The 54266-nt window shown below is 69.5% G+C and carries 62 protein-coding genes and 3 tRNA genes (1 of these 65 cut by a window edge); 37 read left to right on the forward strand and 28 right to left on the reverse strand.

All coding sequences use genetic code 11. The annotated features are described in order from the left end of the window. The coding region (locus B4V06_RS16105; protein WP_498170609.1) for an SDR family oxidoreductase at nt 1-593 on the reverse strand (593 nt) is incomplete at its 3' end. Between the two features lie 90 nt (nt 594-683). Between B4V06_RS16105 and crtID the strand changes: the two genes are divergently transcribed. The 7 genes from crtID (at nt 684) to B4V06_RS16140 (ending at nt 6666) form a co-directional block, all read left to right on the forward strand. Then, the gene (gene crtID, locus B4V06_RS16110) at nt 684-2183 is read left to right on the forward strand and encodes a bifunctional phytoene desaturase/3,4-desaturase (RefSeq protein ID WP_123112981.1); all 1500 of its coding nucleotides are present in this window, start codon (nt 684-686) and stop codon (nt 2181-2183) included. Nucleotides 2184-2191: 8 nt separating this feature from the next. Beyond that, nucleotides 2192-3079, forward strand: a complete 888-nt coding sequence (locus B4V06_RS16115; RefSeq protein ID WP_498170611.1) for a prenyltransferase — start codon at nt 2192-2194, stop codon at nt 3077-3079. Then, nucleotides 3076-4008 (forward strand): bisanhydrobacterioruberin hydratase, encoded by a 933-nt coding sequence (cruF, locus tag B4V06_RS16120; RefSeq protein WP_498170612.1) that lies wholly within the window; start codon nt 3076-3078, stop codon nt 4006-4008. The genes B4V06_RS16115 and cruF overlap by 4 nt, the downstream gene beginning before the upstream one ends. Nucleotides 4009-4137: 129 nt before the next feature. After that, nucleotides 4138-4695 carry a diadenylate cyclase gene (locus B4V06_RS16125; protein WP_123112983.1) on the forward strand — a complete coding sequence of 186 codons (558 nt, stop codon included), beginning with the start codon at nt 4138-4140 and terminating at the stop codon, nt 4693-4695. 217 nt (nt 4696-4912) lie between these two features. Further along, a complete protein-coding gene (locus tag B4V06_RS16130) occupies nt 4913-5170 on the forward strand; it encodes a hypothetical protein (RefSeq protein WP_148041749.1) in 258 nt (85 codons plus the stop codon). A 129-nt stretch (nt 5171-5299) separates the two neighbouring features. After that, nucleotides 5300-5536, forward strand: coding sequence for a hypothetical protein (locus tag B4V06_RS16135; protein WP_123112985.1), 237 nt, complete (start codon nt 5300-5302; stop codon nt 5534-5536). Nucleotides 5537-6240: 704 nt separating this feature from the next. Beyond that, the gene (locus B4V06_RS16140) at nt 6241-6666 is read left to right on the forward strand and encodes a universal stress protein (protein WP_123112986.1); all 426 of its coding nucleotides are present in this window, start codon (nt 6241-6243) and stop codon (nt 6664-6666) included. A gap of 30 nt (nt 6667-6696) precedes the next feature. Here B4V06_RS16140 and B4V06_RS16145 read toward each other — a convergent pair whose 3' ends face one another. Next, nucleotides 6697-8100: an FAD-dependent oxidoreductase gene (locus B4V06_RS16145; protein ID WP_123112987.1), complete on the reverse strand. Its 1404-nt coding sequence runs from the start codon at nt 8098-8100 to the stop codon at nt 6697-6699. Nucleotides 8101-8411: 311 nt separating this feature from the next. Between B4V06_RS16145 and B4V06_RS16150 the strand changes: the two genes are divergently transcribed. From B4V06_RS16150 to B4V06_RS16160, 3 genes are all read left to right on the forward strand, one after another. Beyond that, nucleotides 8412-9179 (forward strand): MBL fold metallo-hydrolase, encoded by a 768-nt coding sequence (locus tag B4V06_RS16150; RefSeq protein WP_123114867.1) that lies wholly within the window; start codon nt 8412-8414, stop codon nt 9177-9179. 123 nt (nt 9180-9302) lie between these two features. After that, nucleotides 9303-10307, forward strand: coding sequence for a GTP 3',8-cyclase MoaA (gene moaA / locus B4V06_RS16155; protein WP_123112988.1), 1005 nt, complete (start codon nt 9303-9305; stop codon nt 10305-10307). A 181-nt stretch (nt 10308-10488) separates the two neighbouring features. Continuing rightward, nucleotides 10489-11790, forward strand: coding sequence for an RNA-guided endonuclease InsQ/TnpB family protein (locus B4V06_RS16160; RefSeq protein WP_123112989.1), 1302 nt, complete (start codon nt 10489-10491; stop codon nt 11788-11790). On the opposite strand, the gene B4V06_RS16165 is transcribed toward B4V06_RS16160, so the two are convergent. From B4V06_RS16165 to B4V06_RS16180, 4 genes are all read right to left on the reverse strand, one after another. Next, on the reverse strand, nt 11773-13671 hold the full coding sequence (locus B4V06_RS16165) for a S9 family peptidase (protein ID WP_498170615.1): 1899 nt from the start codon (nt 13669-13671) through the stop codon (nt 11773-11775). The genes B4V06_RS16160 and B4V06_RS16165 overlap by 18 nt on opposite strands. Nucleotides 13672-13783: 112 nt before the next feature. Then, the gene (locus tag B4V06_RS16170) at nt 13784-14698 is read right to left on the reverse strand and encodes an ABC transporter substrate-binding protein (RefSeq protein WP_123112991.1); all 915 of its coding nucleotides are present in this window, start codon (nt 14696-14698) and stop codon (nt 13784-13786) included. Nucleotides 14699-15043: 345 nt separating this feature from the next. After that, complete coding sequence (locus B4V06_RS16175) at nt 15044-16111, reverse strand: DNA cytosine methyltransferase (protein WP_498170616.1); 1068 nt, start codon at nt 16109-16111, stop codon at nt 15044-15046. A 1-nt stretch (nt 16112) separates the two neighbouring features. Further along, the gene (locus tag B4V06_RS16180) at nt 16113-16301 is read right to left on the reverse strand and encodes a hypothetical protein (protein WP_123112993.1); all 189 of its coding nucleotides are present in this window, start codon (nt 16299-16301) and stop codon (nt 16113-16115) included. A gap of 148 nt (nt 16302-16449) precedes the next feature. On the opposite strand from B4V06_RS16180, the gene B4V06_RS16185 reads away from it, so the two are divergent. Genes B4V06_RS16185 through B4V06_RS16195 form a run of 3 tightly spaced genes read left to right on the forward strand, consistent with a single transcriptional unit; the run spans nt 16450 to nt 18243 of the window. Next, nucleotides 16450-16746, forward strand: coding sequence for a transcriptional regulator (locus tag B4V06_RS16185; RefSeq protein ID WP_498170617.1), 297 nt, complete (start codon nt 16450-16452; stop codon nt 16744-16746). Further along, complete coding sequence (locus tag B4V06_RS16190) at nt 16739-17725, forward strand: hypothetical protein (protein WP_498170618.1); 987 nt, start codon at nt 16739-16741, stop codon at nt 17723-17725. Before B4V06_RS16185 ends, B4V06_RS16190 begins: the two co-directional genes overlap by 8 nt. Continuing rightward, nucleotides 17722-18243: a hypothetical protein gene (locus B4V06_RS16195; RefSeq protein ID WP_498170619.1), complete on the forward strand. Its 522-nt coding sequence runs from the start codon at nt 17722-17724 to the stop codon at nt 18241-18243. The genes B4V06_RS16190 and B4V06_RS16195 overlap by 4 nt, the downstream gene beginning before the upstream one ends. Before the next feature lie 98 nt (nt 18244-18341). Here the strand turns inward: B4V06_RS16195 and B4V06_RS16200 are convergent. Continuing rightward, nucleotides 18342-18416, reverse strand: a tRNA-Arg gene (locus B4V06_RS16200). 102 nt (nt 18417-18518) lie between these two features. Between B4V06_RS16200 and B4V06_RS16205 the strand changes: the two genes are divergently transcribed. Continuing rightward, nucleotides 18519-19121, forward strand: a complete 603-nt coding sequence (locus B4V06_RS16205; protein WP_123112998.1) for an AAA family ATPase — start codon at nt 18519-18521, stop codon at nt 19119-19121. Then, the gene (locus B4V06_RS16210) at nt 19118-19570 is read left to right on the forward strand and encodes an RNA-binding domain-containing protein (RefSeq protein WP_123112999.1); all 453 of its coding nucleotides are present in this window, start codon (nt 19118-19120) and stop codon (nt 19568-19570) included. Before B4V06_RS16205 ends, B4V06_RS16210 begins: the two co-directional genes overlap by 4 nt. A gap of 32 nt (nt 19571-19602) precedes the next feature. Here B4V06_RS16210 and B4V06_RS16215 read toward each other — a convergent pair whose 3' ends face one another. From B4V06_RS16215 to B4V06_RS16230, 4 genes are all read right to left on the reverse strand, one after another. Continuing rightward, nucleotides 19603-20190 (reverse strand): DUF7978 family protein, encoded by a 588-nt coding sequence (locus B4V06_RS16215; protein WP_123113000.1) that lies wholly within the window; start codon nt 20188-20190, stop codon nt 19603-19605. 102 nt (nt 20191-20292) lie between these two features. After that, the gene (locus B4V06_RS16220) at nt 20293-20886 is read right to left on the reverse strand and encodes a GNAT family N-acetyltransferase (RefSeq protein WP_123113001.1); all 594 of its coding nucleotides are present in this window, start codon (nt 20884-20886) and stop codon (nt 20293-20295) included. Nucleotides 20887-21057: 171 nt separating this feature from the next. After that, the gene (locus tag B4V06_RS16225; protein WP_123113002.1) at nt 21058-21978 is read right to left on the reverse strand and encodes a DMT family transporter; all 921 of its coding nucleotides are present in this window, start codon (nt 21976-21978) and stop codon (nt 21058-21060) included. A gap of 78 nt (nt 21979-22056) precedes the next feature. Then, nucleotides 22057-22728 (reverse strand): ArsR/SmtB family transcription factor, encoded by a 672-nt coding sequence (locus tag B4V06_RS16230; RefSeq protein WP_123113003.1) that lies wholly within the window; start codon nt 22726-22728, stop codon nt 22057-22059. A gap of 140 nt (nt 22729-22868) precedes the next feature. Between B4V06_RS16230 and gpmI the strand changes: the two genes are divergently transcribed. The 6 genes from gpmI to B4V06_RS16260 all read left to right on the forward strand — a co-directional run bounded on the left by gpmI (nt 22869) and on the right by B4V06_RS16260 (nt 29232). After that, nucleotides 22869-24434, forward strand: coding sequence for a 2,3-bisphosphoglycerate-independent phosphoglycerate mutase (gpmI, locus tag B4V06_RS16235; protein ID WP_498170621.1), 1566 nt, complete (start codon nt 22869-22871; stop codon nt 24432-24434). 66 nt (nt 24435-24500) lie between these two features. Beyond that, nucleotides 24501-25643, forward strand: a complete 1143-nt coding sequence (locus B4V06_RS16240; RefSeq protein WP_123113005.1) for a thiolase family protein — start codon at nt 24501-24503, stop codon at nt 25641-25643. Between the two features lie 47 nt (nt 25644-25690). Beyond that, nucleotides 25691-26278, forward strand: a complete 588-nt coding sequence (locus tag B4V06_RS16245) for a DUF655 domain-containing protein (protein WP_123113006.1) — start codon at nt 25691-25693, stop codon at nt 26276-26278. Between the two features lie 43 nt (nt 26279-26321). Next, a complete protein-coding gene (locus B4V06_RS16250; RefSeq protein WP_498170622.1) occupies nt 26322-27242 on the forward strand; it encodes a 16S ribosomal RNA methyltransferase A in 921 nt (306 codons plus the stop codon). Nucleotides 27243-27250: 8 nt separating this feature from the next. After that, complete coding sequence (locus B4V06_RS16255) at nt 27251-28600, forward strand: mechanosensitive ion channel family protein (RefSeq protein WP_498170624.1); 1350 nt, start codon at nt 27251-27253, stop codon at nt 28598-28600. Beyond that, nucleotides 28597-29232: a HemK2/MTQ2 family protein methyltransferase gene (locus B4V06_RS16260; RefSeq protein ID WP_123113008.1), complete on the forward strand. Its 636-nt coding sequence runs from the start codon at nt 28597-28599 to the stop codon at nt 29230-29232. The genes B4V06_RS16255 and B4V06_RS16260 overlap by 4 nt, the downstream gene beginning before the upstream one ends. Nucleotides 29233-29249: 17 nt before the next feature. On the opposite strand, the gene B4V06_RS16265 is transcribed toward B4V06_RS16260, so the two are convergent. Further along, nucleotides 29250-30230, reverse strand: a complete 981-nt coding sequence (locus tag B4V06_RS16265) for an ABC transporter substrate-binding protein (protein WP_123113009.1) — start codon at nt 30228-30230, stop codon at nt 29250-29252. A 111-nt stretch (nt 30231-30341) separates the two neighbouring features. Between B4V06_RS16265 and B4V06_RS16270 the strand changes: the two genes are divergently transcribed. The 6 genes from B4V06_RS16270 to B4V06_RS16295 all read left to right on the forward strand — a co-directional run bounded on the left by B4V06_RS16270 (nt 30342) and on the right by B4V06_RS16295 (nt 35104). Further along, nucleotides 30342-31343, forward strand: coding sequence for a 5-methyltetrahydropteroyltriglutamate--homocysteine methyltransferase (locus B4V06_RS16270; RefSeq protein ID WP_123113010.1), 1002 nt, complete (start codon nt 30342-30344; stop codon nt 31341-31343). Further along, nucleotides 31343-32413 carry a methionine synthase gene (locus tag B4V06_RS16275; RefSeq protein WP_123113011.1) on the forward strand — a complete coding sequence of 357 codons (1071 nt, stop codon included), beginning with the start codon at nt 31343-31345 and terminating at the stop codon, nt 32411-32413. Before B4V06_RS16270 ends, B4V06_RS16275 begins: the two co-directional genes overlap by 1 nt. Nucleotides 32414-32620: 207 nt before the next feature. Beyond that, a complete protein-coding gene (locus B4V06_RS16280) occupies nt 32621-33253 on the forward strand; it encodes a helix-turn-helix transcriptional regulator (RefSeq protein ID WP_498170625.1) in 633 nt (210 codons plus the stop codon). A gap of 168 nt (nt 33254-33421) precedes the next feature. Further along, entirely contained in the window at nt 33422-33844 is a 423-nt protein-coding gene (locus B4V06_RS16285) for a hypothetical protein (protein WP_498170626.1), read from the forward strand. Between the two features lie 63 nt (nt 33845-33907). After that, nucleotides 33908-34180 (forward strand): SHOCT domain-containing protein, encoded by a 273-nt coding sequence (locus tag B4V06_RS16290; RefSeq protein ID WP_498170627.1) that lies wholly within the window; start codon nt 33908-33910, stop codon nt 34178-34180. A gap of 174 nt (nt 34181-34354) precedes the next feature. Next, nucleotides 34355-35104: a sugar phosphate isomerase/epimerase family protein gene (locus tag B4V06_RS16295; RefSeq protein WP_123113014.1), complete on the forward strand. Its 750-nt coding sequence runs from the start codon at nt 34355-34357 to the stop codon at nt 35102-35104. 43 nt (nt 35105-35147) lie between these two features. On the opposite strand, the gene B4V06_RS16300 is transcribed toward B4V06_RS16295, so the two are convergent. The 3 genes from B4V06_RS16300 to B4V06_RS16310 form a co-directional block, all read right to left on the reverse strand. Next, nucleotides 35148-35657 carry a universal stress protein gene (locus B4V06_RS16300; protein ID WP_123113015.1) on the reverse strand — a complete coding sequence of 170 codons (510 nt, stop codon included), beginning with the start codon at nt 35655-35657 and terminating at the stop codon, nt 35148-35150. A 104-nt stretch (nt 35658-35761) separates the two neighbouring features. Further along, the gene (locus tag B4V06_RS16305) at nt 35762-36610 is read right to left on the reverse strand and encodes a DUF7547 family protein (RefSeq protein ID WP_498170628.1); all 849 of its coding nucleotides are present in this window, start codon (nt 36608-36610) and stop codon (nt 35762-35764) included. Between the two features lie 56 nt (nt 36611-36666). Next, the gene (locus B4V06_RS16310; RefSeq protein ID WP_498170629.1) at nt 36667-37770 is read right to left on the reverse strand and encodes an NADH:flavin oxidoreductase/NADH oxidase; all 1104 of its coding nucleotides are present in this window, start codon (nt 37768-37770) and stop codon (nt 36667-36669) included. Nucleotides 37771-37918: 148 nt separating this feature from the next. Here B4V06_RS16310 and B4V06_RS16315 point away from each other — a divergent pair, with 148 nt between their 5' ends. Next, nucleotides 37919-38104 carry a hypothetical protein gene (locus tag B4V06_RS16315; protein ID WP_123113018.1) on the forward strand — a complete coding sequence of 62 codons (186 nt, stop codon included), beginning with the start codon at nt 37919-37921 and terminating at the stop codon, nt 38102-38104. 58 nt (nt 38105-38162) lie between these two features. Here B4V06_RS16315 and B4V06_RS16320 read toward each other — a convergent pair whose 3' ends face one another. Beyond that, nucleotides 38163-38954 (reverse strand): hypothetical protein, encoded by a 792-nt coding sequence (locus B4V06_RS16320; RefSeq protein WP_498170630.1) that lies wholly within the window; start codon nt 38952-38954, stop codon nt 38163-38165. Nucleotides 38955-39055: 101 nt separating this feature from the next. Between B4V06_RS16320 and B4V06_RS16325 the strand changes: the two genes are divergently transcribed. Further along, nucleotides 39056-39451, forward strand: coding sequence for a CopG family ribbon-helix-helix protein (locus tag B4V06_RS16325; protein WP_123113020.1), 396 nt, complete (start codon nt 39056-39058; stop codon nt 39449-39451). A gap of 77 nt (nt 39452-39528) precedes the next feature. On the opposite strand, the gene B4V06_RS16330 is transcribed toward B4V06_RS16325, so the two are convergent. The 4 genes from B4V06_RS16330 to B4V06_RS16345 form a co-directional block, all read right to left on the reverse strand. Then, on the reverse strand, nt 39529-40074 hold the full coding sequence (locus tag B4V06_RS16330) for a DUF1684 domain-containing protein (protein ID WP_498170631.1): 546 nt from the start codon (nt 40072-40074) through the stop codon (nt 39529-39531). 43 nt (nt 40075-40117) lie between these two features. Next, complete coding sequence (locus B4V06_RS16335; RefSeq protein WP_123113022.1) at nt 40118-40819, reverse strand: helix-turn-helix domain-containing protein; 702 nt, start codon at nt 40817-40819, stop codon at nt 40118-40120. A gap of 109 nt (nt 40820-40928) precedes the next feature. Continuing rightward, entirely contained in the window at nt 40929-41207 is a 279-nt protein-coding gene (locus tag B4V06_RS16340) for a DUF7521 family protein (protein WP_123113023.1), read from the reverse strand. Beyond that, nucleotides 41204-41602: a winged helix-turn-helix domain-containing protein gene (locus tag B4V06_RS16345; protein ID WP_123113024.1), complete on the reverse strand. Its 399-nt coding sequence runs from the start codon at nt 41600-41602 to the stop codon at nt 41204-41206. The genes B4V06_RS16340 and B4V06_RS16345 overlap by 4 nt, the downstream gene beginning before the upstream one ends. Before the next feature lie 150 nt (nt 41603-41752). Between B4V06_RS16345 and B4V06_RS16350 the strand changes: the two genes are divergently transcribed. The 3 genes from B4V06_RS16350 to B4V06_RS16360 all read left to right on the forward strand — a co-directional run bounded on the left by B4V06_RS16350 (nt 41753) and on the right by B4V06_RS16360 (nt 44696). After that, nucleotides 41753-43387, forward strand: coding sequence for a potassium channel family protein (locus B4V06_RS16350; RefSeq protein ID WP_123113025.1), 1635 nt, complete (start codon nt 41753-41755; stop codon nt 43385-43387). Nucleotides 43388-43530: 143 nt separating this feature from the next. Beyond that, a complete protein-coding gene (locus tag B4V06_RS16355; protein WP_123113026.1) occupies nt 43531-43902 on the forward strand; it encodes a 30S ribosomal protein S8e in 372 nt (123 codons plus the stop codon). 50 nt (nt 43903-43952) lie between these two features. After that, nucleotides 43953-44696, forward strand: coding sequence for a ribonuclease HII (locus B4V06_RS16360; RefSeq protein ID WP_498170633.1), 744 nt, complete (start codon nt 43953-43955; stop codon nt 44694-44696). On the opposite strand, the gene B4V06_RS16365 is transcribed toward B4V06_RS16360, so the two are convergent. The 3 genes from B4V06_RS16365 to secF form a co-directional block, all read right to left on the reverse strand. Next, nucleotides 44693-45448: a TMEM165/GDT1 family protein gene (locus tag B4V06_RS16365; RefSeq protein WP_123113028.1), complete on the reverse strand. Its 756-nt coding sequence runs from the start codon at nt 45446-45448 to the stop codon at nt 44693-44695. The genes B4V06_RS16360 and B4V06_RS16365 overlap by 4 nt on opposite strands. Before the next feature lie 235 nt (nt 45449-45683). Then, on the reverse strand, nt 45684-47285 hold the full coding sequence (locus B4V06_RS16370; RefSeq protein WP_123113029.1) for a preprotein translocase subunit SecD: 1602 nt from the start codon (nt 47283-47285) through the stop codon (nt 45684-45686). Next, nucleotides 47285-48166: a protein translocase subunit SecF gene (gene secF, locus B4V06_RS16375; RefSeq protein ID WP_498170635.1), complete on the reverse strand. Its 882-nt coding sequence runs from the start codon at nt 48164-48166 to the stop codon at nt 47285-47287. The genes B4V06_RS16370 and secF overlap by 1 nt, the downstream gene beginning before the upstream one ends. Nucleotides 48167-48277: 111 nt before the next feature. Between secF and B4V06_RS16380 the strand changes: the two genes are divergently transcribed. Then, entirely contained in the window at nt 48278-48628 is a 351-nt protein-coding gene (locus tag B4V06_RS16380) for a DUF7968 family protein (protein WP_123113031.1), read from the forward strand. A 36-nt stretch (nt 48629-48664) separates the two neighbouring features. Here B4V06_RS16380 and B4V06_RS16385 read toward each other — a convergent pair whose 3' ends face one another. Further along, nucleotides 48665-49195: a DUF5812 family protein gene (locus B4V06_RS16385; RefSeq protein ID WP_255212478.1), complete on the reverse strand. Its 531-nt coding sequence runs from the start codon at nt 49193-49195 to the stop codon at nt 48665-48667. Between the two features lie 45 nt (nt 49196-49240). Continuing rightward, complete coding sequence (locus tag B4V06_RS16390) at nt 49241-49783, reverse strand: DUF8056 family protein (RefSeq protein ID WP_123113032.1); 543 nt, start codon at nt 49781-49783, stop codon at nt 49241-49243. 107 nt (nt 49784-49890) lie between these two features. Between B4V06_RS16390 and B4V06_RS16395 the strand changes: the two genes are divergently transcribed. Then, entirely contained in the window at nt 49891-50628 is a 738-nt protein-coding gene (locus B4V06_RS16395) for an undecaprenyl diphosphate synthase family protein (RefSeq protein ID WP_123113033.1), read from the forward strand. A gap of 57 nt (nt 50629-50685) precedes the next feature. Here the strand turns inward: B4V06_RS16395 and B4V06_RS16400 are convergent, their stop codons facing one another. The 3 genes from B4V06_RS16400 to B4V06_RS16410 all read right to left on the reverse strand — a co-directional run bounded on the left by B4V06_RS16400 (nt 50686) and on the right by B4V06_RS16410 (nt 52973). Then, nucleotides 50686-51852, reverse strand: coding sequence for an inorganic phosphate transporter (locus B4V06_RS16400; protein WP_498170636.1), 1167 nt, complete (start codon nt 51850-51852; stop codon nt 50686-50688). 258 nt (nt 51853-52110) lie between these two features. Further along, a tRNA-Gly gene (locus tag B4V06_RS16405) sits at nt 52111-52181 on the reverse strand. Between the two features lie 87 nt (nt 52182-52268). Then, entirely contained in the window at nt 52269-52973 is a 705-nt protein-coding gene (locus tag B4V06_RS16410) for an enoyl-CoA hydratase/isomerase family protein (RefSeq protein ID WP_123113035.1), read from the reverse strand. 59 nt (nt 52974-53032) lie between these two features. Here B4V06_RS16410 and B4V06_RS16415 point away from each other — a divergent pair, with 59 nt between their 5' ends. The 3 genes from B4V06_RS16415 to B4V06_RS16425 form a co-directional block, all read left to right on the forward strand. Next, nucleotides 53033-53698: a DUF7114 family protein gene (locus B4V06_RS16415; protein ID WP_123113036.1), complete on the forward strand. Its 666-nt coding sequence runs from the start codon at nt 53033-53035 to the stop codon at nt 53696-53698. Between the two features lie 112 nt (nt 53699-53810). Beyond that, nucleotides 53811-53882, forward strand: a tRNA-Thr gene (locus B4V06_RS16420). A 138-nt stretch (nt 53883-54020) separates the two neighbouring features. Continuing rightward, on the forward strand, nt 54021-54266 hold the start of the coding sequence (locus B4V06_RS16425; RefSeq protein ID WP_123113037.1) for a haloacid dehalogenase type II. It continues 459 nt past the right edge of the window; 246 of the gene's 705 nt are visible here — the first part of the coding sequence; it begins with the start codon at nt 54021-54023; its stop codon lies off the right edge, out of view.

Below are 54266 nucleotides of genomic sequence, written 5' to 3' on the forward strand. Positions count from 1 at the left end.
GCCGCGTCGAGGTCGGCCGCGAACCCGCGCGCGACCGCCTCCGCCGCGGCCTTCGAGACCGCGTACGCGCCCATGCCGGCTTTCGACTCGTGGGCGACCGACCCGGAGGGGACGATCACCCGCGCGTCGTCCGCGAGGTGCGGGACCGCCTCGCCGATCGTCGCGAAGACGCCGCGGGCGTTGGTGCGCATCGTGTCGTCGTAGTCGGCGTAGCTGAGCTCGTCCGTCGGGCGCTCGCCGGGCGCCCCGTGGAAGACGGCGGCGTTCGCGAACACGAAGTCGATCGGCCCGCCCTCCCGGGCGGCCCGCTGGAAGAAGCGTTCGAGGTCGAACTCGTCGCGGACGTCGACGCGTTCGCCCCACGCGGTCCCGGCGGCCGGTCCCGCCCCGTCGTCCCCGGCGGGAGCGTCGCCGTCGGCGTCCTCGGGACCGTCCCCGTCGCCCGCCGCGCCGTTCAGCTCGGCGACGGTCCGGTCGACGGCGGCGCCGTCGCGGCCGGAGACGGCGACGAACGCCCCCTCGTCGACGAACGCCTCGGCGACCGCCCGCCCGATCCCGCTCGTTGCGCCGGTGATCGCGACCGTCGGATCCATGTGGGGATCGCTAGGGGCGACCGCGACTTAGGCGTACCCACTCGCCGCGTCTGGCCGGTATTTATACCCCTTCCGACCCTACGATCTACCATGGACGTGGCCCCGGACATCGACGCCGTGGCCGGCGAGTCCGTCGTCGTGATCGGCGGCGGATTCGGCGGTCTCTCGACAGCGTGTTACCTCGCGGACGCCGGCGCGGACGTGACCCTCTTAGAGAAGAACGAGCAGCTCGGCGGACGCGCGAGCCGGCTGGAGACCGACGGCTTCCGGTTCGACATGGGCCCCTCGTGGTACCTGATGCCGGACGTGTTCGAGCGGTTCTTCGGCCACTTCGGGCGGTCGCCCGACGAGTTCTACGAGCTGGAGCGGCTCGACCCCCACTACCGCGTGTTCTGGAAGGACGGCGACAAGGTCGACGTGCTCCCGGACCGCGAGGATAACAAACAGCTGTTCGAGGAGTACGAGCCCGGCGCGGGCGAGGCGTTCGAGGCCTATCTGGAGGAGTCGGAGCGGACGTACAACATCGGGATGGAGCACTTCGTCTACGAGGACCGCCCGCGACTGCGCGACTACGTGGACAAGGACGTGCTCCGGTACTCGTGGGGACTCTCGCTTCTGGGCAAGATGCAGGGGCACGTGGAGGACTACTTCGACCACCCGAAGCTCCAGCAGTTGATGCAGTACACCCTCGTCTTTCTCGGCGGCTCGCCGTACAACACGCCGGCGCTGTACAACCTGATGAGCCACGTGGACTACAACATGGGCGTCTACTACCCCGAGGGCGGGATCGGCGCCGTCGTCGACGGGATCGTCGAACTCGGCCGCGACCTCGGCGTGGAGTACGTCACCGACGCCGAGGTGACGGGGATCGAGGGGCGCCGCGGCGGGTTCGCGGTCGACACCGCCGACGGCGAGCGATACCTCTCGGATCTGGTCGTCTCCGACGCCGACTACGCGCACACCGAACAGGAGCTGCTCCCGCCGCGCAAGCGCCAGTACACGGAGGAGTACTGGGAGTCGCGGACGTACGCCCCCTCCGCGTTCCTGCTGTACCTCGGCGTCGAGGGCGGCGTGCCGAACCTCGAACACCACACGCTGGTGCTGCCGACGGCGTGGGACGGCCACTTCAAGCAGATCTTCGACGACCCCTCGTGGCCCGACGACCCCGCCTACTACCTCTGTGTCCCCTCCGAGACCGACGACACGGTGGCACCCGAGGGCCACAGCAACCTCTTCGCCTTGGTCCCCATCGCGGCCGGACTGGAGGACACCCCGGCGCTCCGCGAGGAGTACCGCGACCTCGTGTTAGACGACATCGCGGAGAACACCGGCACGGAGCTCCGCGACCGGATCGTCTTCGAGGAGACGTTCTGCGTCGACGACTTCGCCGACCGGTACAACAGCTACCGGGGGAGCGCGCTCGGCTTGGCGCACACGCTGCGGCAGACCTCCCTGCTCCGGCCGTCCCACGAGTCCGACGCGGTCGACGGCCTCTACTTCACGGGGTCGACGACGACGCCCGGCATCGGCGTCCCGATGTGTCTCATCAGCGGACAGATAACGGCCGAGGCGGTCTCGAAGACGGCGTGAGGAAAGCCGTGACCGACACAGCGACCGACTCCGGCCGGCGAGCGTTCGCCGACGACCTCCGGTACCTGCTGGTGCTGTCGCGGCCGCGCTTCTGGCTGTACCTCGCTGGGCCCGTCGCGGTCGGCGTCACGTACGGCATCGGCGACGTGAGCGGGCTGTTCACGCCGACGACCGTCGCGCTGGCGGCCTACTTCCTCGTGCCGGCGAACGTCTTCCTCTACGGCGTCAACGACGCGTTTGACGCCGACATCGACGAGCTGAACCCGAAGAAGGAGGAGCGCGAGGCGCGCTGGCGGGGGAGCCGGCTCGTCACGGTCGCGGTGCTCGGCTCCGCGCTCGCCGGGCTGGCCACCTTCGCGCTCACGCCGCGGGTCGCGTGGCCGTACCTCGCCGGCTTCCTCCTGCTGTCGGTGGGCTACAGCGCCCCGCCGGTGCGATTCAAGACGACGCCGTTCCTCGACTCCGTCTCGAACGGCCTCTACGTCCTCCCAGGCGCGGCCGCGTACGCGACCGTCGCGGGGGTCCATCCGCCGTTCGCGGCACTCGTGGGCGCGTGGCTGTGGACGATGGGGATGCACACGTTCTCCGCGATCCCCGACATCGAGCCGGACCGCGCGGCCGGGATCCGGACGACGGCGACGCTGCTCGGCGAGGGACGGACGTACGTCTACTGCTTCGCGTGCTGGGCCGCCGCCGCGGCCGCGTTCGCCGCGGTGGACCTCCGGCTCGGCGCGCTGCTCGGCGTCTACCCGGTCTTCGTCGCGTGGGTCGCCGCGTCGTCGGTGTCGGTCGACCGCGCGTACTGGTGGTTCCCGGCGCTGAACACCGCCGTCGGCACCCTGCTGGCGATGGGCGGGCTGTGGCGCGTCTACCCGATCACGGAGGTGCTCGCGTGAGCGACGAGTCCGGATCGACGGAGTCGGCCGGGTCGGCGGGCCCCGCGGGCTCGGCCGAGGGGACCGCGGAGCCCGCGCCGTCCGGCGTCGACGCCCTCCGCGCGCGGCTCCCCGACACGCGCCGCGGGGCGGAGGCGCTGCTCGACCGGACCGTGCGCGAGAACCGGTTCACCATCGCCGTGCTGTTCCCGCTCGTCGGCGCGCTGGCGCTGGTCGGCAGCGCGGAGGGGTGGGTGCCGGAGCCGTTCGCCTTCCACCCGTGGTTCGTGCTGTTCGGCGTGCTGGTGATGCGGTCGCCGCTCGTCGTGGGGGCCCTCCCCGCGATCGACCGGCGCGCGCTCGGCTGGATCGGCGTCCTGATCGCGTACACCTACGCGATCGAGCTGCTCGGGGTCGCCACCGGGTGGCCGTACGGCTCCTTCGAGTACACCGTGGACCTCGGGCCGATGCTCGGCGGCGTGCCCGTCGCGCTCCCGGTCTTCTTCATCCCGCTCGTGGTCAACGCGTATCTCCTGTGTCTCCTCCTCCTGGGGTCGCGGGCGTCGAACGGCTGGCTCCGGCTGGCGACCGTGATCGCCGCGGTCGTCGCGATGGACGTGGTGCTCGACCCCGGCGCGGTCGCGCTCGGCTTCTGGAGCTTCGGCGGCGGGAGCTTCTACGGCGTCCCGCTCTCGAACTACGCCGGCTGGGTGGTCTCGGCGACCGTCGCGGTCGTCACGCTCGACCGGGCGTTCGCGGGGACGGCGCTGCGCGACCGGCTGCGCGACTGCGAGTTCATGCTCGACGACATGGTGAGCTTCGTGATCCTCTGGGGCGGGATCAATCTCTGGTACGGGAACCTCCTGCCGGCCGCCGTCGCCGCCGCGTTCGGCGTCGGACTCGTCCGGGCGGACCGGTTCGACGCGCGGCTGTTCACGCCGTGGGAGTGAGACGGCCGCGCTCCGCCCGCGGGAGACGAAGGCCCGACCGCGCCGACTCGACACCCCTTATATACGCCCGGCGCCTTTTCGAGGTATGAGCGTTCAGGCGAGTCGCGCGCGGCGTGGCGGGGAGGCGGAATGAGTCGGCTAGCGATCGAGTACGGCGCCCACGAGCGCGTCCGGGAGGTCGTCGACCGACTGACCTACTGCGCCGAGCACGTCAGCGTGGAGTTCGACGGCTGGGAGGAGCCCCACGTCAAGGGGCCGGGGCTGTACTTCGCGGTCGTCGCCGACCGCGACTACGGCGCGTACGCCGACCCGATGGGCGATAACCGCTGGCCGCGGGACGGCTGCGCCTCGGTGTTCGACGAGGACGCCTTTATAAGCGCCGCCGGGACGGTGAGCGTCCAGCAGGACGGCGGGATCGTCGTCGCGGTCGACGGCGAGATCGAGGAGCAGATGGTGCGGTTCCGAGACTTGGGCACCCGGAGCGACGAGGCCGACCTCGTCGACGACGTGAGCTACGAGCCCTGGATGGGGTCGCGACACATGAGCGCGATCGAGACCTCGGTCCGGCCGGAGATCGTGGCGACGGTGACCCTCAGCGAGGAGTCGGGCCGCGTGAGCGTCTTTCGGGACGGGGAGGCGACGTCGATGCGGCGCAACGAACTCGGCGGCGAGTGGCGCGCGGAGTAGATCTCGGACGCGGTGTCTGTCGCCATCCGCTTCGTTGGAGACGTTCTCGTCCGAAACGCCCGGTCGCTGAGCGATGCTTCCCGATCGGTGACGGGGATCGGTTTTCGCGGTTGGTTGGTTCCGTTGAAATTCTTAGAGACTGGTAGATGCTGGTTGCCGAATACAGAGGATGGGTTCATCACGGTGGGTCGGTTTCGTTCACGTCGAACGAGTCGAAGTGTCTGATAAGTTCGTCGTGAACGTGATCGTTGCACTCGTCGTGACAGTGGTCGCGTTCATGGCCATCCCCAACCTGATCCAGTCCGGCCAGATTCCGCCCGCGCCACTCGGACTGGAGTTCGCCTCCAGAGGGCTACCGGCGACGGTCGTGGGAGTCCCGACGACCTACGTCCTCGGAATCTTCCTGTTCGACCTCATGATCGTGTTCGGCAACGGCGGGGGGTCGTCCGGCGACGGAGACATCGCGGCCCACTAGTGAACGACCGACCAGACGGGCGACCAGCGACGCCCGCTCGGGGTCAGTAACTGCTTTCTCTCCATGGTGGGGCTCACCCTAGGCGGAAGACATTTAAGCCTGAAATCAGATTTTCACCACTGATTCACGATGGACATGAACAGTCCGCTGGAGATCGTCGGGAAGATCGTCATATTAGGTCTCTTCGCAGGTGGTTTCCTCTACTTTTCCTCGCTTACGGTTCGAGAGGCGATGAACCAGGTGGTGTCGCCGTTCCTCGACCTTGCCCTGCAACACCCGCTGTTCGCCGGGGTGTTCGGACTCAGTGTCGTGTTTTTGATCCTGTTCGGCGACAAGGGGGATGGTGGCGCCGGCGAGGGCGGGTGATAGTCCGGGTCGGACGATTCGCAACCTGCACGTATCGATCTGAGCTACTCGAATTCGTCAGTAGTCCCGTGACCGATATGCGCTCTGTATTCAACACGCCCCCGAGCACATATCACCGATCGAGGATTTCAGCAGAGCCGATTTTTTTATAAACGACCCGAGTGTTGCCGTCGACGATTTATAAGAAGCCGATTACTCTGCGGTGAATCCTTTCAAAAGCCCAGCCGCTTGGTTAGACTCGTCCGACCGGGGACCGACGGCGGACACCTCCAAAGTCCCGCCCCGCACTGCACAGCACCGCCGGAAGACGGTCCTGCTCGCTCACTACGTTCGCCTCGCAGGCTGCGACTTCCGTGCTCCCGCTCGCGTTGCTCGCGGGACCGCAGCCTCACGCCTCCCCAGCCTCGCGGCTCCCTTCGGTCGCCGCGTCCAGCGAGGGACCTTCGGTCCCTCTGGCAGTCGGGCGAAGCCCGACGACCTCACGCGGACTCCTCGCGGCCGCCGAGGGCGGCCGCTCAGAGGGGCGCACCGACCGCATCGCTCAGTTATGACCCAGCGTCGTCGCCGCTCGTCGTATTTAAATATCACATCGGCGGAACACTTCGATAGAGCCGGCCGGAGCCGTTTTCGATTCACCCGACCGCGTTTCCGTCTCCCTAGCCGGATGCCCCATCGTTAATGTGCCGCCCGACGAACCCCCGCGTATGTACGACGAGATTCTGGTGCCGACCGACGGGAGCGAGGCGGTCGACCGAGCGCTCGATCACGCCGTCCGACTGGCGAGCGACCACGACGCGACCGTTCACGCGCTGTACGTCGTCGACCAGCGGATCGCGACCGCGAACTCCGGCGACCTCCACGACGAGATCGTCGAGGACTTACAGACGCAGGGAGAGGAGGCGGTCGCCGCGGTCGCCGAGCGCGCGGAGGAGGCGGGCCTCGACGCGGAGACGAGCATCGTCCGGGGGACGCCGGACACGGAGATCGTCTCGTACGCCGACGAGCGCGGGATCGACGTGATCGTGATGAGCCCGGAGGGGAAGTCGCCGCGCGAGCGGATCCAGTCGCTCGGCAGCGTCTCCGACCGCGTCGCCGACGACGCGAGCGTCCCGGTGTTCCTGATCAAGTAGGCGGCCCCGCGTTTCGTCGGGGCGCGACCGCTACTCCGCGAGCGCCGCCGCCGCCTCCCGGAAGAGCCCGTCGAGGATCTCCGGCGTGGTGGGGTGGTACGCGCGGTCGGGCAGGTCCCGAACGTCCATCTCGGTCTCGACGATCACCTGCATCGTCTTCGCCATCACGTCGGCGTGGTAGTGGAGCCCCTGATACCCGAGGACCGTGCCGTCGGCGCCGACGACGAGCCGGGCGATCCCCTCCGGGACGTTCTTCGTTTTAAATACCCCGTCGTCCGCCGCCTCGCGGGTGACGACGTGGGGGTCGAGGCCGGCGGCCTCGGCCGACACCGCCGAGTGGCCGACGCGGGCGAACGGGAGCACCCCGAGCCCGGAAAAGACGACGTGGTGGTGGACGTTCTCGTAGTCGACGAGCGGGTCGCCGTCGCGGTGCCGGAGGAGGTTCTCGGCCGCCGTCGCCCCCTGTTCCTTGGCCACGTGGAGGATCGGCTCCTTGTCGTTGGCGTCGCCGACGACGAAGACGCGCTCGTCGCCGCGGGCCCGCATGGCGTCGTCGACCCATCCCGGTCCCGGGTCGAGCCGCGTCGCCTCGAGCCCGAGCCGGTCGAGCGCCGGGCGACGGCCGGTGAACGCGAACAGTCGGTCGGCCTCGATCGCCGTCTCCTCGCCATCGTGGTCGACGTGGAGCCTGACACCGCCGGAGTCGGTCGGTTCGACGCGTCGCTCCGCCGCGTGCGTGAGCACGTCGACGTCGAACGCGTCCCGGTAGTAGTCGAGCAGCGCGTCGCCGAAGGGGGCGTCGGCCTCGTCGAGCGGCCGGGCGTCGTGTTCGATCACGGTGAGGTCCATCCCCGCCGCTTCGCTGAGGTACGGCACCAGCTCCATGCCGACGTAGCCGAACCCCACGACGACGCCGGACTCGCCGAACGCGGTCGCGTCGAGCACGTCCGCGCTCGTCGACACCGGCACGTCCTCGATCCCGGGGAGCGACGGGAGGTTGGCCGTCGAGCCGGTCGCGATCACGACGTAGTCCGGCTCTATCGTGCGGTCGCCGACCGCGATCCGGCGGTCGCCGGCGAACTGCGCGGTCTCGCGGAGGAACTCGACTCCCTCGCGCTCCGCGAGCTCCTCGACGGCCGCGCGGCGGTGGGCGGCGAAGCTCGACGTGTGCTCGTTCTTCCGCGCCACGACGGCCTCCAGGTCGACGTCAGGGAGCGGCCCGGAGAGCCGGTCGTCGTGTCGCGCCGCAAACCGGTGTTCGGCCGCCGACAACACCTCCTTCGAGGGCATACAGCCGCGGAGGATACAGAGGCCCCCGCCCGGGTCGCCGTCGTCGATCAGCGTCAGCTCGATATCCGGGTCGGCCGCGAGCCGCTCGGCGGCGGCGACGCCGGCGCTCCCGTACGCGCCGACGACCGCGACGTGCGTTGGCATACCCCGACCCTTTCGGTCGGGCCACATAACCGTTCCGCGGAGCGAGGCCGGCGGGGGATGCGGTCGGCCGCGGTCGGTCGCACTCGACACTGGTCGGCCGCAGTCGGTCGCACTCGACACTGGTCGGCCCCGGTCGGCTCCGCGTTGATCTGGGGTTGACGTCGCAACACCGTTAACCGTGCCTGTCACAGTCGGTTACCCACGATGTGGCGCGAAAACCGCCGACGCCGAACCGGAGTGAGACCGCCACGCGAACCCGGGACCGACGGAGCGACGCCGCGGTCCGGCGTCGATACGGGGGGTCGGCGCTGATGGAACTCACCGTCCTCGGCTCCGGCAGCGCGATGCCGGTGCCCGACCGCGCGCAGTCGGGGTACCTCCTCGACGACGGCGACCGCTCCCTCCTCGTCGACTGCGGCAGCGGCGTCCTCCAGCGGCTCGCCGCCACCGAGACCGGCTACGAGGGGGTCTCGACCGTCCTCCTGACGCATCATCACCTCGACCACGTCGCGGCCCTGCTCCCCCTGTTGAAGGCCCGGTGGCTCGCCGGGGCGGAACACCTCGAAGTGGTCGGCCCGGCGGGGACCAAGTCGCTCGTCGACGGGCTCCTCGACGTCCACGACTACCTCGACGGCCGGGTCGATCTGGCGGTCCGGGAGGTGTCGGCGGCGCGCCCGTTCGCGGCGGCCGGCTTCGACGTCGCCGCCCGCGAGACCCGCCACTCGATGGACGGGCTGGCGTACCGGTTCTCGCCGCCGGGTTCCGACGCGGATCCCGCCGAGGGCCCGCTCACGCTCTCCGGCGACACCGAGGCGTTCGCCGGGATGGCGTCGTTCGCCGACGGGAGCGGCGTCCTCGTCCACGACTGCTCGTTCCCGGACGGCACCGACGTGTCGAACCACCCGAACCCCACCGAGCTGGGCGCGTCGCTCGCGGGCGTCGACGTCGACACGCTCCTCCTGTCGCACCTCTACCCGCACACGGGCGGTCGGGAGCGAGAGATGGCCCGGAGCGTCCGCGAGGCGGGCTTCGAGGGCGACGTCGAGGTCGCGAGCGACGGGCTCCGCGTCGATCTCTGAGCCGACCTCGGCCCGGATCCGCCCCCGAGACTCCGTATTCCTGCCGGAGACGTAACCGTTTACGATTACCAGAACCCGTGATAGACCCAGATGTTTAAGCGATCATAGCCGCTCCGTTCGGACATGACCGAGCCGCTCGCGGACGACTTCGGACGGGAGGTGACGGGGGTCCGGGTCTCGCTCACCGACCGCTGTAACTTCGACTGCGTCTACTGTCACAACGAGGGGTTAGGCGACACGCGGGGGCCGATGGAGCCGAGCGAGGACGAGATGAGCGCCGACGACGTGGTCCGCTTCTTAGAGGTCGTTGAGGGGTACGGCGTCGACTCGGTGAAGTTCACCGGCGGCGAGCCGATGCTCCGGCAGGACCTCGAGGAGATCATCGAGCGCACGCCCGACTCGATGGAGGTGTCGATGACGACGAACGGGACGTTCCTCCCCGGGCGCGCCGAGGACCTGAAGGCGGCCGGACTCGACCGCGTGAACGTCTCGCAGGACGCGCTCGACCCCGACGACTTCGCCGAGGTGACGAAGTCCGGCGCCTACGAGAAGGTGCTGGAAGGCGTGCGAGCCGCCGTCGACGCCGGCCTCGACCCCGTGAAGCTCAACATGGTCGTGTTCACCCACACGGCGGGCTACGTCGAGGAGATGGTCGACCACGTCGCCGACAACGAGGGGCTCCAGCTCCAGCTCATCGAGTACATGCCGGAGCTCACCGGGAAGCCGGAGTGGAACATCGACATCGGGCGCGTCCACGACTGGCTCGCCGAGGAGGCCGACCGGGTCGAGCACCGCGAGATGCACGACCGGAAGCGCTACTTCGTCGGCGAGGACGCCGACGGCGAGGGCGGCGGGATGGTCGAGATCGTCGACCCCGTGGAGAACGAGGAGTTCTGTGCCAACTGCGGCCGCGTCCGCGTCACCCACGAGGGGTATTTAAAAGGGTGTCTCAACCGCAACGACGACCTCCGGTCGATGGGGGAGATGACCCGCGAGGAGATCGCCGAGACGTTCGAGGCGGTCGTCGCCAACCGCGTCCCCTACTACGGCGAGTACCTCGTCGAGAACGACGAGGGGGAGTACGAGATCAACGAGGAGTACCTCGGCGCGCCGAGCGTGGCGGACTGAGGTCGATCCGAGACCGCCAACCGATTTCTCGCCGGCTCACAGTGTAACAAGGAGGAAGCCCACGGCTTCAGCCGTGGGAGGAATCCGACACTCTCCGCAACAGACAACGAGCGATAGCAACCTGACTCCCCACCACCAGCCGTAGAATTTATAAATAAATAGATTAAAATGTGAAATACAGGTGGAGGATGTGATTCGCACCGTCAAAGTCAAGCTTGACGTACCCGACGAGCGGTGCGACGACCTCCATCAGACGAAAGATCAGTTCCTCCACTGTGCGAACACGACTGCGGAATGGGCGTGGAGATACCCGGACGAGCACTGCGTCACCTCGAAACAACAAGCCGAGAACGTGCTTTACGACCGACTTCGGGACGAAACAGCGCTGACAGCGAACCTCGTTCAGAAGGGGATTCGACGCGCTATCGAGGCCACGAAAAGCGGTGTCGCCCGACTCAAAAAAGACGACAACACCAGTCAACCGCACTTCGACGCGTGGAGTGTCGTTTACGACAAGCGCAGCGCGACGTTCCACCGCGACCACGTGTCCCTTTCCACGACAAACGGGCGCGTCGAGTGTCCGTACGTGATTCCCGATGACCCGGGAGAGACACCGATCGGCGAGTACCTGCTGAACGAGAACTTCGAGTTCCGGATGTCCACGCTTCAGTACGACCGCTCGACCGACTCATTCTACCTCCACGCGCGAATGCGCCGCAACACAGACGAACACGAGCAGTCCACGACTGCTTCTTCTGGCGCCGAGCACAGAACAGTCCTTGGCGTCGATCTGAACGTGGACGGCTCGCTCGCCGTGACTTCCACAGGCGCGTTTATTGGGAACGCTGACGAGATGAACCATCGACGCCGCGAGTTCGAGAAGACCCGCGGATCGATGCAACAGGCAGGGACACGGTCGGCGCACCTGTCGATACAGTCGGTGGACGACCGCGAACACCGATGGATGCGGGACGAACTCCATCGTGCCTCGAACCAGATTATCGACGATGCTCGCGACCACGAATGTACGCACGTCGCGTTCGAGAACCTGACCGATATCCGCGATCGGATGGCTGGTGCGAAGCGATTCCACGCGTGGGCGTTCCGACGCTTGTACGAGTACGTGGAGTACAAAGCCGAGATGCTCGATGTCGAGGTGGAGCAGGTGAGTCCGGCGTACACGAGCCAGCGGTGTTCGAAGTGCGGCTTTACACACGAAACGAATCGGCGGTCGAAACACCAGTTCATGTGTCAGAAATGCGAGTACGAACTGAACGCGGACTACAATGCGAGCAAGAACATTGCTCGGAAACTTCTCAAACGTCTCCGCTCGGGGCAGACGTCTTCGGGTGGAGGCGCACCCTGTCAGTGTGCGCTCAAGTCAGGGACGCTGAACCTGAACGGCGAATTTACCGCCTCCGTCAGTTCGACGGCAGAAGGCGAGTCCACTGACAAGCCCACGACTTCAGTCGTGGGTCACTGACTCCGGCGGCTCGTACGGCCGGCTGCTCCCGTCGTCGGGTCGCTTCCGGAGGTACTTCGCGAATAGGTCCGCGACCCGCGTGTACGCGTCGAGGACGTGCTCCAGCTCCCCGAAGCCGTGCGGCTCGCCCTCGTACCGGCGCAGCTCGTGGCGGACGTCGTGTCGCTCCAGCTCCTCGACGAGCTGCTCCGACTGGCTGATCGGGACGCGAGCGTCCGCCTCGCCGTGGAGCACCATGAGCGGGTCGTCGATGTCGGGGACCGTCCGGATCGGGCTCGCGTCGCGGTAGGCGTCGAGGTCCCGCACGAAGTCGCCGAGCTCCCGCTTGAGGAGCTGCCACCCCACGTCGTCGGTGTCGTCGACGAACGACTCGTAGTCGTACACGCCGTAGAAGGCGGCGCCGGCGCGGAACCGGTCGCTGTTGCCGAGCGCGTTCACGGTCATCAACCCCCCGCCGGAGCCGCCGAAGATCCCGACGCGGTCGCCGTCGACGGCGTCGTACCGCGCCGCCGTCGCGTCCGCGGCCCGGACCACGTCGTCGAGGTCGCCGCCGCCCCAGTCGCCGTCGTTCGCCATGCGGAACGCCCGACCGAACCCGTCGGAGCCGCGGTAGTTCGGGCGGACGACCGCGTAGCCGAGCGCCGCGAAGTAGGCGGCCCGGTGGTCGAAGCCGAAGCCGTCGAAGGCGGTGGGGCCGCCGTGGGGTTTCACGAGGAGGGGAACCGATCCCCCCTCGGCGTCCGAATCGGGCGGATAGACCACCGCGTGGATTTCCGTCCCGGCCGAGTCGTACGTGAACGCCTCGGGCGCGGGGAGCCGCGCCGCCAGCCCCGCCGTCGCCGACGGCGTGAGCCGCTCCCCGCTCGCCGCGTCGACGACGACCGGGGGCTCGGTCGGCGACTCCCGGACCGATATCACCCGGTCGCCGTCCCACCGCGGCGCGCCGTGGATCGCGTCGCCGGACGCGAGCACCGTCGCGTCGGCTGCCGACTCGGGATCCGCGCCCACGCCGGGCCCGGCGTCGGCGTCCGCGAGCGCGCCGCCGACATCGACGACGTGGACCCCGGTTCGGCCGTCCTTCGTGGCGGTCGCGGCGAGACGGTCGCCCGCCTCGCTCCACTCGGGCGCCGCGATCTCCGTCTCCGGGACGCCGTACAGCGGAGCGGGTCCGTCCCCCTCAGCGTCGATCCCGTACACCGCGTCGTACCCGCTCCCGTCGTGGACGAACGCGACCGCCTCGTCGTCGCCGGGTCGCGGGCGCGGGCAGGCCGCCCGGACGCCCGGCTCCGCGAACAGCTCCGTGACCTCCTCGTCGTCGAGGGGGACGCGGACGAGCGCGGCCTCGTAGTCGAACAGGTCGGCGTGTCGCGACCGGGTCGCGACGACGGTCTCGCCCTGCCAGTGCGGGTCGGCGTAGAGGAACTCGTCGTTCGCGATCGCCTCGACGCGGTCGCCGTCGGGGGAGACCACCGCGAGGCTCGCGCGAGAGAAGCCGTCAGTGACGACCGCGATGCCGGGGTGGCCCCACGCGAGGCCGGCGATACCGCCCTCCAGGTCGGTGAGCACCTCGACCGCGCCGGTGTCGACGTCGACGGTCGCCAGCTCGGCGTCGGCGGTGACGAAGGCGAGCCGGTCGCCGCCGGGGCTCCAGTCGAGCCACCGCGCGTCGGTGCGACCGTAGCGCATGGCGGACGCCCCGCGGCTCGTGAGCCGCGCGTCGCCGTCGTCGGTCGAGAGCCAGATGTCGGTGGTCAGCTCGCGGTTCTTCGCGTAGGCGATCCGGCCGTCCGGCCCGACCGCGGCCTGCACGACGCGGTCCGCGACGGCCGCGTCGGCGAGGAGGCCGTCGTAGTCGGTGTCCCTGAGGTCTCGTCGGTACACGCGTGTGGCTGTGAGGAGCGAGTACTTGGGCGTGTGGCTCGCGGAACCGTCGGCCGGAGACGCCTCCGATGGCCGGCGGACGACGGAGGAGAGGGAGAGCGGAGGGGAGGGGTCAGGAGTCGTCGGCGTCCGGCCAGCCGCTCGGTACGTACTGGTCGAACCGCGGCTCCGGCGACCGGGCGAGCGGTCGGAACGCGCGCTCGCCGGCCACGCGGAACTCCTCGATCCGAGCCTGTCCGGGGCCGGTGACGTAGCCGAGGAAGGCCATGGCCAGCGGATACGCCACGTCGTGCCGGGCGGGGTTGACCGGGATGGCGGCGTACTCGTTCCGGAGCAGCGGCGGCGGGTCCGCGATGCCGCGCGCGACGTGAGCCGTCAGCCCGCCCTCGCCGACGTTGAGGAACGTCCCGCGGTCGGTCAGGGTGTACGACCCGGACTGCGCGGCCATCGCCAGCGTGTTTCCCATCCCCTGTCCGGACTCGCGGTACCAGGAGCCCGCGGGGTCGATCCCCGCCTCGCTCCACAGCCGGCGCTCCCGGAGGTGGGTGCCGGAGCGGTCGCCCCGCGACAGGAACGACGCCTCGGCCGCGGCGATCGCCGCGACCGCCTCGACCGGGTCCGCGCCGGCGACGCCGGCCGGGTCCTCGGGAGGGCCGACCAGCAGGAAGTCGTTCACCATGACCGCGCGCCGGTTGACGCCGTGTCCCGCCCGGAGGAACTCGTCCTCCAGCGACCGAGCGTGGACGAGCACCGCGTCGCAGTCGCCGTTCCGGGCGGTCCTGAGCGCCCCGCCGGTGCCGCGGGCGACCGTGTCCACCGACGACCCGAACCTCTGTTCGAACCCCGGAACCAGCTCGTCGAGGAGCCCGCTGTCCCGGGTCGTCGTCGCCGTCGCGACGGTCAGCGTCTCCCCGCTCGTCTCGGCCTCGGGGCCGGGCTCCGCCGAGGTCGACGCGCCGCCGACACAGCCCGAAAGCGAGAGGGCTCCGCCGGCGCCGATGAGCTGCACGTATCGCCGTCGATCCATCAGGTAGAACAAACGCAAACAGTTACAAAACAGTTGTTAGATCCCGATATTGGTTACATTATGCCCAGAGCTGTCCCGCGGATGAGGCTGGCGCCCGTGTCGACATCGGCGTCTGTCGGGGCTGCGCCGACCGGTTCGGCCGGCGCCTGACGGGCCCGTGCGGACACGACTGAGACGGAACGCCCCTCGTCCGTGGCGCCATCCGCACGAAACCGGCCGCAGGAGGGCCCGCTGCGGCGGCGCGAGCGGGTAACGGATGACGGTTTCACACCCTGGGGGACGAGGGGTTCCGAGCGAGCGGTCGGACGCGAGCCGAGGAAGAAAACCGACCCGGTGGAGCCCCCGCTACGTCGCCGGCGCGATCTGCGCGGAGATCTCGCGCGCGACCGCCCGGCTCAGGAGCGGCGGCACGGCGTTCCCGGTCATCTGCCGTTGTTTCGCTATCGGGCCTTTAAACAGGTAGTCGTCCGGGAACGACTGGAGGCGCGCTCGCTCGCGAACGCTGAGCCCCCTGTCGTCCGACGGATGTGCGAAGTGGTACGTCGGCCGCGGTCCGGCCAGGAGCGTCGGGGCGGGCTCCCCGTCCGCGAGTCGTCGCTTCTGCGACCAGCTGTCGTACGGGATCTTCTCCCCGGGAGCGGCCTTTTCGATCCGCTCGACGACGGTGTCGCCGTGGTTCGGTGCGCGGTGATTCGTCAGTTCGGGGCCGTTGCGCCGCATCTCCCGCTGGTACTCCCCGTCCGGGTCAGACGCGTAGGCGGTCTTCTGTTCTCCCGGGTCCAGCGACGGCAGGTCGCCGAACGCGTCGCGGACCGTGCGCGGGGGGCGCCGGTCGGCGGACAGCGTCTGTTGCTCGGTCGAGTTCCGGAACGTCGCCTCGGGGAACGCCACCTTCTCGCCGGCTTTGTGCCCGATGAAGAACGCGCGCTTCCTGCTCTGCGGAACCCCGTAATCGGCCGCGTTGAGCACCGACCAGCCGGTGCGGTAGCCGATCTTGTCGAACTGAGAGAGGATATACTCCAACACCTTCCCGTCCTCCATCGTCGTGATACGGGGGACGTTCTCCATGACGAACCAGTCCGGCTCCATCTCGTACACCGACTTGATGAAGTTGGTGACGAGGAAGTTGCGCTCGTCCGCGGGGTCGGTCTTCGCGCCCGCCAGGCTGAATCCCTGACACGGCGGGCCGCCGATGACGCCGTCGACGTCGCCCGGGTCGTACCCCAGCCGGTCCAACACGCCGGTCCCCGTGACCTCACTCAGGTCGGCCTCGACGAACTCCGCGTCGTGGTTGTGTTCGAAGGTCGCGGCGAACGCGCCCTCGAAGTCCACGCCCCCCACGACGTCGTACCCCGCCTGATCGAACCCCGCAGAGAGCCCGCCGGCACCGCAGAACAGGTCGACGACGTCCATCCTACTCCCCATCTCGGTCGTGCTGTTGGCCCCGGTGAATGTTCAACCCCCGCTTCGTTTCGAACTCCCGGTCGCAGTCCGAACAGACGAACGAGTCCTCGCCGTCCGAGTCGTCGGAACCGTTCGAGCCGTCGTCCTCGGAGAACGGATAGCTCGAAACGACATCGTTAGAATCGCGTTTCTCGGCCATCTTACCGAGAGGTTGTGTTCCCGGGTATATTAGCTTTTGTGAGGTAACTCGTGTGTATTCAGTTAGTATTTTGTAGGTGATATATAGGTAACTCGTGTGTAAACCGTAACTACTTCTTATCCATCTCGTGTTCATTTATTCCGACACGATGCCCGGAGAGGCCGAAGATAATGGGCTATCCGACGAGGAGCTCGACCTGTACGGCTACGTGTCAAGCAGCAAACGACGGGTGTCCGTTGTCACCGCGCTGAAGGACAACCCGATGACGCCGAAACAGGTCGCCGAGAGCGCCGACATCCGGTTGAACCACGTGAGTAACGTGCTGTCCGAGCTGTCGGACGAGTCTCTCGTTACGTGTATCAACCCACACCGGAAGCGCGGGCGGGTTTACAGGCTCACGGAAGTGGGAGACAGAGTGTCGAAGAAAGTAATGCAAAATGAGTGAGTACACGATCGTTCACGACGCGATTCAGGAAGCGGACTGGTTTCAGAACCTATCGGGGCGGCTCTCCGATGCCGGCATCTCCCGACTGGACGACGACTCGCCGGAGCCCGTCTTAGAGATCGCCAGCTACGATCGGCCCGACATCATCCTGCTCCGAGACGGAGCGCCCGTTCTCGTGGTCGAAAAGACGGGGCACGTTCCCACGGGGAAGAATCCGTTACAGCGAGTCGCGAGGCTGGTGAAGGCCGCCGAACTCGGGGTTCCCGGCGTCTTCTTCGTTCCGTACGCCGCGAAGAAGCACGGCGAGAACGCCAGTAAGACGAATCTGAACCACCGAGCGATCCAGGCGCTTCGACGGATCGAGGAGATCAACGAGACGCCGATGCTGATCCCGCCCTGGCCGACGGACGACGACTACGAGCTCGTTCACGACGGCTCCGAGGACGAGCTGATCGCCCGGTTCGTGGACGAGTTCCTGCGGGCGGACTGCGATCCGGCCGTGCCGGCAGCGGAGGAGATCCGAGCGCAGTCGGAGGAGGGGGCAAAGCGGATCCTCTCGGAGTACGCGCCGTACGAAACCCCCCCGAACTCAGTCGCGATCCGGTCGACGGACTCCGCGGTGGCGCAGTATGACGGGCTGACGGGAGACGGGTCGTTCCGGACGGACCGCGGCGAGACGGTGGTGTGCGACTTCAAGTTCCAGACTCGGCGCACGGACCCGTACATCGGGTCGCAGTTCGCGTACGATTACCTCTACTGCCGAACGGGGCCGACGGTCCGGGACAGGGACCGCAACCTAGTCTTGCACATGCCGAAGATCGACCGGGAGACGTGGTTCGACTACCACCCGTACAAGCCGGGGAACAAGACGTCGCTGTGGTACGCCTGCGCCGACGCCCTCGTTTTGTCCGACGACACGCTGACCGATTTCGCGCAGTTCCGGCAGAGCGACCAGGGCCGGCTGGACGGGTATCGATGACCTCCGAGGAACAGGTGTACGTCCGGACCAAGCGGCTGTTCAGAGCCGACGACTGGAACCTCCTCGCGAGCGACCCGCCGCGCGGCACCGACGTCCCGCGATTGGAGATCAAGGAACCCGGCGGCGCGCAGAGCCTGACGAAAAACAAGAACGCGGTGATAAACGACCTGGTGTACTGCAAAGACGGCCGGCTGCTGCTCGTCGAGTGTAAGGACGACAGCGCGAAGACGTCGATGGACGTCGAAAAGCTGAACAGGATGATCGGGAACCGGGACTGGCGCGAGTCCCTGGTCACCGCCATGTCCGGCCGATCGCTGTTCGCCAGGGAGGGAGCGCCGTCCGCGGACGCTGTCCGAGACGGGAGCGCGCTCGTGCCCGTGCTGGCGTATCCCGGAGCGCCCCGCTCCGGGCTCCCGCGGTTCGTGCAGGTAACGTTCGATCAGGGAGCGAGTCGCGTGCGGATCGGTAACGAGGTCGAGCCGGCGGTCAGGGAGCGGTTGCGAGGAATCTCCTCCTGATCGCCGGACCGGCGGCGGCTCCGCCGCTCGTTGCGCGCGACTGATAGGGTTCGAATCCCCTGCGTGCCGGTTCGCTCGTCGCTCCGCTCCTCGCTGTACGGGCACAGTGGGATTCGAACCCACGACCGTCGGATTAGAAGTCCGACGCTCTATCCGAGCTGAGCTATGTGCCCTCACCTCCTCTTCTACCGCCCGATATAAAAAACGCCGACGGTTCGCGCCGGCGGACGGCGGCAACAGCAGACCTAAGTCCGGCACGGGACTACTCCGCGCTAATGAACGTCATCGGAACCGTCGGGCTCCCCGGGAGCGGGAAGGGGGAGGCGGCGAACGTGGCCGAGGCGGCCGACATCCCGGTCGTCGTGATGGGCGACGTGATCCGGGCGGAATGCCGCCGCCGCGGGCTCGACCCCGCCGAGCACCACGGCCGGATCGCGCAGGCGCTCCGCGAGGAGGAGGGCGACGACGCCATCGCGGCGCGGACCCTCCCGCTGATCCGCGAGGCCGCCGCCGAGAGCGACCGCGACGCCGTGCTCGTCGACGGCCTGCGCTCCACGGTCGAGCTGGAGCGCTTCCGCGAGGCGTTCGGCGACGACTTCACGCTCGTGGCGGTCCGGGCGCCCTTCGAGCTCCGCGCCGAGCGCCTCGACGCCCGCGGCCGCGACGACTCCGACTCCGACCTGGAGGCCCTCCGCGAGCGCGACGAGCGCGAGATCGACCTCGGCCTCGGCGACACCCTCGACCGCGCCGACGTCGAGATCGACAACACGGGGACGCTCGACGAGTTCCGGACCCGCGTCCGGGACGTGCTGGGCGTCGAGGCGGACGGAGAGGCGGAGTCGACGCCGGCCACGAACGCCGGAGGTGGCGGGGCGTGATCTACAGCATCGACGTGCGGATAGAGGTCCCGGTCCGCGACACGGAGGCCACCGATCGGGTCGACGACGCGGTGCGGAACGTGTTCCCGGACGCGGAGCCGGTCCACGAGGACGGCCGCCTCGTCGCCGAGGCGCACACCCTCGACGCCTTCTCGGATGTGCTCCACGAGCAGGAGATCCTCGACACCGCCCGCCGGGTGTTCCTGCGGAACAGCACCGACGAGGGGTTCGCGTTCTCGTTGAAAAAGCAGGCCGCGTTCGAGGGCGTCGTCAACTTCGCGGTGGGCGAGCCGGACGAGCTCGGCGAGATCGACGTCGACGTCCGGGTCCGCGAGCCCGACGTCGAGTCGTTCATCGACTACGTCGCGCCGGAGACCGACGACGGCCGGCCGGTCGACCCCGTCCGGGAGTACGGCGACCGGTTCGACCCCGACGAGGCCGACTACTGAACTCCGAAACGAACCGTCCTGGTATAGCTCTCTCAGTCGCTCAGCAGCGTCGCGCCCGCGCCGCCGACCGCGCCGAACAGCGCCGGGTACACCGCGCCGGCGAGGAGGACGGCCGTGACGAGGTCGGGCGCGACGCTCCCGTCGCCGACCGAGTACCGGAAGAGGAGGGCGCCGATCACGGCCAGCGGGAGGTATCCGACGAGGACGAACGCGCCGGCCTTCGCGCCGTCGGCCGGCTCCGTCGCGCCGGCGACCCGGCTCGCGACGAGCCCGGCGAGGACCAGCAGGACGGGCGGGACGACGAACAACAGCGTCAGCGACCCGCCGTCGGCCTGCGAGATGAGGTTCGTCGACTGCGACCCGCCGACCAGCGACGGGATCTGGGTGTCGACGAAGTGCCCGTTGTAGAACACCCACCCGATCGCCTGCCACGTCGGGATGGGGTCGCCGCCGAACAGGTCGGCGAAGAAGTTGAACCCCGCCAGCTGCTCCTCGACCGCCGACTGCTGGGTGACGTACGCGAACAGGTAGCCGAGGACGTACGCGACGGCGCCCGCGGCCGCGCCGCCGACGATTCCGCTCGTTGCGTTCGGGCCGTTCGTTCGATCGGGGGCTGACATGCACCCGGAGTCGTTTCGGCCGTGATAAGTGTCTGTTGGCTCGCGATGAGCGTCGAAAGAAATCGTTTCAGAGACAGAAAAGGCCGTTTAGCCCCGACCCCGTCAGCTCGTCGCCTCGCGCCACTCCGACTGCGAGATCGTGTAGCGCACCTCGTCGTGCACGCTCCCGTCGAGGAAGGTGAGCGTGTTCCGCAGGCGGCCCTCGCGGCGGCCGCCGAGACGGTCGACGTACTTCTCGATCGCCCGTCGCGAGTTGTCGTTGTCGGGGTGGTGGCTCACGGCGACGACCTCCAGGTCGAGGTCGTCGAAGGCGACCTCGACGAGGACCGCGGCGCGCTCGCCGGAGTACCCCTGGCCCCAGAACCGCTTCCGGAGCCACGTGCCGAGCTCGGCGGTCCGCCGGTCCCAGTCGACGGAGAACCCGCCGAAGCCGGCTATCTCGCCGGCGCCGTCCTCGCCCTCCCGCGGGCGGATGACGTAGCTCGCTGCCTCGCGGTCCTCCCACCGCTCGCGGCCGCGTTCGAGGAACTCCAGCGTCTCTTTCTTCGTCTCGTGGGGGTCCCACGTCACGTACTCGGTCACCTCGTCGATCCCGGGGTCCGACGAGCAGATCCGGTAGCACGCGTCGAGGTCGACGGTCTCCGGGCGGCGGGGCTCCAGTCGAAGGCGTTCCGTCTCGATCGTCTCGGGGAACATGGCGGCCCGTATCGGGGGATCGCCTAAAAGGATCGCCGGGCGTGGGGGTCGTTCACGTCCAACGACGAAACGGCGGCGACGGCGATGGCGACAACGGCCGCGACAGCGACGGCGACAACGGCTGCGACAGCGACGGCGACAACGGCCGCGACAGCGACGGCGACAACGACCTCACCCGGCGGTCCCGTACTCGCGGAGCGCCGATCGGATCGCCGCCCGCTTCACGAGGGCGAAGCCGAGGCAGATGATCAGGAAGCCGGCGACCGTGTTGAGAGTGATCCCCTCGCTCAGGAACATCCACCCGGCGAGCGCGGCGAAGATCGGGGCGACGTACGAGACGAGGTTGATCTCGATCGGGCCGAGCCGATCGAGCAGGTCGAAGTAGATGAGGAACCCGAGCCCGCTGGCGGCGATCGAGAGGTACGCCAGCGCCGCGATCCCCTCGGTCGTCCAGGCGACGTCGGCGACCGACTCGCCGAGTCCGGTCGAGACCACGTGCATCAGCAGCGCGCCGCCGATCATCGACCACGCCTCCATCGTCTCGATCGGGAGGTCGGCGTCGGACGCGCGGGTGAGCACCGACCCGAGCGCGAACGAGGCCGCCGCCAGCAACACGAGGAGCTTCGCGACCGTACCGCCGCCGGTCAGGTTCGCCGGGTCGGGCGCGGCCAGCACGACCGCGCCGACGAGCCCGACGAGGAGCCCGATCACGCCGACGACGGTCAGCCGCTCTGAAGGGAGGAAGGCGCGCGCGAAGACGGTCGTCAGCACCGGCGAGAGACTGACGATCACGGCCGCGACCGCGCTCGTCACGGCGGGGTCGGTCTCGCCGACGAAGAGGAACGCGTGGTAGGCGGCGATGATAAGCGTCGCGCCGACCGCGACGACGGCCCACTCGTCGCGCCCGCGGGGGATCGGGTCGTCGACCGCGTAGGCGGCGTACGCGAGCATGACGACCCCGGCGATGTCGTACCGAAGCGCGGCGAACAGCACCGGCGGGAAGTACGCCAGCCCGGCCTTGATCGCCATGAACGCGGACCCCCAGACAGCGGCGAGGACGAGGAACAACGCGAGGTCCCGTGCTCGGCTCACACGCGTCCTCCTCCGGGCGCGGTTCAAAAGGTTCCGGAAGCGGCCGGACGTGCTGGGAGAGCGCGGAATTCCGACGCGCTACCGGACTCGGTAGCTGTCCGCGTCGCCGTCGACCTCGCTGGCGAGGACGCCGACGTCGGCGAGGCGCCCGAGGGCGTCGGCGACGGTGTCCTCGCGGGCGCCGACCTCGTCGGCCACGGCCGCGGGCGTGCCGTCGGTCTCGATCACCGCGGCGAGGATCGCGGCGTAAAACCGGCTGTCGGCCTCGGTGCCGAGCCGCTCGTCGATCTCCGCGAGCGTGTCCTCGACCCGGCCCTGCACCCACCGCTGGGCCAGCGACAGCTCGCGATCGAGGTCTTGGAGGCGGGCGTACTCCCCTGCGAGGTCGGCGATGTCGTTCGACGTCCCCGAGCCGTCGGGCGCCTCGATGGTGAGGTGGGGACACCGCCCGGACATGTCGAGGCTGTTCTTGGCAGGGTAGGCGCTCTTCGCGCCGAACCCGTACGGGGAGACGCTCACCTCTAGCCTGAGGCTGCGGGTGATCCGGAAGTACTTCCGGCGCTGGTCGTCGGTCGTCGACTCGATCAGGCCGGCCTCCTCTAACTTCCGCAGGTGGTCGATGACCGCCTTCGGACTGACGTCGAGGTACTCCGAGATCTCCGTGACGTAACAGGGCTTGGTCGCGAGCAGCCGGAGGATGCGCCGCCGGTTCTCGTTCCCGAGGAGATCGAGCAGTACCGCGGAGTCCATTAACGTATAGTTAGCGTCACGAATATAAAAGGCTGACTTCCGGAGCGCGAGCCGGTCGGACGCGCTTCGGCCGTCGAAGGGAGGAATCGCGCGATCGTCCGGAGCGAAGGGTAGTTACCCCGTCACGGGAAACGAGGGGTATGGAAACGGCGCTCATCGTCCTCGACGGCTGGGGACTCGGAAGCGGTGCGGGAGGTGGAGACGGGGAGACGGTCGACCCCTCGGGGCGGCCGGCCGGCCGGGACGCGGTCGCGGCCGCCGACACCCCGACGTTCGACGACGCGACCGAGCGCGGCGCCGACGGGCGGCTCGTCGTCCACGGGCGGCGCGTGGGGCTCCCCGAGGGCCAGATGGGGAACTCGGAGGTCGGCCACCTGAACATCGGCGCGGGGCGCGTCGTCAAGCAGGCGTACACGCGGATCACGGACGCGCTCGAGGAGGGCTCGCTCTCCGACAACGACGCCATCGCGGGCGCGTTGGAACACGCGGAGTCGACCGGCGGCCGGGTCCACTTCATGGGGCTCGTCTCCGACGGCGGCGTCCACTCCGACGTCGAGCACCTGCTCGCGCTGATCGACGCCGCGGCCGACGCCGGGGTGCCGGCGACCAGCCACGCGTTCACGGACGGCCGCGACACGGCCCCGGAGATCGCCGACCGCTTCCTCGCCGAGGTGGAGGCGAAGGCCGACGAGCGCGGGACCGGACACGTCGCGACCGTCACGGGGCGCTACCACGCGATGGACCGCGACGAGAACTGGGAGCGCACGCGGAAGGCGTACGACGCCATCGTCGAGCGCGAGGCGCCCCACGAGGCCGAGACGGCGGTCGAGGCGGCGACGGCGGCCCACGCCCGCGGCGAGACGGACGAGTTCATCGAGCCGACGCTCGTCGGCGACGAGCCCGCGCTCGCCGACGGCGACGCCGTGGTCTTCTTCAACTTCCGGGCGGACCGCGCCCGCCAGCTCGTCCGGCTGCTCACGGACACCCGGCCCGAGTGGGAGTTCGAGGTCGACCAGCCGGAGATCCGGATGACGACGGCCACCGAGTACGACGAGACGTTCGACTTCCCGGTCGCGTTCCCGCCGGAGATCCCCGAGAACACGATCGGCGAGGTCGTCTCCGAGGCGGGGCTCACGCAGCTCCGGATCGCGGAGTCGGAGAAGTACCCGCACGTCACCTACTTCCTCAACGGCGGCCGCGAGGTGAAGTTCGACGGCGAGCTGCGCGAGATCGTGAAGAGTCCGGACGTCTCCACGTACGACCAGCAGCCGGAGATGTCCGCGCCGGAACTCACCGACGAGGCGGTCGGGATCATCGAGGAGGCGGACCCCGACCTGATGGTGCTCAACTACGCGAACCCGGACATGGTGGGCCACACCGGCGACTTCGACGCGGCCGTCGAGGCGGTCGAGGCGGTCGACGCGCAGCTCGGCCGGCTCCTCGACGCGGTCGCCGACGCGGGCGGACACGCGGTCGTGACGGCCGACCACGGCAACGCCGACGACATGGGGACGCTCGAGGACCCGCACACCGCGCACACGTTCAACCCGGTCCCGATCGTCTACCTGACTCCCGACGGCGACGACGGCGGGCGAGCGATCCGCGAGGACGGGTCGCTGTGCGACATCGCTCCGACGCTCGTGGACCTGATCGGGCTCGACCGCCCGGGGGAGATGACCGGCGAGCCGCTCCTCGAGAATAAATAGTAAACTCGGGTCTGATTTTCGGCGGTTCCACGGCCATTTAAGAGCGTCACCGGTCTGTAAACGATCATGACAGACGAGACCACGCCGGTGATCGCCGCCGCCTACCGGACGCCGCAGGGGAAAGACGGGGGCGCCTACGCCGACGTCCGCAGCGAGGACCTCTCGACGACGCTCATCGACCACGCGCTCGCGGAGACGGGGCTGACGAGCGACCACGTCGACGACCTGATGTGGGGCGTCGCCCAGCAGCGCACCGAGCAGGACAACAACGTCGCCCGCGTCATCGCGCTGCTCTCGGAGCTCGGCGAGTCGGTGCCGGCGACCTCGATCAACCGCTGGTGCGCCTCCTCGATGCAGGCGATCATCTCCGCGTCGGACGCGATCGCGGCCGGGAACCGCGACTGCGTTATCGCCGGCGGCGTCGAGAACATGAGCCGCGTCCCGATGGACGGCGACTCCTACCAGCACCTCCACCCGGAGCTGTCGGAGGAGTACAACGTCTTCCAGCTCCAGATGGGGATGACCGCCGAGAAGGTGGCCGAGGAGTACGGGGTGAGCCGCGAGGCGCAAGACGAGTACGCGGCCCGGAGCCACCAGCGCGCCGCGGAGGCGACGGAGTCGGGCCGCTTCGACGACGAGATCGTTCCGGTCGAGACCGACGACGGGCTCGTCGAGGCGGACGAGGGGATCCGCCCGGACACGACCGCCGAGAAGCTCGCCGACCTGCCGCCCGCGTTCACGGGCGACGGCACGGTGACCGCGGGGAACTCCTCGCAGATATCGGACGGCGCGTCGCTGACGGTGGTCACGAGTAAGGCGTTCGCCGAGGACCACGGGCTCGACGTGCTCGCGGAGGTCGGCACGAACAACGTCGCCGGCGTCGACCCCACCGTGATGGGGATCGGTCCGGTGCCCGCGACGCGCGGGCTGCTCGACCGCGCCGGGACGACGATCGACGACTACGACCTCGTCGAGCTCAACGAGGCGTTCGCCTCCCAGTGCGAGTACTCGCGACGCGAGCTCGGGGTCGACGAGGAGCGGTTCAACGTCAACGGCGGCGCCATCGCGATCGGCCACCCGCTCGGCGCCTCCGGCGCGCGCCTCCCGGTCACGCTGCTCCACGAGATGGAGAAACGCGACGCGGACCGCGGGCTCGCGACACTCTGCGTCGGCTTCGGGCAGGGCGCCGCGATCGAGTTCTCTCGATAGGTCGGCGCGGCAGCGGTTTTTTCACCGGTCGGGACCGTAAAACGAGTATGAGCGATCCCGACGCCGACGCGCCCGACGCGGCGGACGCCGACGACGGTCCCGTCGCCGTCCTGTTGGACGTGCTGCCGAACGGGCGACCGGACGACGACCGGCCGCCGTCGCGGAAGACGCCGGTCGCGTACGGGCTCGGGACCGAGTCGTTCCGGCTGTACGAGCTCGCGCTCGACGACGGGACCGAGGCGTCCGTGAGCGACCGGATCGCGCTCGACGGGCCGGCAGTCGGTCGATACCGCGAGGTGGAGTACGACGACCTCACCCGGAACGCGGCCGCGGAGGTGGAGTACGCCGTCGAGGCGATCGTCGACGGCGACGAGGAGCGCTTCGTCGACTTCTACAACGAGGCCGGCCCGATCACCCTCCGGCTCCACCAGCTCAACCTCCTCCCCGGGGTGGGCAAACAGCTCCGGAACAACGTCCTCGACGAGCGCAAGCGCGGCCCCTTCGAGAGCTTCGCCGAGGTGTCCGAGCGCGTCTCCGGGCTCCATCGCCCGCGAGAGGTGATCGTCGAGCGGATCGTCGAGGAGGTACAGAAGGACGACCTGAAGTACCGGACGTTCGCGGGCCGCGAGGAGTAAGTCGAAACGGGACTTTTACCCCGAACGCCGGCCAATCCCGGGCATGACCGACCTATCGACGGGTGAGGCCGCGGCGTACGGGGACCGCGACCCCGACGCCCTCGCGCGGCGCGCCGGGGAGCGCGCGAACCCCGACCGCGACCAGCACTTCCTCGTCGACGACCGCGTGCTCGACCGGATTCCGGGGTACCTCCCGGCGGACGCCGACGCGAGCCACCTGCTGGAGATCGGCGGCGGCGCGGGCGCGCTCACCGACCGACTGCTGGCGAGGGTCGTCGCTGATGCCGATCGCGACGGTGACGCCGACCGGGACGCCCCCGGCCGCCTCTCCGTGATCGAGCGCGACGGGACCTTCGCTGACTTCCTCCGCGAGGAGTTCGCGACCGCGGTCGACGACGGGGTCCTCGACGTGATCGAGGGCGACGCGCTCGACGTCGATCTCCCGCCGTTCACCGCCTGCGTCGCCAACCTCCCGTACGGCGTCTCCTCGGAGATCGCCTTCCGGCTGCTCCCCGAGGGGAAGCCGCTCGTGTTGATGTTTCAGGCCGAGTTCGCCGAGCGCATGGTGGCGTCCGCGGGCGAGTCGGAGTACGGCCGCCTCTCGGTGTCGGCCCAGCACTACGCCGCCGTCGAGATCGTCGAGCGCGTCCCGAAGGAGGCGTTCGACCCCCAGCCCGCCGTCGAGAGCGCCGTCGTCCGGTGCACGCCCCGCGACCCGGACTACGCGGTCGGCGACGAGGCGTTCTTCCTCCGGTTCGTGAAGGCGCTGTTCACCCAGCGGCGCAAGACGGTGCGGAACGCGATCCGGAACACCGGCCACATCTCCGGGCTCGACGAGCCCGAGGCCGTCGTCGAGGCCGCCGACGAGGAGCTGCTCCGCCGGCGACCCGGCAAGCTCGACCCGGCCGCGTTCGCCGCGCTCGCCGAGCTGGCCCGGGAGCACGGCTCGCCGACCGAGGTGTGATCGCGCGGATGACGCTCGCAGACGTCGTCCTCGCGGTCGCGGCCGGGTCGCCCGCCGTCGCCCTGGTCTCCGCCGCGCCGTCCGCCGCTCCCCCGCTCTCCGTCGCGTCGCTCCTCGCGGGTCCGCTCCCCGAACTCCTGACCGCCGGCGGCAACGCCACCGGCCCCGTCGGCGACCTCTACGGGACCCTGACCGAGAACGTCAGGCGCACCCTCGCCTCCGCGCTGATCGTCGGGGGCGTGCTCGGCGTCCGGCTGCTCACCGCGTGGGCGAAGCGGCGGGACGGCGATCTCACCTCGTCCACGCGGCTGCTGCTCTCGGCGTCCGTCGGCGCCGCGACCGCGGTCGGCGCGCTCTCGCTGCTCGTGGTGTGGGACCGGAGCGGGGCGCTGCTCGACGCGTTCGAGGCGGCCGCGATCACGGACCAGCTGGCGAACGTCGTGATCGCGGTGGTACTGTTGGCGAGCGCCTACGCCGTCACCGACTTCCTCGGCGGCGTCATCCGCCAGCTCTCCGCCGATAGCACCGTCCTCACCGACCACCAAGAGGAGGTGGTCCGGCGGCTCACGCAGCTGACGGTGTACACCTTCGCGCTGCTCGTGGTCGTCGGGCTGTTCACCGACAACGTCGGCGGCCTCCTCGTCGGCGCGGGCTTCTTGGGGATCGTGGTCGGGATGGCGGCCCGCCAGACGCTCGGCGCGATCCTCGCCGGGTTCGTACTCATGTTCTCCCGGCCGTTCGAGGTCGGCGACTGGGTCGAGGTCGGCGACCACGAGGGAACTGTCACGGAGATCTCGATCATGAGCACCCGCCTCCGGTCGTTCGACGGCGAGGTCGTCACGCTCCCGAACGACGACGTGCGGTCGGGGTCGATCATCGACCGCTCGCGCCGGAACCGCCTTCGGATCGAGGTCGAGGTCGGCGTCGACTACGCGGCCGACATCGAGCGCGCGGCGGCGGTGATCGAGGAGGCGATCGGCGGCGTCGAGGACGTGGCCTCGATGCCCGAGCCGGACGTCGTGACGAAGCGGTTCGACGACTCGGCGGTCGTGCTCGGCGCCCGGTACTGGATCCGAAACCCGAGCATGCGGAAGCGCTGGCGCACGCAGACGGCCGCGATGGGCGAGATCAAGTCCGCGCTGGAAGCGGCGGGGATCATCATCCCGTTCCCGCAGCAGACGCTCTCCGCGCGCGAGGAGGGCACGTCCGGCCCGCAGCTCGACGCGTCGGTCGAGGGGCGGGCGGCGACGCGCGGCGGCGGGAACCGGAGCGACGGCGGCGAACAGACCGACGAAAGCGGCGACGAGGGCGACGACGCGGGCACCGGGGACGACGGCGACGCGGGGGGAGACGAGTGAGCGACGCTCCGAAAGAGGGGGGAGACGACGCTGCCGCGGAGAGTAAAGACACCGCCGGCGACCTCGCGGCGCGCCGCGGCGTCGACGACGCGGTCGTCTACCAGCCCGCCGAGGACTCCGGGCTCCTCGCCGAGGCCGCGGTCGAGAGCGCGCACGGTCGCGTACTGGAGGTGGGAACCGGCTCCGGCTGGGTCGCGGCGCGGATCGCGGCGGAGCGCGACCTCGACGTGGTCGCCAGCGATCTCAACCCGCACGCGGCCCGACAGGCGCGCGAGCGCGGCGTTGAGGGCGTCGTCGCCGACCTCCTCGCGCCCTTCCGGGAGGACGCGTTCGACACCGTCTGTTTCAACCCGCCGTACCTCCCGACCGACCCCGACAACGAGTGGGGCGACTGGATGGAGCGCGCGCTCTCGGGCGGCGAGTCGGGCCGGGAGCTGATAGAGCCGTTCCTCGCCGACGTGGGGCGCGTCCTCGCGCCGGGGGGCGTCGTCCTGCTGCTCGTCTCCTCGCTGACGGGCTACGACGAGGTGCTCGCGCTGATCGACGACGCCGGCTTCGACCACGAGGTCGCCGTCGAGGAGTCGTTCCCGTTCGAGACGCTCACCGTGCTGCGGCTCGACCGACGGGAGTGAGGCCGTCGGCCGTCGGATCACGCGCCGTCGGGGATTCCGGCCGGCTCGGTCGCCGCTTCCGGGTCGACGCGCCGCACCTTCTCGTCGGCGCTCTCGAACCGATCGGGGTGGACGACGCCCGCCAGCGCCTCCAGCGTGTCGACGACGCGGTGGCTGTGGCGGTTCAGGTAAGCGGTGCCGTCCATCGCGTACACGCGGCCGTCGCGCACCGCGGCCACGTCGTCGAGTGACTCGCGGGTCAGCAGGTCGACGGCCGCGCGCTCGGCCTCGTCGACGTCGGCGCTACAGGGACCGACGACGACCACTTCCGGATCGAAGGCGCGCAGTTCGTCGGGATCGATCGTTCGCGAGCGCTCGCCGGCTGCGACGAGCCCGGGCCCCCCGCCGGCGATCCGTATCAGGTCGGGGACCCAGAGCCCGGCGTGGCGGAGCGGGTCGGTCCAGTCGAGGACGGCGACGCGGGGTCGGGAGTCGGCCGCGGGGACAGCGTCGGCCGACGGGCTGGCGTCGGCCGAGTTTGCCGTGTCGCCCGGGGGGACCGCCTCGGCGACGGCGTCGATCCGGGCGTCGAGGTCGTCGCGGAGCGCGGCCGCGACCGCCGGACGGCCGACCGCTTCGCCGACGCGCTCGACGTTCGCGAGGACGTCGTCGAGGTCGTCGGCGTGGACGTCGAGCACCGCTGCGTCGAGGTCGAGCCGCTCGACCGCCCGGCGCGCGAGCCCCGCGTCGAGCGCGCAGACGGCGCAGACGCCCTGCGTGAGGATCACGTCGGGATCGGCCGCGGCGAGCCGGTCGCCGTCGAGGTAGTAGGTGTCGTCGTGGGCGGCGACCCGGTCGAGCGCCGCGGGGTCGGCGCCGAGGTCGGGGACGAGCCCGGTGAGCGTCGGCCGGTCCTCGACCGCGGGCGGGTGGTCGCACTGATGCGAGACCGCGGCGGGCGTCGCGCCGAGCGCGGCCGCCAGCTCGGTCGCGGAGGGGAACAGGGAGACGACGGTCATGGGGATCGATCCCCGACGGTCGGCTTAACGGTTCGCCCCGGTTATAATAATAACTTATGAGCATAAAATGTATTAGCAAATATTATACGACGGCATATCGAACTACTGGTGATGACTGAACGAGTCGCGGCCACGCCGGGGCTGTACCCGCTCCCGGACTGGGCGAAAGAGACGCTCTCGGACCTCAAGGGTCACCAGAAGGGCGACCTGCTGAGCGGCGACGAGAGCGAGGCGATCGTCGAGCAGTACGACGAGGTCCGCGCGGAGTACGTCGACGACCAGCTGGACGCCGGCCTCGACCGCGTGGTCGAGGGGCAGGGTCGCTGGGACGACATGATCGCGCATCCGCTGACGGTGCACGACAGCGTCGAGACCGGCGGGATCGTCCGGTACTACGACAACAACAACTTCTACCGCGACCCGCGGGTCGTCGCCGACCTCGACTTCTCCGGCGACGTGGCGCGCGAGCTGGAGTCCGCGGTCGACCTGATCGACGGCGAGGCCCCCCTCGCCGCGACGCTGCCGGGCCCGTACTCGCTCGCCGACCTCGCGAGCGACGAGCACTACGGCGACGAGGCGGCGTTCCAGGCCGCGATCGCCGAGTTCCTCGCCGGCGAGGTCGAGGCGTTCCCCGCCCACGAGACGCTGTTCCTCCTCGAGCCGTCGCTGGTGACGAACCCGCCCGCCGAGGGCGCGGAGTCGACCGCGACGGACGCCATCGCGACGGTCGCCGACGCGACCGACGCCGACGTGGTCGTGCAAACCTCGTACGGCGCGCTCGGCGAGAAGCTGTACGCGCACCTTGTGGACGAGGCGGGCGCGGACGCGCTCGGGCTCGACCTCGTCGCCGGCGACCGCGACGACACCGTCTACAACGTGCAGGAGTTCGGCGCCACCGACTCGCTCGCGCTCGGCCTCGTCGACGGCCAGAACACGCTTGTCGAGGAGCCGGAGACGCTCGCCGAGCGGGTCGAGTGGTTCGAGTCGCAGGTCCCCGCCGAGGGGTTCGACCGGACGTACCTGACCCCGAACACCGAGCTGTTCTACCTGCCCGCCAATAAGTACCGCGCGAAGCTGAACGCGCTGGCCGCCGCCACGGAGGTGCTCGACTAATGGTCCGAAACCCCGACGCCAACCGCGACCAGTTCCGCCCCGCCGACCACCCCAACGACGCGTTCCTGCTGACGACCGTCGTCGGCTCGTACCCGAAGCCGAAGTGGCTGAACCGCGCGGACGAGCTCGTCGACGACCCGGACTCGAAGTTCGACGCCGCGGACCTCGAGGAGGCCCACGACGACGCCTGTCGCCTCATCACCCACGAGCACGAGCGCGCCGGGCTCGACACGGTCGTCGACGGCGAGATGCGCCGCAACGAGATGGTGGAGTTCTTCGCCGACCGCATCGACGGCTACGAGTTCAACGGCCCCGTGAAGGTGTGGGGCCACAACTACTTCGACAAGCCGTCCGTCGTCGAGGAGGTCGCGTACGACGAGCCGTGGCTCGTCGACGAGTTCGAGTTCACCTCGAACGTCGCCGAGCGCCCGGTGAAGGTCCCCATCACGGGGCCGTACACGCTCGGATTCTGGGCGTTCAACGAGGCGTACCCCTCCACCGAGGAGCTCGTCTACGACCTCGCCGACCTCGTCAACGAGGAGGTCGAGAAGCTGGTCGAGGCGGGGGCGCGTTACATCCAGATCGACGAGCCCGCGCTGGCGACGACGCCGGAGGACCACGCCATCGTCGGCGAGGCGCTCGAACGCATCGTCTCGGGCATCGACGAGGAGGTCCGCATCGGGCTCCACGTCTGTTACGGCGACTACTCGCGGATCTACCCCGAGATCAACGACTACCCGATCGACGAGTTCGACGTCGAGCTGTGTAACGGCGACTTCGAGCAGATCCCGACGTTCACCGAGCCCGAGTTCGAACCCGACCTCGCGCTCGGCGTCGTCGACGCGCACACGGCCGAGGTCGAGCCCGTCGAGGAGATCAAAGAGAACATCCGGCAGGGCCTCCGCGTCGTCCCGCCGGAGAAACTCACGATCTCGCCCGACTGCGGGCTGAAGCTCCTGCCCCGCGAGATCGCGTACGGCAAGACCGAGAACATGGTGACCGCCGTCCGCGAGGTCGAAGCCGAGATCGATTCCGGCGAGATCGACGTCGAGAACCCGCTGGACGACTGAGGCGAGAGGATCCGCACACACCGCGAGGACTGGCGGACGCGCCGCGGTGACTGGTCCGCGTTCGCCGCGACGGCCGGTCGGACACGCCGACGGATGCCCTCCGAGACGGGGGACCCCGCCGGCGCGGTCGCGATCCGCAATCATCACACTCCCCCGCCGACAAAGCGACGGTATGAGCAGAAAGACCTCGCGATCGGGGGCCGTCGTATGAACCGACGCCGAGCGGACGCCGTCGTCGGTGTGCTCCTCGGGTTCGTCCTCTTGGCCGGCGGGGTGCTCACCTGGCGGGCCTATCGACAGCGCCGCGCCTTCGAGCAGTCGATGGGGTCGGTGATGGATTCGTCGATGGGGACGATGCACGGGCCGGACCCGCTCTGGTACGCGGTCGGAACGCTGCTGATCGCGGGCGTGATCGGCGGCGTCTATCTCCTGACCCGAGACGAGCTCACCCGATCGGGAGAGGCCGGCTCGGTGGAACACCGAGAGTCGGACCAGAGCTCGGTGGCGGCCCCTACCTCGATAGAAGACGGAGGGTCGCAAGCGACACCCCCCTCCCCCGAATCCGACCCGCAGGCGGCGTCCCTCAATCCCGAGGCCGACCCGCAGGCGCGCGTTCTCGATCTCCTGCCGGACGACGAACGACGCGTCCTCGAACCCGTCCTGATCTCTCCCGGGATCACGCAGATCGAACTCCGAGATCGGTCCGACTTCTCGAAGAGCAAAGTGAGTCAGACCGTGAGTTCGCTCGAGGAGCGCGGACTGTTGTACCGGGAACGGCAAGGACGAACCTATCGCGTGTATCCGAGCGACGACCTCCGGCAGCGACAGTCGGAACGGTAGCCACGGACTGTCGGGCTCTCTTCCCCCCGAATTCGACAGGCATGAACGTTCCTCGCAGAACAAAACGTTTAGAAGCGGCTATAAACATTTTCGAACGATCTCTCGGTTGCGTTCACACCCACGGAGATAACTCGGAACCCGTCGTACGGACAGTTGAGGAGAGACACAATGACCGATCGAAACATCGCACGATGGCTGCTCGTAGCGCTCGCGATCGTCGGACTCGCGTTCGCCGTCCCGGCCGTCAGCGCACACGGGGACGCACCGGTCCAGGAGAACGAGACGGCGACCGACGGGATGCCGGTCGACGGTGAGACGGCGGAGCGGACGACGTGGACGGACGGTCACATGACCGGACAGACGGACTCGCACGTCGGTGACGAGGTTGCGGGGACGCCGGTCGACGGCGAGGCGGCGGCGTGGGCGACCTGGATGGAGGCTCACATGACCGATCACATGGGCCCGAACGCCGTGAACCAGATGGAGACGTACACGGGCGTGACCGTCGACGAGATGGCCCGGGACATGGCGGACGACGACCACGACGATCACACAACCGTGAGGACGAGCGGCCGGGGGTACGGCTGCTAGCGACCCCCGTTCGAGGCGCTCGTCCGGCACAGGCTGACGCAAACTGCTGACCCACCGACCACGATGACACACCACACCAACGGCGTCGGACGGACGATTCGTCGCATCGCGACGCGCGCGGTGCCGCCGCTGATCGCAGCGACGGGCACCGTGGCCGCTCACGGCGGCGGGAGTTACGGCAGCGGGAGCTACGGCGGCGGCATGATTGGCGGGTGGAGCCTCTTCGGCGGTTTCATGGGACTCTGGGGCCTCCTCTGGATGGGACTGCTGATCGCCGTCCCGCTCTATCTCGTCTACGTGCTCCTCGACCGGAATTCCGGGCGAAACGGCGCCTGACCGATTCCGGTCCTCCGCGGGCACCGTGCCCGGGATGGACTCCCGGCCGAGGGATTCGAGCGCCGACACCGCGAACTCGGTCGGGGCGGTTCACCCTCGATGACGAGTTATTTTTTATATCTATCCACCGAAACGAAGGGGGATACATAACACGCCGCCGTTCCCACCGCCGACATGGAAATAGGTCTCACCGTCGGCGACGACGTCGACCGCCTCGCGGCGTCGCCGTCGCGGTTCGACTTCTGCGAGCTCGGGATCGGCGAGCCGACGCTCGTGCCTGGCGAGATCGGCCCGGAGCGGCTCGACGCCGCGCTCGCCGGGCGCGATCTCGTGGTTCACCTCCCGTACGGCCAGCGGCTGGCGACGTACGTCCCCGAGGTCAACGACGCCATCGTCGCCTACCAGCGACGGCTTTTAAAAGCGGCCGGCGACTTGGGCGCCGAGAAGGCGGTGCTCCACGCGACCTCCGCCGACCGCGACGACGTGGAGTTCCGCGAGGTCGCCGCCGAGCAGCTCCGCCGCGTCGCCGACGCCGGCCGCGAGGCGGGCGTCGAGGTCGTCGTCGAGAACGTCGGCCACCAGCACGCGGGGCTCCAGCTCTCCGTCCTCGGCGAGATCGCCCGCGAGACCGACACCCCGGTCTGCTTCGACGTGGGCCACGCCTACATGGAGGGCGGCGACAAAGCGATCGCGCGGTTCCTCCGCGCCCACGGGGACCGCGTCTCGCACCTCCACTGTCACGACGTTCGCCGCCGGGGCGACACCCATCTTCCGGTCGGCGCCGGCGAGGTGGACTACGGGGCCGTCGCGGCCGAGCTCGACGGGTTCGACGGCACCGTCGCGCTGGAGGTGTTCACCGACGACGACGCCCTGCTCGTCGACTCCGCGGAGCGCGTCGCGGCGCGGCTGGGCGCAGAGTTTTAGAGATGGCCTCGTTGAGGCCCTTCGCTACGAATCGGGTTCGGGTTCAGTTGGGGAGATAAAAGTCCGATTTTGGGTTGTTGTGCGTGGAGGCATCCCTGAGTTTGGCGATCTTCGCTGGGCTTCGGTCGCGGACGATGACAACGTCGTAGGAGTCCTCTGCTGCGACGGTTCCCGCGACGCTGCTCACTGCGGTGACGAGATGACCGGCGTTTTCGCTCCCGAGGAACACCATTGATGCGTTTTCGTCGCGCACCACCTTCCGCAGACGTTTCGAGATGGTGCCGGAGGGAGCGTACCGATCGACGACCTTGTGACGAAAATCAGCGCTCGGACACAGATCAGTTACCTGTTTATGTAAGGTCGAAACGACGGATTCCAGATCGAACTCCTCGTCCTGTTCGATCCAGTCGCGTTCCCTGGCGTAGTCCCTATTCCCATTCGGGATGACACTCACAGCCAGCACGTCTTCGTCGAATACGCTCCCGAACTCGGTGGCACGGACGAGCGCTGCTTCAGCCAGTCCAGATCCATCGAATGGAACGACAATTGTCATACTTCTGTATTGTCCGGTGTGCGAGAATGTCTTCCGGTGTTTCCCGCCAACGAGAAACCGACAACCGCGTGCAGGCCGTCGTGTAACCACCGACGTTGCGGCCGTCAGGCCGATTCGGGGTCGGTGTCGTCGCCTTCTCCTCCGTCGTCCGAATCCTCTCCGTCGGTGTCCGTGGCCTCTTCGCCGGCGTCCCCTGCCTCGTCGTCGATCTGACGCTTGATCGACTCCAGTTCGGACTCGACGTCGACTTCGGGCGCCGGGTCGTCCTCCGGCTCGTCGTGACCCTCGCTGCCCGCGTCGTCCTCCGGTTCCGCGTCGGGGTCGGTTACGTCGATCCGAACCCCGCGGTCGCCGCCGGGGGACCCGTCGTCGCGGCCGCGTCCCGCGTCGCGGTCGTCCGTTTCGCGTCCCCCCGCCTCGGGGGTCCGGTCACTCCGGCCGCCCCGAGAGTCGTCGCGCGGGGTCTGCCGTCGGGCGGTGTCGGCCTCCCGGCGGCCCTCCTCGATCCGCGACTCGATCTCGGCGGTGAGATCGCGGGCGTCGGCGATGATCGAGCGCGAGGCGGCCTCCTCGGGGAGGTCGGCCTCGGAGAGCGCCGTTCGGAGCTCCGAGAGCGACCGGGCGAGCCCGGCGCTCGCGCCGTCGCGGACGTCTGCGAGGCGGTCGGCGGTCGCGCCGGTGTCGCCGGTGACGCTGCGTCCGGGATCGGCGAGTCGGAGGGTCCCACGGAGCAGTTCGAGCGACTTGATCGTCGTCTCGAGGAGGGCGATAATCGTCGGGATCGTGTACTGCTCGGTGAATCGGAGCAGCTCCGAGAGCCGAGGCGGCCGCGGCGGTCCCCGGCGGTCCCGCTCGCTCTCGCCGAGGTCGCGCCGCAGCTCAGTCAGGACGTCCTCGAGCTCGTCGAGCCGCTCCTCGAGCTCGTCGTCGCGTCGGTCGTCGCGGGAACTCATGGCGTGAGGTACGCGGCGCGCGGATAAAAAGCCCGGCCGGCGCTCCCGCGGCACCCTCAGTCGAACCGGCCGCGACGGTACTGCACCGGCCACTCGACCTCTGCGCCGAGCTCGTGGGCGGCCTCCAGCGGCCAGTACGGGTGGCGGAGCAGCTCGCGGCCGAGCGCGACGAGGTCGGCCCGGCCGTTCCGGACCAGCGCATCGGCGTGGGTCGGCTCCGTGATCCCGCCGACCGCGGCGACCGGCACGTCGGTCCCCTCGCGGATCGCCTCGGCGTACGGCACCTGATAGCCGGGGCCGGTGCCCGGCAGCCGCTGGTCGGGGTGAATCCCGCCGCCGGAGACGTCGATCAGGTCGGCGCCGGCCTCGGCGAGCAGGGGGGCCAGCCGCACGGAGTCGTCGACGTCCCACGCGTCGCGGTCGGGCAGCCAGTCCGTCGCGGAGATCCGGACGAAGACGGGCTTGTGCTCGGGCCAGACGTCGCGGACGTCCGTGACGACCTCGCGGAGGAGCCGCGTCCGGTCCTCGAAGCTCCCGCCGTACTCGTCCTCGCGGTCGTTGGCGACCGGCGACAGGAACTGGTGGAGGAGGTAGCCGTGCGCAGCGTGGATCTCGGCGACCTCGAAGCCGATGTCGAGCGAGCGCGCCGCGGCGTCGGCGAACGACTCGATCACGGCGTCGACGTCGTCGCCGTCCATCCGGCGGGTCGCCGCGGGCTCGCCGCCCTCGGCGGCGTCGCCGTCGGGGTACGGCGCGTCGGTCGCCGATATCGTCTCCCAGCCCGCCGGGTCGTCCGCGGGAATCGGATCGCCGCCCTCGGCCGGCGGCCGGTGGGAGGCCTTGCGGCCGGCGTGCGCCAGCTGGATCCCGGGCGTCGCGCCCTGCGACCGGACGAAGTCGACGATCGGCTCGATCGCCTCGGCGTGCTCGTCGGACCAGATCCCGAGACAGCCCGGGGTGATTCGACCGCGCTCCTCGATCGCGGTCGCCTCGGTCATCACGACGCCGGCGCCGCCGACCGCGCGCGAGCCGAGGTGGATCCGGTGCCAGTCGTTCGCGAACCCGTCGTTCGCGGAGTACTGGCACATGGGCGACAACATTACGCGGTTCCGGATCTCGGTGTCGCGCAGCGTCAGCGGCTCGAAGAGCGAGTCCGTCATCGGTAGGCCGGAGGGACCGGGTCGGGTAAGGCGCTCCGATCCCCCGCGCGGGTCGCCGACGGTTCCACCGGTGCCGGCGCCGCCGGAATGCGGCGAGGGTTTAGGCCGACCGAAACCTATAACCACCCGTGTCTCCGACGGACTGGTAATGAGCACTGGGGACCGGATCGGGCACAGCGCCGAGGACCGGATCGAAGACGGCGCCGAGGAGTCGACGGACGAACGACCGATCGTCGCGGCGAGTCGCTGTTCGCCCGATCGGACCGTCTTCACGGAGCAGGGGAACACGGACGCGTGGATCGCGACGGACCTGACGGTCGAGTTAGAGCGATAGCGCGGCACGCTCCCTCTCTTTCTTTCGACTCACCGGGCCTGATAGCGGGGGCGTTCGGCTAGAACACGCCGGTGATGAACCCGATTCCCATGGCGACGAGAACCGCGGCGGAGAAGACCGGGAGGTACGGGGCGTACCGTTCGACCCGCTCCTCGTGGCGCTCGTAGCCCGCGATCAGCAGCAGCGTCAGGCCGACGATGCCGGCGATCACCGTGAGCGCGTACGCGGTCATCAGCTCGAGGCAGTGCGTGGAGCCCGCACAGAGGGCGATGATCTCGAACTCCTCCTCGTGGGCGAACCCGAGCACGAACGCGAACCACGCGATCCCCAGGAGCCCGCGGTCGGCGGCGTCGGCGGGGTTCGCGCCGGAGTGCATGTGGCCGTCGTGGTCGTGCGAGTGCTCGTCGTCGTCATGCAGGTGGCCGTCGTGAGAGTGCTCGTCGTGATCGTGCGAGTGGCCGCCGTCGCCGTGAGAATGACCGTGCCCGCCTCCGTGCGAGTGCCCGTGGCCGTGAGTGTACTCCCGGATCCCGAGGCCGATGAGCAGGACGCCGGCCACGAGGCTGACGGGACCGCCGATCTGCAGGTCGCCGAACACCGTGATCGGCTCGTTGACCCGCGCGAGCTCGAAGTATCCCTTCGCGTAGAAGAAGGCCCCCACCATCGCAATACTGCTCACGAGGTGGCCGACACCGATGATCAGGCTCGCGGCGAGCCCGTACGTCCAGGTGTGCGTCCGGTCGAGGGCGTAGGAGGCCGCGACCGGCCAGCCATGGCCCGGCTCGACGCCGTGGACGGCGCCGAGCGCGACGGCCCCGAGGAGGAGCCCGGTCGCGTCGCCGTGGAGCATTACCGTCGACTCCGAGGGAGCCGCCGATAACGGTTGTTACTCCCGGATCGGGGGGATCGTAATACTCGGGACTCTTGTGGGGGCGCGACGAACCCGGAGCCATGCGAACGAGCGTCAACGTGCCGGCCGACCTCCGCGACGAGTTCGATCGCGTCTGGCGAGAGGAGGGGATCGACAACCGGTCGCGGGCGGTCCGGGAGGCGATGCGGGAGTACGTCGAGTCGCACGCGCGGCTCGAATCGATGACCGGCGAGGTGGTCGCGCTCGTCGGCTTCGACTACCGTCACCACGACGTGATCCGAGAGCTCCACGGCGTCCAGCACGCGTATCAGGACGTGATCCTCAACACCAGCCACACCCACCAGGGAGAGTGGTGCCTCGAATCGCTGTTCTGCCGCGGTGAGGCGGCTCGCGTCCGCGATTTGAGCTACCGGCTCCGCGACTTCGACGCCGTCAACCGGGTGAAGGCGATGGTCATCCGCGACCGGGAGGAGTGAGCGCTGGCGGGAGCGCGGGGAGTGAGCACTGAGCGAGAGACCGGGACGAACCGCGGTCGGGGGGCGACGGCGCGCGACTACTCGAGGTCCGGCGCGCGCTCGCCGGCCGGAACGACGATCTCCAGCCAGTTCTCCTCGGGAGGGAGCGGACAGGCGAACGTCTCGCTGTACGCGCAGAACGGGTTGTACGCGAGGTTGAGATCGAGGACGACGACGTCGCCGTCGGCGAGCTCACCCTCCGGCTCCAGCTCCATGTACCGGCCCTGGTGGTACGTCTGCTGACCGGTCGTCTTGTCGCGGAAGGGGACGAAGATCTCGCCGTCCTCGCCCTCTTGCCGGTAGCCGGCGAGTCTGTGCTCCTCGCCGTCGACCTCGAACGCGAAGGTGACGACCCGGAGGTAGCGGACCGGGTTGCTCGCGGTCGTCTCCATCTCGACGGGCTCGGGGTCGTCGTGGACCGTCACGGTCGCCTCGACGCGGTAGTCGGTGTCGGGCGGGAAGTAGTCGAGGCCGTCGAACCCGTCGCGGTGCTCGGGCGGGATCGGCGACTGCGGGTGCTCGGCGAAGAACTCGTCCTTCTCGCGGCGGTTGGCGCGGAGCCGCTCGGCGTACTCGTCGGTCATACGCGGCGAAAGGGGCGCCGGCGGTTTCAGGGCCGCGGTTCGGTCACAGCGCCTGTAGGTCGGCCAGGCAGTCGTCGAGGTCGCGCGTCGACGTCGCCAGCGAGAACTGGTCGACGCGCGCGAGGTCGGCGGCGTGCTCCCAGAGGTCCTCGGCCTCGATCCCGTGGAGGACGACCGCGTTCGGCGTCGGGCTCACCACCCGGAGCGCGACCAGCGGCGACTCGCCGCGGGTCACCCCGGTGAACACGAGCGCGCGGTTCGTCGACTGGCCGTACAGCCGGTAGAACTCCTCGCTGGAGAGCCGCGTGATCGCCTCGATGGAGTTGATGACGGTGTGGCCGTTGACGTGGTCCTGGTCGCCGCGGGCGATCTCCGTCGCGTCCATCGCCTCGTAGAACTCCTCGACCGGCACCGCGGTGGAGTACTCGCGGAGGTCGTGGACGATGTCGCTCTCGAACCCCGCCGAGAGCACGCGGGCGTACTGGCGGAGCCGCCCGCCGCCGCGCCGCTCGTCGATATCTAAGAGCCCGTCGACGATTCGGCGCACGACGCCGATCCCCGGGCTCTCGCGCCGCCCGCTCTCGTAGTCGGAGATCACCGACGAGGAGACGTCGAGCTGGTCTGCGAGCTCGGTCTGGGAGACGTCGAAGTCGGTCCGCCACTTCCGGAGCGTCGCCCCGGGGTCGTCGCTGAGCGTTATCTCGCCGGCGATCCGGCGAGAGAGCTCCTCGCGTGCGTCGCTCATTATGAGATTCGATGGCGGAGCGCCGCAAAAGGCTACCGAAACCGGGGTTCGTCGGACGTCGACAACCGCCGGACCCGCCGCCGGGACCGGGGGAGAGACACGATCGAAGTCACTCCACGTACAGCGAGTAGACGATGACGCCGAAGCCGACCGCGGTCAGCAGGCTGTCGATCGCGATCCCCACCGCCAGGTCGGCGCCGATGATCTGGTGGGAGACGCCGCCGACCAGCGCGCCGACAGTCACGATCCCGAAGCCGGCCCCGAGCGCGCGCAGCGAGGGGTCCCCCGTTCTGCCGTACGCGCGGAGCGCGTAGTAGGTGATGCTGCCACCGAGCGCGAGGATGGCGGTCTTTGCCACGATGATAGCGAGGTCGATGTGCGTTGTCATGTTTCCTCTCGCAGTTCCGACCAGAGGTCGGCCAAGCGTTCGTCCCGCGTGCGATCCGGGCGGGAGAACTCGACGGTGAGATCGCGGGGGCCGTCTCCATCGTCTCGCGGGTCGTCGATCGAGACCGTTACGGAGTCGAAGGAGACGGCGTAGCGCGTCGTGTGCTGGCCGTCGCGGCGGATGTCCGTCGACTCCCGAAGCAGGGAGGCGTCGGTGAGCTTCTCCAGTTTCCGATACGTCGTCGACAGGGGGATGTCGCACTCCTCGGAGAGGTCGCTCGCCGTCTTCGGCTCGGTGAGCGCCGCCACGATCCGGCGCGCGGCGTCGTCGGCCAGCGCGTCCAGCACGTCGTCGACCGACGGCGGATCCTCCTCGCGCGACGGGTCCCGCACCATATCTTCCCGTTGGCTCTCCCCGTGTCTTAAACCATCGAACTTCGTCTCGGCCCATCAGTTCCTCTCGGCCAAGAGTACGCGATCGCACGCGCCCCCGTGGCGCCGCCGGACGCGCCCCGTTTTTGTGGGTGGGCGGTGTACAGCGACGCGATGGACTCGTGGAAGCGCCGCGTCGTCGGATACTTCGGATTCGTCCTCTTCGTGCTGATCTTCACCGCGGTCACCTACCGTTACGGGATGCGCGTGTACGAGGGCGACCCGCGCACGATGATCGAGGCGCTGCGCTTCTCGGTCGAGATGTTCACCACCACCGGGTTCGGCGGGGACTCCCCGTGGGAGAGCCAGCAGCTGAACGCGTTCATCGCCGTGATGGACCTCGTCGGCATGGTGCTGTTGATCGGCGCGCTGCCGGTCGTGGTGACGCCGCTGCTGGAGCAGGCGTTCTCGACGACCGCGCCCACCTCGCTGGACGACGACCTGTCCGGTCACGTCGTCGTCTGCTCCGACACCTCGCGGTCGGCGGCGCTCATCGCGGAGTTCGACTCCCACGGGATCCCCTACGTGATCGTCGAGCCCGACGACGACAGAGCCGTGCGGCTCCACGAGGCGGGGCGGACCGTGATCCGCGCCGACCCGGAGTCGACCGAGGGGCTGGCGGCCGCGAACCTCGCCAGCGCGCGCGCGCTGGTGACGGACGTCTCCGACCAGGTCGACGCGAGCATCGTGCTCGCCGCGAAGGAGCTCGCGCCCGAGGTTCGCGTCGTCAGCGTCCTCGAGGACCCGGAGCGCGAGCGGTACCACCGGCTCGCCGGGGCGGACGAGGTGCTCTCGCCGCGGTCGCTGCTCGGCGAGAGCCTCGCCGCGAAGGTGACGACCGCGCTCCAGACCGACCTCGGCGAGGCGGTCGCCATCGGCGACTCGCTGCGGCTGGCGGAGGTGTCGGTCCCGCACGGGAGCCCGCTCGCGGGGTCGACGCTGGCCGACAGCGGGATCCGCGAGCGGGCCGGCGTCAACGTGATCGGGGCGTGGTTCAACGGCGAGTTCGACGCGGCGCCCCCGCCTGACGCGACGCTGTCGGCCGGGACGGTCCTGCTCGTCTCCGGGCGGTCCGACCAGCTCGAGCGGCTCGTCGACCTGACGAACTCCGCCACGCGGCGGTTCGGCGCGGGCGAGACCGTCGTCATCGGCTACGGGCAGGTCGGGCAGAGCGTCGCCGAGACGGTGGCGGACGCCGATCTGCCCGTGACGGTCGTCGACCGGGACGACGCCGAGGGCGTCGACGTGGTCGGCGACGCGACCGAGCCGGAGACGCTGCGCGCCGCGGGCGTCGAGTCGGCGCGAACGGTCGTGCTCGCGCTGCCGGACGACACCACGACTGAGTTCACGACGCTCGTGATCCGCGATCTGGCGCCGAACACGCAGGTGCTCGCCCGCGTCGAGGAGGCCGCGAGCGTCCGAAAGATGCACCGCGCGGGCGCCGACTACGTCCTCTCGCTCGCGACGGTCACCGGGCGGCTGTCGGCCTCGACCGTCATCGAGGACCGCGACGTGCTCTCGCTGGATCAGCAGATCGAGGTCGTCAGGAACCGCGTGCCGCGGCTCGCCGGGCGGACGGTCGGCGAGGCGAACGTGCGCGAGACGACCGGCTGCACCGTCATCGCAATCGAGCGCGACGACGAGACGGTGACCGATATCGGTCCCGACACGCGGATCGACAGGGACGACGAGCTCGTCGTCGTCGGCACGGACGAGGGGATCCGGGAGTTCGAGCGCCGGTTCGCGTGACCGCACGCGCCGGTTCCGTCGGCGCGTGCGCCGGTCCTGTGACCGGATTGCAGCGCCGCGACGGGCCGTCGCGGCCGTCACGCGCCGCCTCGCCGCCGAGGCGAGTCGAACGCTTCAAGTATTCGCTGGCTGTTCGTACCTGTATGAAAGACCAGGGACGCTCCACGCGCAAGCGGACGGGCGGCCGACTCAAGCCCGCCTCGAACAAGAAGCGCCACCAGCTCGGCCGCGAGCCCGCCGAGACCACCGTCGGCGAGACGCGACTCCAGTACATCGACTCCCGCGGCACGGAGAAGAAAGTCCGCGCGCTCTCGACGAACGTCGCGCAGGTCGCCGACGGCGGCGACGTGAGCGAGGCCGAGATCGAGAACGTCGTCGACAACCCCTCGAACGTCAACTACGCCCGCCGGAACATCGTCACCAAGGGCGCCATCATCGACACGTCCGCCGGCCGCGCCCGCGTCACCTCGCGCCCCGGCCAGTCCGGGCACGTCAACGCGGTCCTCGTCGAGTAAGTCCGCGCCTTTTCTGAACGTATTTACCCCTCGCCGACGACCACCGACGCGTGTACCTCGGCGTCGACGAGGCCGGCAAAGGACCCGTGCTCGGGCCGATGGTCGCCGCGGCCGTGCTCGCGGCCCCGTCGAGCCTCCCGGCCGACGTCGACGATTCGAAGCGGCTCGCCCCGGAGCGACGCGAGGCGATAGACGAGGCTATCCGCGGGACCGACGGCGTCGCCGTCGGCGTCGCGCTCGTCGAGCCCGCGGAGATCGACCGACCAGACACCGATATGAACACGCTCACCGTCAGCGGACAGGCGCGGGCGGTGCGGGCCGCGCTCGCCGAGGGCGGGGAAAGGGTCGGCGACGAGCCGGTCCGCGTCGTCGCCGACGCCGGCGACACCAGCGAGGCGCGGTTCGCGCGGCGGCTCAGCGAGTTCGTCGAGGGCGGGGTCCACGACCCCGGCGACGAGAGCGGGGTCCACGACCCCGGCGACGAGAGCGGGGGTGACGACCTCCCCGCGGTCGACGTCGAGGCCTTCCACGGCGCCGACGAGGACGACCCGGTCGTCGGCGCGGCGAGCGTGGTCGCCAAGGTGGCTCGCGACGCCCGGATGGCGGCGCTCGACGACCGCTACCCGGCGTACGACGGCGTCGGGAGCGGCTACCCGAGCGACCCGACGACGCGGTCGTTCCTGCGAGCGTACGTCGCCGACAACGGCGACGTCCCGGACTGCGCGCGCCGGTCGTGGGCGACCTGCGACGACGTGTTGGCGGCCGCGGAGCAGTCGGGACTGGACGAGTTTTAAACGAGCGTCGAGACCGCCCCGCTCACGGCGCCGATGAACGTCTCCCAGACGGAGAAGCCGGCGACGATCGAGAGGACGGTGTCTGCGCCGAAAAAGGCGAACAGCACCGCGGACGCCAGGTGCGCGCGCCGCACGTTGAACCGGTGGGCGAACGTGTGGAAGAAGTACGCGTTCGCGATGCTGATCGGGATGATCGCGAGCATCTCGCCGACCCAGATGGCGGAGGTCACCCCGTACTGCACGGCCAGTCCGATCGTGACCAGCTGCGTCTTGTCGCCGAACTCGCCGGTGGCCATGAGCACGAAGATGGGAAGGAAGCCGCCGAACGACCCCTCGTACCGGGCGAGCGGGCCGGGGAGCGTCACTGAGTCAAGGTCGGCGTAGTCGGCGTCGACGGCCTCCGGGTCGGGATCCTCGGCGCCGGCGGCCGTCGCTTCCGCGCCGCCGTCGCCGGACGCGACCTCCCTCGTCTCGCGGTCCGGCATCGACCGGTACAGCAGGTACGCGAACACGAAGAACAGCGAGGCGGTCACGGCGTCGAGGACGACCCCCGGCAGCGCCGACTGCAGCGCCTGCCCGAAGGCGATCTCGACCGCGGTCCAGCCGGCGAACGCCGACCCGGCGGCCGCGACGACGACCCTCGGGTCGTACCGCGTCGACAGCGCGGCGATCATGAACTGCACCTTCTCGCCCGGCAACACGGCCAACTGGGCCACGAACGCGACGATGAGGATCTCAAAGTAGGCCGTCATGCATTCCCTCCGTCACGACGCTGACCGATCGAGGCCGACCGCCCGAACGCGTCCGCCCGTCCGGCGGCCGTCGTCTCGGCTCGCGGGTCGGTCCGGCCGGCCGGCTCTGGGCGGTCGTCGGTGATCACAGTTATATTAGAGTCGTCTAAAATAATAGTTTGTCGTCTTCTCGTTCGCGGCGGCGAGCCGACCGGGGCTGCGGGGTGGGGAGACGGACGGCCGCTCCGGCGCCGTCTCACCGGATCGTCAGCAGCCGGCGCAGGATGTCGCCGTAGGCGGGCCGGGTGACGAGGACGCCGATCAGGACGCCGAGGATAGTGAAGATCGCGAACCCGGAAAGGTCCCCGAGCGAGAGCACCATCAGCGGCGACATCGCGACGATCGTCGTCGCCGCGGCGGCGCCGATCACCCAGAAGGCCCGGCGGAACCGGGAGTTGAACACCTTCCGGGAGTTCACCTCGCCCTCGCTCATCACCTCGTCGGCGATGATCACCAAGTCGTCGACGCCGGTCCCGACGACCGCGATGAAGCCGGCGATGACCGCCAGCTCGATCGGGTAGCTCACCAGCGCGGCGAAGCCGAGCAGGGCGTACACCTCCGCGAGCGCCGTGACGATCATCGGCAGCGCCACCGCGGGCTCGCGATAGCGCAGGAACACCATGCCCGCGACCGCGAACACCGCGAGGATCCCCGTCACCAGCGAGTAGTTCTTGTAGTTCTCGCCCTGCGCGGCCGAGATGGTGCTGGAGGTCCCCTGTCCGCTGATGTCGAGCTCCGCCGGCAGCGCGCCGGCGCGTAGGTTGACCGAGATCTCCTGGGCCGTCGAGAACTCGGGCGTGGTCAGCTGGAAGTTCGCGGTGTCGGCCCACGAGCCGCTCTCCATGCTGTCGGCGAGCCCCGGGTCCATCCCGAAGGAGTTGACGACCTCGCCGTCGACAGTGAGGAGGAGACACGGGTTCGAATTGCCGATCTCCCCCGTCTCGGGGTCGTATTCGCAGCGGTCCGCGTCCGACTGGTACGCCGAGGGGAACCCGCGGTCGACGACGGCCTGTTGGAACCCCTCGGCGGGAGACTGCTGGCCGCCGGAGGCCGTGTTCCTGACGGTCACCGGGACGTACGAGCCCGTGCCGCGGTCCCGCTGCGACGCCGTCCCGATGTTCTCGAAGTCGTCCTGGACGAGCACGCCCTCCTCGACGGCGGTGCCGTTCTCGCTCGGGTACGCGATATCGATCTGGACCGTTCCCCGGTCTTGGAGCAGCGAGACGACGTCGCTACGGTTCTCGCCGGGCACCTCGACGAGCATGAAGTATTCGCCGCTGAGTGACTGGACCTGCTGGACGCTCCCGCCCGAGAGCCCCGCCTCGTTGATCTTGCCCTCGATGATGCTCTGGGTGAGATCGCGGGTCTCGGCCGTCACGCCGGGGCGGATGCTCTCGTAGGAGTACCCCGAGGCGTCCATCGCCGCCCGGAACTCGTCTTCGCTCACGGACGGGTCGGTGACCTCGACCGCCCGCACGTCCTCGCCGACACTCGATCCCACGTCGCGGAGCTGCACGTCGTCGAGCTCGTCGGCGACGGCCCGTTCGACCGTCGCCGGGTCGTCGCCGGCGAAGTCGACGCCGGTGGCGGTGTACCCCTGCAGCGGGGCCCGAACGCGGGTCCCGCCCTCCAGGTCCAGCCCGTACTGGAGGTTGGTTACTCCCTGGCTCGCCTCGCTCTGGTTCTCGCCGGGGGCGGTCTCGGGCGCGAACTGCGGCGCGAACAGCGCGATCGACGCGCCGGCCACGACGGCGACGAGGAGCAGGATCCGCCAGTTGTTCTTGATCGGCTCTAACATTAGCGCTTCACCCCCTCGAACTTGTACCAGCGGAGCAGCGAGACGTTCAGCAGGTACGTGTTCATCAGGTCGGCACAGAGGCCGACCGCGAGGATGATCCCGATGTTCCGGAGGAGGTCGACGCCGAAGACGGTCGCGACGACGGTCATCACGATCATCGCGGCCATCGACGTGAGCGTCATCGTGATCCCAGTTCGCATCGCGCGGCTCACCGACTCGTAGAAGTCTCCCGTCCGGCGCAACACGGAGTTGTTCAACAGGATGTCGGAGTCGACGCTGTACCCGATGATCATCAGGAGCGCCGCGATCGTCCCCAGCGTCATCTGGATCCCGAGGAGGTTCATCACGGCGACGGGGATGACCAGGTCGGAGAACGCCGAGGCGACCACGGCGATGGAGGGGACGAACGACCTGAACATCGCGAACACGAGCACGCTCATGCCGAGGAACGCCAGCGCGACGCCGAAGATCGCGGTCCGGGCCGTGTCGCTGGCGAAGCTCGGCGACACCTGATCGATCGCCGTCGTGGTGAGCCCTGCGTCGTCCGCCTGTTGCCCGAGCTCCTCCGCCAGCCCCTCGGGGTCCTCGTCGGCCGCGCGGAAGGTGACGACGTACACGTCGTCCGCGGGGATCGACCGGATCGAGTCGGGCTGTCGGTCGAACTCGGTTTCGATGCGTTCCTCAACGTTACCACCGTCGTCGGCGACCCGGAGCTCGACGCCGCCCGTGAACGCCAGTCCGAGGTTCGCCGGCGCACCCGTGACGAGATACCAGCCGAGGATGATCGCGAGCGCGAGAACCAGGACCGCGATCGGGACCGCCACGAGCTGCCGGTTCGAGTACTCGGTGTAGTTGACCTCCGGTACCTCGATCGCTACCATAAATACCGGTTCCTGCGCGGGCGCGAATAAGCCTTCTCACTCCGTCGCGTTCCGGCGAACGCGTCGCGGACCACCGAAACGAACTAGCCGACAGCCGCGGTACCAAGACGCATGAACGCGCCCGAGGCCGACCGCGTCGTCCTCTCGTATCCCGACGGGCTCAGCGATTGGGGACGCGACCAGATCGAGACGGACCGCTACCGAGGGTACTTCGCTCGGGTGATGGGCGAGGCCGCGGTCGACGACGTCCGCGAGGAGTTCGTCGACGTCGGCTGCTGCGGGGACAGCCTCGACGTGCCGTTCCGCGTGGAGCGGATCGAGGTCGACGGCGACGCCGTCGACACCGCGGTCGTGACGGGGGAGACGACCGTCGACTACGAGACGCGAGCCGGCGACGTCGACGGCGGCTGGCGGGTCCAGAGCGCGGCCGGCCCGTCGGGCGCGACCGGGGAGCGGGACTGAGTCGGGGAGCCGGACGCCGGTGCGGTCCCGACGCCGTCAGGGCATGTACCGAACGCTGACGACCCCGGGCTCCGACCGGACCTCGACGCGATTCACGCCCAGCCGGGCGGCCCGCGACAGCGTCGCCTCGCGGTCCTCGATTACGTCCGCGACCGCCTCGGCGGTGTCGCTTTCGGGCGGCGTCAACACGTGGACCTCGCCCTCGCCGGCGCGGGGCTCGCGGGCGAGCTCCCCCGCCGGGGCCTCGGCCGCGAGCTCGCGCTCGTGGACGGTCGGCGGCTCCTCGCTCTCCTCGATCGAGAGGCGCCGGCGCTCCGCCACCTCGATCACCCGGTACGTGACCTCCATCGGGGGGTCGGGGGCGACGGTCGCCTCGACCGCGTCGTCGACCTCGAGCCCCGGATTCGTGCTGAGCGTGTGGACCTGCCCGTCGTGGACGTCCTTCAGCACCGCCGAGTCGCTCTCGACGTGCGTGACGAGGAACGTGCTCTCCTTTCCGTCGGCGGTTTCGGCACCGTCGTCGGCCTCCGTCTTCTCCGCGTCGGAACGCGCCGGATCGTCGGTCATTACCCCGCGATAGGCGACGGACCCTTTTCGGGGTTTCGAGCCGCGTCAGTCGTCGGTCGCCGGATCGTCCGGCACCGCCCCGCCGGTCACGCGGAGCCGGTAGTGAACCGCGAACACGACGAGCGCGGCGGCGACGGGCGGGACGACGCCGGCGAGCTGCGGGAGGGCGTAGAGGGCGTTGACGACCACGGATTCGGTCGGGTCGCGGAGCTCCGCCGGTGCGGAGATCACCAGACCGGCGTACAGCGACAGGAGGAACAGGAATCCGCCGTACGCCATCTTCCGGTCGTACCCCGGCTTCACCGGGTCGCCGCGGCGGTGGCGGCGCGCGACGAACAGGAGCGGTGCGAGCAGCGGCGCGACGGCGGCGAACCCGGCGATCACGTACAGGGACCGCGAGAACAGGAAGGTGCCGCCCTGCACGTCGGTCGTCTCCGCCATCCAGACGACGAGCGCGAGAGTGACGACGGTCGCGATCAGCCCGGCCGTGAGCGCGCCGACGACACCGTACACGCGCATGGTCCACGACTCGGTGTGCCGGATCGCGTACGGGATCGCGCCGAACACCCCGCGGTAGCTGTCTGCCATCGTCTCCGCTACGGCCGACGGCGAATTAAACCCCTCGTCGGCGGGCGTGGGGTGACCCCCTCACCGGCGGACGTGACGTTTTATTCCCCGCGGGAGAACCACAGAACGTGGGCCTGTACGACACGTACCTCGGCGTCCGCCACCGACTGCACGAGGGAGACCCGCCGGAGCACGTCGCGATCGTCATCACCGAACGGGACCTCCTCGCGGACGGGGCGTTCGACACCCTCGCCGAGGCGCTCGGGTGGGCGCTGGAGTACGGCGCCGAGCGCGTCACCGTCTCGGTCTCGGTGCTCGACGAGTCCGTGGTCCCGACACTCACGCGCGAGCTCCGCCGGCTGGACGCGCCCGCCCGGTTCGTCGTGCGGAGTCCGGACGACGCGGCCATCGGGGCGGGCGCCGACGGCGACGCCGACACCGGGACCGACGACACCCGGACCGACAGTACCGGGACCGACAATACCGGGACCGACGACACCCGGACCGACAGTACCGGGACCGACAATACCGGGACCGACGACGACGTGCCCATCAGGGTCACCGTCGGGCTCGGCGGGAAGGCGGAGTTCGCGGCCGCAGTCCGCGAGATCGCGAGCGACGTCGACGCCGGGGAACTCGATCCGGCGTCGATCGACGCCGCCGACGTCGCCGACCGGCTCGTGTTCCCGGAGGAGCCGGACCTCGTCATCAAGACGGGCGCGGAGCGGCTCTCCGACTTCGCAATCTGGCAGTCGGTGTACGCCGAGCTCTACTTCACCGACGTGAACTGGCGCGACTTCAGGCGGCGGGACTACCTGCGCGCGGTCCTCGACTTCCAGGACCGTCAGCGGCGGTTCGGGCGGTAGGCGGTTCCGGCGGGAGGCGATTCCGGCGGGAGGCGGCTCGGAAAAAGGAGTCCGAATTTACCAGACGAACCGGAACAGCAGCGTGAACGTGACGAGCGCTCCGACCGTCGAGAGGATCGGGACCACGTTCTGCATCAGGACGACGCGCGCGCTCGTGCTCGGGTTGAACAGGTCGGACGCCGAGGGGATGTCGGTCGGGTCGCCCTCGCCGATCGGTCCCGTCTCGTCCGCTTTCAGCGCGCCGACGGACACCTTCGGCTCCTTCTCGCCGCTGATCCCCTGCCGCACCGTGACGGTCCGCGTCGCGCGCCCCCAGCCGAGCCCGACGATCGACATCGTCGCGATGATGACGAACGACGCCGGGATCCCGACCGCCGAGAGGCTGATCACGATCCCGGAGGAGACGCAGGCGACGACGATCGCCGCGGTCAGCGGGAGGTCGGTGATGTCGTTGCCGAGCGTGTCGAGCGTCCGCCGCGCGATCGTGAACGCGCCGACCGCGACCGCGGCGCTCCCGAGGAGGATCATCGGCGTCATCTCGACGCCGTCGAGCGCGACGAGCGGCGCGATCGCGTTCGCGATGTTCGAGGTCCCCGAGGAGAACGCCATCAGACAGCCGATGGCGATGACGACGAACCCGCCGACGAGCTCGCGCCGGGTCGTGTTCGGACCCGCGACCGGCTTCGGGATCGCCCCGGAGCGGTCGAACTCGAACAGCGCTCCGTCGGTGCTGTCTATCGCGACCCACCGGTCGATGGCCGGGTAGAAGTAGCGCCCGACGACCCCGGAGACCCAGAAGCCGATGATCGGCGCGACGATCCACCAGATGGCGATCTCCCCCATCACCGCCCTGTCGAGGGTGCCGGTGGCGAGGCCGAGCCCCGCGATCGCCCCGACCGCCGTCATCGAGGTCGACGCGGGGACGCCGGCGAAGTTCCCGACGAACAGCGCGCCGCCGATGAAAAAGAGGACCACGATGCTCGTCTCCAGGGTGAACACGCTCCCCCCGGTGACGAGGTCCTCACCGAGCGTCGTCACGACGCGCTGTCCGAGCGTCCCGGCGCCGACGAAGAAGAAGACCGACATCAGCGCCGCCGCGCCCGCCTTCGAGAGCACCCCCGACCCGACGGCCGGCCCGAACGCGGGACCGGTCGTGGCGCCCCCGATGTTGTACCCGACGAACGCCGCAACCACGAAACCGACGAGAAGCAAGACCTCGACCATATACTCGCAACAACAACGCACGGCCGGTTAAACGAACAGGTTTGCGGCGCCGACGGCCGGTGCGCTCGCGGCCCGACCGCCGGTTTGACGGGCGGCGACGCTTCCCGTCGGAGTCAGTCAGAAGTGCGCCGCCTGCAGGGAGTTCGTCGAACGAAGTGAGACGAACGTCGACCGCAGAAGTCAGTTACAAATGCACCGGCCGAGACTCCCCGCGAGTGAAACGAGCGGGGGGTCAGGGCGGTACACGACTGAAAGGAGTGCACCGGCCGAGATTTGAACTCGGGTTGCAACCATGGCAAGGTTGCGTGATACCACTACACTACCGGTGCGTGCTTCGCACTCGATGATTGGTCGGAGGTCCACTTAAACCTGTCACATCGGGACGGCGGCGGGGTCGTCCCGGTTCGCTCGGGGACTCACTCGGTCCGCGACGCCGCGATCTCGGCCCCGTGCGCCCGGACGAGGGCAGCGAACGCCTCGGCCTCCGCGTCCGCCTGCGCGGCGTCGTCCCGCCGGTCGCGCACCCGACGCTTGACGGTCCGAAGCGCGTCCGGCTTGCCGGCCGCAATTTCGTCGGCGACCGCGCGCGGGTCGTCGACGACCCGGGAGACGAGCCCGGTCCGGAGCGCCTCGTCGGCGTCGAGGACCCGCCCCGAGAGCGCGAAGTCGAGGGCGTCGCCTTCGCGCATCGCCCGCGGGAGTCGGACCGTGCCGCCCCACGCGCCGAACAGCCCGAACTCGACGCCCGGCTCTGCGAACGTCGCCGCGGGCGTGGCGACCCGGACGTCGGCCGCGAGCGCGAGCTCGACCCCGCCGCCGCGAGCCGCGCCGTCGATCCCGCAGACGACGACGGTGTCGGCGTCCGTGACGGCCGCGGCGGTGCGCTGCCCGCGCCGGGCGAACGAGGCCGCGTCGTCGGCAGCGTCGAGGTCGGCGACGACGTCGAGGTCGGCGCCGGCACAGAAGGCGTCACCGGCGCCGCGGAGGTAGGTGACGGGCGTCTCGGCGTCGGCGACGGCGCTCCGCAGCGCGTCGAGGTCCTCGGGGCGAAGCGCGTTCCGCCGCTCGGGGCGGTCGATCGTGACGACGCGGACGCGGTCGTCGGTTTGGGTGCGGATCACGGCGTGGTATCCCGGTCGTTTCCAAAGGTCTTTGCCCTTCGCTCGACTATCTCGTGGTAATGGACGATGCCGCGCGAGCGCGTGAGGCCGCTCACGAGGCGCTCGCGGACGTCGAGCCCGAGCAACTGCGCAAGGCCCTCGAGAACCGCATTCTGGACGCCGCCGTGACGCCCGGTGTGCTGGCGCTGGTCACGGCCCGGGCGGTCGACCCCGACGTGAACCTCGACGAGCTCGTCGACCGGGCGGCGGGCGTGCAGCTCATCTACGAGGGACTGCGGCTCACCCGCACGGTGGCCCACGAGGAGCCGTGGGTGACCGCGCCCACCAGCGAGACCGACATCGACGCGGACATGGACGTGCTCACGGCCGACGTGCTCGTCTCGCGCGGCTTCTCGCTGCTGGCGTGTACCGACGCCGCCGGCGCCGCGGTCGAGGTCGTGCGCGCGTTCGGCCGAGACCAGACGCTCCGCGACCGCGATGGGACCGACCCCGCCGCGGCGGCCGCGCTCGACCGGAACCTGGAGGTCGACGCCCTCGAACTGGCGGTCGTCGCCGGCACCACGGCCGTCGGCGGCGACCCGCCGGAGGAGCTGCTGACGTACGCCCGCGAGCTCGCGGCCGATTACGACGGCGAGTTCCCGCCGCCGGGGCGCGCGCTCCCGGACGCGACCGCCGACCGGATCGCCGACATCTCGGACCGCGCCGTGAGCGCGACGGACCGGTGAGCGGCCGATCGGCGAGGGGCCGGTCGCGCGACCGCGGGGGAGCCGGATCGGGCGACGACTCGGCGGCGGATCGAAACCCATAAAGTCGAATCCGGTCAACGACTGATTGCGTGCCTGGGTAGCTTAGCGGTAAAGCGCGTCCTTGGTAAGGACGAGAGCCCGGGTTCAAATCCCGGCCTAGGCTCTTTCTGCGGTCCGCGCGCTCCACGGAGCCGCGCCTGGTTATAACTGGTCGAGCACTCCGCTGATCTGCGACGGTCAGTCGGTCAAACGACGCCGTCGCCGCCGGATTCACCACGGTTATGACGTGGGTCGGTGTACCATGACTATGGACTTCGATTCCGTCTCGACGGTCACCGTCGACTCGTACAGCACGCTCGTGGACATCGGCTCGCAGGAGGCGGTGCTGGAGGCGCACGTCGACGGCCTCGACGACGCCGAGAGCGTCTCGCAGCTGTGGCGCGCGCAGTACCTCCAGTACTCGATGATCGCGAACGACATCGACGCCTACCAGCCGTTCTGGGAGCTCATCGGACAGGGCCTCCGATACGCGCTCGAGGCGAACGGG

The sequence above is a fragment of the Halorubrum sp. B53 genome, assembly GCF_059752395.1.

Bases quoted from the DNA above. Each gene is read 5' to 3' on its own strand.
- crtID (WP_123112981.1), top strand. From the start codon at position 684: ATGGACGTGGCCCCGGACATCGACGCCGTGGCCGGCGAGTCCGTCGTC.
- B4V06_RS16125 (WP_123112983.1), top strand. From the start codon at position 4,138: ATGAGTCGGCTAGCGATCGAGTACGGCGCCCACGAGCGCGTCCGGGAG.
- B4V06_RS16135 (WP_123112985.1), top strand. From the start codon at position 5,300: ATGGACATGAACAGTCCGCTGGAGATCGTCGGGAAGATCGTCATATTA.
- B4V06_RS16140 (WP_123112986.1), top strand. From the start codon at position 6,241: ATGTACGACGAGATTCTGGTGCCGACCGACGGGAGCGAGGCGGTCGAC.
- B4V06_RS16145 (WP_123112987.1), bottom strand. From the start codon at position 8,100: ATGCCAACGCACGTCGCGGTCGTCGGCGCGTACGGGAGCGCCGGCGTC.
- B4V06_RS16150 (WP_123114867.1), top strand. From the start codon at position 8,412: ATGGAACTCACCGTCCTCGGCTCCGGCAGCGCGATGCCGGTGCCCGAC.
- moaA (WP_123112988.1), top strand. From the start codon at position 9,303: ATGACCGAGCCGCTCGCGGACGACTTCGGACGGGAGGTGACGGGGGTC.
- B4V06_RS16170 (WP_123112991.1), bottom strand. From the start codon at position 14,698: ATGGATCGACGGCGATACGTGCAGCTCATCGGCGCCGGCGGAGCCCTC.
- B4V06_RS16175 (WP_498170616.1), bottom strand. From the start codon at position 16,111: ATGGACGTCGTCGACCTGTTCTGCGGTGCCGGCGGGCTCTCTGCGGGG.
- B4V06_RS16180 (WP_123112993.1), bottom strand. From the start codon at position 16,301: ATGGCCGAGAAACGCGATTCTAACGATGTCGTTTCGAGCTATCCGTTC.
- B4V06_RS16185 (WP_498170617.1), top strand. From the start codon at position 16,450: ATGCCCGGAGAGGCCGAAGATAATGGGCTATCCGACGAGGAGCTCGAC.
- B4V06_RS16190 (WP_498170618.1), top strand. From the start codon at position 16,739: ATGAGTGAGTACACGATCGTTCACGACGCGATTCAGGAAGCGGACTGG.
- B4V06_RS16195 (WP_498170619.1), top strand. From the start codon at position 17,722: ATGACCTCCGAGGAACAGGTGTACGTCCGGACCAAGCGGCTGTTCAGA.
- B4V06_RS16205 (WP_123112998.1), top strand. From the start codon at position 18,519: ATGAACGTCATCGGAACCGTCGGGCTCCCCGGGAGCGGGAAGGGGGAG.
- B4V06_RS16215 (WP_123113000.1), bottom strand. From the start codon at position 20,190: ATGTCAGCCCCCGATCGAACGAACGGCCCGAACGCAACGAGCGGAATC.
- B4V06_RS16220 (WP_123113001.1), bottom strand. From the start codon at position 20,886: ATGTTCCCCGAGACGATCGAGACGGAACGCCTTCGACTGGAGCCCCGC.
- B4V06_RS16230 (WP_123113003.1), bottom strand. From the start codon at position 22,728: ATGGACTCCGCGGTACTGCTCGATCTCCTCGGGAACGAGAACCGGCGG.
- gpmI (WP_498170621.1), top strand. From the start codon at position 22,869: ATGGAAACGGCGCTCATCGTCCTCGACGGCTGGGGACTCGGAAGCGGT.
- B4V06_RS16240 (WP_123113005.1), top strand. From the start codon at position 24,501: ATGACAGACGAGACCACGCCGGTGATCGCCGCCGCCTACCGGACGCCG.
- B4V06_RS16245 (WP_123113006.1), top strand. From the start codon at position 25,691: ATGAGCGATCCCGACGCCGACGCGCCCGACGCGGCGGACGCCGACGAC.
- B4V06_RS16250 (WP_498170622.1), top strand. From the start codon at position 26,322: ATGACCGACCTATCGACGGGTGAGGCCGCGGCGTACGGGGACCGCGAC.
- B4V06_RS16255 (WP_498170624.1), top strand. From the start codon at position 27,251: ATGACGCTCGCAGACGTCGTCCTCGCGGTCGCGGCCGGGTCGCCCGCC.
- B4V06_RS16265 (WP_123113009.1), bottom strand. From the start codon at position 30,230: ATGACCGTCGTCTCCCTGTTCCCCTCCGCGACCGAGCTGGCGGCCGCG.
- B4V06_RS16270 (WP_123113010.1), top strand. From the start codon at position 30,342: ATGACTGAACGAGTCGCGGCCACGCCGGGGCTGTACCCGCTCCCGGAC.
- B4V06_RS16275 (WP_123113011.1), top strand. From the start codon at position 31,343: ATGGTCCGAAACCCCGACGCCAACCGCGACCAGTTCCGCCCCGCCGAC.
- B4V06_RS16280 (WP_498170625.1), top strand. From the start codon at position 32,621: ATGAACCGACGCCGAGCGGACGCCGTCGTCGGTGTGCTCCTCGGGTTC.
- B4V06_RS16285 (WP_498170626.1), top strand. From the start codon at position 33,422: ATGACCGATCGAAACATCGCACGATGGCTGCTCGTAGCGCTCGCGATC.
- B4V06_RS16290 (WP_498170627.1), top strand. From the start codon at position 33,908: ATGACACACCACACCAACGGCGTCGGACGGACGATTCGTCGCATCGCG.
- B4V06_RS16295 (WP_123113014.1), top strand. From the start codon at position 34,355: ATGGAAATAGGTCTCACCGTCGGCGACGACGTCGACCGCCTCGCGGCG.
- B4V06_RS16300 (WP_123113015.1), bottom strand. From the start codon at position 35,657: ATGACAATTGTCGTTCCATTCGATGGATCTGGACTGGCTGAAGCAGCG.
- B4V06_RS16305 (WP_498170628.1), bottom strand. From the start codon at position 36,610: ATGAGTTCCCGCGACGACCGACGCGACGACGAGCTCGAGGAGCGGCTC.
- B4V06_RS16310 (WP_498170629.1), bottom strand. From the start codon at position 37,770: ATGACGGACTCGCTCTTCGAGCCGCTGACGCTGCGCGACACCGAGATC.
- B4V06_RS16315 (WP_123113018.1), top strand. From the start codon at position 37,919: ATGAGCACTGGGGACCGGATCGGGCACAGCGCCGAGGACCGGATCGAA.
- B4V06_RS16320 (WP_498170630.1), bottom strand. From the start codon at position 38,954: ATGCTCCACGGCGACGCGACCGGGCTCCTCCTCGGGGCCGTCGCGCTC.
- B4V06_RS16325 (WP_123113020.1), top strand. From the start codon at position 39,056: ATGCGAACGAGCGTCAACGTGCCGGCCGACCTCCGCGACGAGTTCGAT.
- B4V06_RS16330 (WP_498170631.1), bottom strand. From the start codon at position 40,074: ATGACCGACGAGTACGCCGAGCGGCTCCGCGCCAACCGCCGCGAGAAG.
- B4V06_RS16335 (WP_123113022.1), bottom strand. From the start codon at position 40,819: ATGAGCGACGCACGCGAGGAGCTCTCTCGCCGGATCGCCGGCGAGATA.
- B4V06_RS16340 (WP_123113023.1), bottom strand. From the start codon at position 41,207: ATGACAACGCACATCGACCTCGCTATCATCGTGGCAAAGACCGCCATC.
- B4V06_RS16345 (WP_123113024.1), bottom strand. From the start codon at position 41,602: ATGGTGCGGGACCCGTCGCGCGAGGAGGATCCGCCGTCGGTCGACGAC.
- B4V06_RS16350 (WP_123113025.1), top strand. From the start codon at position 41,753: ATGGACTCGTGGAAGCGCCGCGTCGTCGGATACTTCGGATTCGTCCTC.
- B4V06_RS16355 (WP_123113026.1), top strand. From the start codon at position 43,531: ATGAAAGACCAGGGACGCTCCACGCGCAAGCGGACGGGCGGCCGACTC.
- B4V06_RS16365 (WP_123113028.1), bottom strand. From the start codon at position 45,448: ATGACGGCCTACTTTGAGATCCTCATCGTCGCGTTCGTGGCCCAGTTG.
- B4V06_RS16370 (WP_123113029.1), bottom strand. From the start codon at position 47,285: ATGTTAGAGCCGATCAAGAACAACTGGCGGATCCTGCTCCTCGTCGCC.
- secF (WP_498170635.1), bottom strand. From the start codon at position 48,166: ATGGTAGCGATCGAGGTACCGGAGGTCAACTACACCGAGTACTCGAAC.
- B4V06_RS16380 (WP_123113031.1), top strand. From the start codon at position 48,278: ATGAACGCGCCCGAGGCCGACCGCGTCGTCCTCTCGTATCCCGACGGG.
- B4V06_RS16385 (WP_255212478.1), bottom strand. From the start codon at position 49,195: ATGACCGACGATCCGGCGCGTTCCGACGCGGAGAAGACGGAGGCCGAC.
- B4V06_RS16390 (WP_123113032.1), bottom strand. From the start codon at position 49,783: ATGGCAGACAGCTACCGCGGGGTGTTCGGCGCGATCCCGTACGCGATC.
- B4V06_RS16400 (WP_498170636.1), bottom strand. From the start codon at position 51,852: ATGGTCGAGGTCTTGCTTCTCGTCGGTTTCGTGGTTGCGGCGTTCGTC.
- B4V06_RS16415 (WP_123113036.1), top strand. From the start codon at position 53,033: ATGGACGATGCCGCGCGAGCGCGTGAGGCCGCTCACGAGGCGCTCGCG.